55 protein-coding genes and 1 pseudogene (1 of these 56 only partly in view) are annotated in these 54669 nt (G+C 72.7%); 21 read left to right on the top strand and 35 right to left on the bottom strand.

Annotated features, from left to right (window positions below; all coding sequences use genetic code 11):
• On the bottom strand, positions 1-755 hold the 5' portion of the coding sequence (locus tag ABZ565_RS23675; RefSeq protein WP_361030235.1) for an ATP-grasp domain-containing protein. It extends 559 nt beyond the left edge of the window; the window shows 755 of its 1314 coding nt (coding positions 1-755); its start codon is at positions 753-755; the stop codon falls past the left edge of the window.
• Positions 756-819: 64 nt separating this feature from the next.
• Entirely contained in the window at positions 820-1239 is a 420-nt protein-coding gene (locus tag ABZ565_RS23670) for a hypothetical protein (RefSeq protein ID WP_361030407.1), read from the bottom strand.
• Between the two features lie 184 nt (positions 1240-1423).
• On the opposite strand from ABZ565_RS23670, the gene sigJ reads away from it, so the two are divergent.
• Positions 1424-2368 carry an RNA polymerase sigma factor SigJ gene (gene sigJ / locus ABZ565_RS23665; RefSeq protein ID WP_361030232.1) on the top strand — a complete coding sequence of 315 codons (945 nt, stop codon included), beginning with the start codon at positions 1424-1426 and terminating at the stop codon, positions 2366-2368.
• Here the strand turns inward: sigJ and ABZ565_RS23660 are convergent.
• Together ABZ565_RS23660 and ABZ565_RS23655 are read right to left on the bottom strand one after the other, a co-directional pair.
• On the bottom strand, positions 2350-2874 hold the full coding sequence (locus ABZ565_RS23660) for a DUF488 domain-containing protein (RefSeq protein ID WP_361030229.1): 525 nt from the start codon (positions 2872-2874) through the stop codon (positions 2350-2352). The genes sigJ and ABZ565_RS23660 overlap by 19 nt on opposite strands.
• 11 nt (positions 2875-2885) lie before the next feature.
• On the bottom strand, positions 2886-3092 hold the full coding sequence (locus tag ABZ565_RS23655; protein ID WP_143620328.1) for a DUF2945 domain-containing protein: 207 nt from the start codon (positions 3090-3092) through the stop codon (positions 2886-2888).
• Between the two features lie 131 nt (positions 3093-3223).
• On the opposite strand from ABZ565_RS23655, the gene ABZ565_RS23650 reads away from it, so the two are divergent.
• A complete protein-coding gene (locus ABZ565_RS23650; RefSeq protein WP_361030405.1) occupies positions 3224-3994 on the top strand; it encodes a uracil-DNA glycosylase in 771 nt (256 codons plus the stop codon).
• 185 nt (positions 3995-4179) lie between these two features.
• Positions 4180-4803, top strand: a complete 624-nt coding sequence (locus tag ABZ565_RS23645) for a DUF4232 domain-containing protein (RefSeq protein WP_361030226.1) — start codon at positions 4180-4182, stop codon at positions 4801-4803.
• A 25-nt stretch (positions 4804-4828) separates the two neighbouring features.
• On the opposite strand, the gene ABZ565_RS23640 is transcribed toward ABZ565_RS23645, so the two are convergent.
• Complete coding sequence (locus ABZ565_RS23640; RefSeq protein ID WP_361030223.1) at positions 4829-5452, bottom strand: cysteine hydrolase family protein; 624 nt, start codon at positions 5450-5452, stop codon at positions 4829-4831.
• 89 nt (positions 5453-5541) lie between these two features.
• A complete protein-coding gene (locus ABZ565_RS23635) occupies positions 5542-6534 on the bottom strand; it encodes a helix-turn-helix domain-containing protein (protein ID WP_361030220.1) in 993 nt (330 codons plus the stop codon).
• A gap of 152 nt (positions 6535-6686) precedes the next feature.
• On the opposite strand from ABZ565_RS23635, the gene ABZ565_RS23630 reads away from it, so the two are divergent.
• Entirely contained in the window at positions 6687-6875 is a 189-nt protein-coding gene (locus tag ABZ565_RS23630; RefSeq protein ID WP_361030217.1) for a DUF6381 family protein, read from the top strand.
• 27 nt (positions 6876-6902) lie between these two features.
• On the opposite strand, the gene ABZ565_RS23625 is transcribed toward ABZ565_RS23630, so the two are convergent.
• The 6 genes from ABZ565_RS23625 to ABZ565_RS23600 all read right to left on the bottom strand — a co-directional run bounded on the left by ABZ565_RS23625 (position 6903) and on the right by ABZ565_RS23600 (position 10910).
• Positions 6903-7310: a DUF6221 family protein gene (locus ABZ565_RS23625; protein ID WP_361030214.1), complete on the bottom strand. Its 408-nt coding sequence runs from the start codon at positions 7308-7310 to the stop codon at positions 6903-6905.
• 67 nt (positions 7311-7377) lie between these two features.
• A complete protein-coding gene (locus ABZ565_RS23620; protein WP_361030212.1) occupies positions 7378-7824 on the bottom strand; it encodes a nitroreductase family deazaflavin-dependent oxidoreductase in 447 nt (148 codons plus the stop codon).
• A gap of 116 nt (positions 7825-7940) precedes the next feature.
• A complete protein-coding gene (locus ABZ565_RS23615) occupies positions 7941-8663 on the bottom strand; it encodes a DUF4230 domain-containing protein (RefSeq protein ID WP_361030209.1) in 723 nt (240 codons plus the stop codon).
• A 79-nt stretch (positions 8664-8742) separates the two neighbouring features.
• Positions 8743-9258, bottom strand: a complete 516-nt coding sequence (locus ABZ565_RS23610) for a DinB family protein (RefSeq protein WP_361030206.1) — start codon at positions 9256-9258, stop codon at positions 8743-8745.
• Between the two features lie 42 nt (positions 9259-9300).
• Positions 9301-10086, bottom strand: a complete 786-nt coding sequence (locus ABZ565_RS23605; protein ID WP_361030203.1) for a DUF4389 domain-containing protein — start codon at positions 10084-10086, stop codon at positions 9301-9303.
• Between the two features lie 152 nt (positions 10087-10238).
• Entirely contained in the window at positions 10239-10910 is a 672-nt protein-coding gene (locus ABZ565_RS23600; RefSeq protein WP_361030200.1) for a VanZ family protein, read from the bottom strand.
• 132 nt (positions 10911-11042) lie between these two features.
• On the opposite strand from ABZ565_RS23600, the gene ABZ565_RS23595 reads away from it, so the two are divergent.
• The 3 genes from ABZ565_RS23595 (at position 11043) to ABZ565_RS23585 (ending at position 14695) form a co-directional block, all read left to right on the top strand.
• Positions 11043-12572, top strand: coding sequence for an SDR family oxidoreductase (locus ABZ565_RS23595; protein ID WP_361030197.1), 1530 nt, complete (start codon positions 11043-11045; stop codon positions 12570-12572).
• A 66-nt stretch (positions 12573-12638) separates the two neighbouring features.
• Positions 12639-14012, top strand: a complete 1374-nt coding sequence (locus ABZ565_RS23590; protein WP_361030194.1) for a deoxyribodipyrimidine photo-lyase — start codon at positions 12639-12641, stop codon at positions 14010-14012.
• 23 nt (positions 14013-14035) lie between these two features.
• Positions 14036-14695: a YoaK family protein gene (locus tag ABZ565_RS23585; RefSeq protein ID WP_361030402.1), complete on the top strand. Its 660-nt coding sequence runs from the start codon at positions 14036-14038 to the stop codon at positions 14693-14695.
• A gap of 125 nt (positions 14696-14820) precedes the next feature.
• Here the strand turns inward: ABZ565_RS23585 and ABZ565_RS23580 are convergent, their stop codons facing one another.
• Positions 14821-15081: a type B 50S ribosomal protein L31 gene (locus tag ABZ565_RS23580; protein WP_361030191.1), complete on the bottom strand. Its 261-nt coding sequence runs from the start codon at positions 15079-15081 to the stop codon at positions 14821-14823.
• Between the two features lie 49 nt (positions 15082-15130).
• Positions 15131-15295 (bottom strand): 50S ribosomal protein L33, encoded by a 165-nt coding sequence (rpmG, locus tag ABZ565_RS23575; RefSeq protein WP_018524492.1) that lies wholly within the window; start codon positions 15293-15295, stop codon positions 15131-15133.
• 310 nt (positions 15296-15605) lie between these two features.
• Here rpmG and ABZ565_RS23570 point away from each other — a divergent pair, with 310 nt between their 5' ends.
• Complete coding sequence (locus tag ABZ565_RS23570) at positions 15606-17024, top strand: SpoIIE family protein phosphatase (protein WP_361030187.1); 1419 nt, start codon at positions 15606-15608, stop codon at positions 17022-17024.
• A gap of 54 nt (positions 17025-17078) precedes the next feature.
• Here the strand turns inward: ABZ565_RS23570 and ABZ565_RS23565 are convergent, their stop codons facing one another.
• A complete protein-coding gene (locus ABZ565_RS23565) occupies positions 17079-18575 on the bottom strand; it encodes a hypothetical protein (RefSeq protein WP_361030184.1) in 1497 nt (498 codons plus the stop codon).
• Positions 18576-18806: 231 nt separating this feature from the next.
• Between ABZ565_RS23565 and ABZ565_RS23560 the strand changes: the two genes are divergently transcribed.
• Positions 18807-19943 (top strand): aminoglycoside phosphotransferase family protein, encoded by a 1137-nt coding sequence (locus ABZ565_RS23560; protein WP_361030181.1) that lies wholly within the window; start codon positions 18807-18809, stop codon positions 19941-19943.
• An 87-nt stretch (positions 19944-20030) separates the two neighbouring features.
• Here ABZ565_RS23560 and ABZ565_RS23555 read toward each other — a convergent pair whose 3' ends face one another.
• On the bottom strand, positions 20031-21362 hold the full coding sequence (locus ABZ565_RS23555; protein WP_361030178.1) for a peptidoglycan recognition family protein: 1332 nt from the start codon (positions 21360-21362) through the stop codon (positions 20031-20033).
• A 348-nt stretch (positions 21363-21710) separates the two neighbouring features.
• On the opposite strand from ABZ565_RS23555, the gene ABZ565_RS23550 reads away from it, so the two are divergent.
• A complete protein-coding gene (locus ABZ565_RS23550; protein WP_361030175.1) occupies positions 21711-23924 on the top strand; it encodes a germacradienol/geosmin synthase in 2214 nt (737 codons plus the stop codon).
• Here the strand turns inward: ABZ565_RS23550 and ABZ565_RS23545 are convergent.
• From ABZ565_RS23545 to ABZ565_RS23535, 3 genes are all read right to left on the bottom strand, one after another.
• Entirely contained in the window at positions 23900-24133 is a 234-nt protein-coding gene (locus ABZ565_RS23545) for a hypothetical protein (RefSeq protein WP_361030172.1), read from the bottom strand. The two genes, ABZ565_RS23550 and ABZ565_RS23545, sit on opposite strands and share 25 nt — an antisense overlap.
• 143 nt (positions 24134-24276) lie before the next feature.
• The gene (locus ABZ565_RS23540; protein ID WP_026171499.1) at positions 24277-24777 is read right to left on the bottom strand and encodes a hypothetical protein; all 501 of its coding nucleotides are present in this window, start codon (positions 24775-24777) and stop codon (positions 24277-24279) included.
• A 112-nt stretch (positions 24778-24889) separates the two neighbouring features.
• Entirely contained in the window at positions 24890-25297 is a 408-nt protein-coding gene (locus ABZ565_RS23535; RefSeq protein ID WP_361030168.1) for an ACT domain-containing protein, read from the bottom strand.
• 108 nt (positions 25298-25405) lie between these two features.
• Between ABZ565_RS23535 and ABZ565_RS23530 the strand changes: the two genes are divergently transcribed.
• Positions 25406-26479 carry a right-handed parallel beta-helix repeat-containing protein gene (locus ABZ565_RS23530; RefSeq protein ID WP_361030165.1) on the top strand — a complete coding sequence of 358 codons (1074 nt, stop codon included), beginning with the start codon at positions 25406-25408 and terminating at the stop codon, positions 26477-26479.
• Positions 26480-26514: 35 nt separating this feature from the next.
• Positions 26515-27576 carry a methyltransferase gene (locus ABZ565_RS23525; protein ID WP_361030163.1) on the top strand — a complete coding sequence of 354 codons (1062 nt, stop codon included), beginning with the start codon at positions 26515-26517 and terminating at the stop codon, positions 27574-27576.
• 66 nt (positions 27577-27642) lie between these two features.
• On the opposite strand, the gene ABZ565_RS23520 is transcribed toward ABZ565_RS23525, so the two are convergent.
• The 7 genes from ABZ565_RS23520 to ABZ565_RS23490 all read right to left on the bottom strand — a co-directional run bounded on the left by ABZ565_RS23520 (position 27643) and on the right by ABZ565_RS23490 (position 32942).
• Complete coding sequence (locus ABZ565_RS23520) at positions 27643-27975, bottom strand: TcmI family type II polyketide cyclase (protein WP_361030160.1); 333 nt, start codon at positions 27973-27975, stop codon at positions 27643-27645.
• A gap of 73 nt (positions 27976-28048) precedes the next feature.
• Entirely contained in the window at positions 28049-28528 is a 480-nt protein-coding gene (locus ABZ565_RS23515) for an SRPBCC family protein (protein ID WP_361030157.1), read from the bottom strand.
• 1 nt (position 28529) lies between these two features.
• The gene (locus ABZ565_RS23510) at positions 28530-28787 is read right to left on the bottom strand and encodes an acyl carrier protein (RefSeq protein WP_073969087.1); all 258 of its coding nucleotides are present in this window, start codon (positions 28785-28787) and stop codon (positions 28530-28532) included.
• Positions 28788-28821: 34 nt separating this feature from the next.
• Positions 28822-30060 carry a beta-ketoacyl synthase N-terminal-like domain-containing protein gene (locus ABZ565_RS23505; protein WP_361030399.1) on the bottom strand — a complete coding sequence of 413 codons (1239 nt, stop codon included), beginning with the start codon at positions 30058-30060 and terminating at the stop codon, positions 28822-28824.
• A complete protein-coding gene (locus ABZ565_RS23500; protein WP_361030154.1) occupies positions 30060-31319 on the bottom strand; it encodes a beta-ketoacyl-[acyl-carrier-protein] synthase family protein in 1260 nt (419 codons plus the stop codon). Before ABZ565_RS23500 ends, ABZ565_RS23505 begins: the two co-directional genes overlap by 1 nt.
• The gene (locus tag ABZ565_RS23495) at positions 31316-31750 is read right to left on the bottom strand and encodes a cupin domain-containing protein (protein WP_361030151.1); all 435 of its coding nucleotides are present in this window, start codon (positions 31748-31750) and stop codon (positions 31316-31318) included. Before ABZ565_RS23495 ends, ABZ565_RS23500 begins: the two co-directional genes overlap by 4 nt.
• 70 nt (positions 31751-31820) lie before the next feature.
• Entirely contained in the window at positions 31821-32942 is a 1122-nt protein-coding gene (locus tag ABZ565_RS23490) for a SchA/CurD-like domain-containing protein (protein ID WP_361030148.1), read from the bottom strand.
• Positions 32943-33213: 271 nt separating this feature from the next.
• On the opposite strand from ABZ565_RS23490, the gene ABZ565_RS23485 reads away from it, so the two are divergent.
• Positions 33214-34842 (top strand): FAD-dependent monooxygenase, encoded by a 1629-nt coding sequence (locus ABZ565_RS23485; RefSeq protein ID WP_361030145.1) that lies wholly within the window; start codon positions 33214-33216, stop codon positions 34840-34842.
• A gap of 19 nt (positions 34843-34861) precedes the next feature.
• Here ABZ565_RS23485 and ABZ565_RS23480 read toward each other — a convergent pair whose 3' ends face one another.
• Complete coding sequence (locus ABZ565_RS23480; protein ID WP_361030142.1) at positions 34862-36382, bottom strand: alpha/beta hydrolase; 1521 nt, start codon at positions 36380-36382, stop codon at positions 34862-34864.
• 182 nt (positions 36383-36564) lie between these two features.
• Between ABZ565_RS23480 and paaK the strand changes: the two genes are divergently transcribed.
• Entirely contained in the window at positions 36565-37848 is a 1284-nt protein-coding gene (paaK, locus tag ABZ565_RS23475; RefSeq protein WP_361030139.1) for a phenylacetate--CoA ligase PaaK, read from the top strand.
• A 110-nt stretch (positions 37849-37958) separates the two neighbouring features.
• The gene (locus ABZ565_RS23470; protein WP_361030136.1) at positions 37959-38735 is read left to right on the top strand and encodes an SAM-dependent methyltransferase; all 777 of its coding nucleotides are present in this window, start codon (positions 37959-37961) and stop codon (positions 38733-38735) included.
• Positions 38736-38757: 22 nt separating this feature from the next.
• On the opposite strand, the gene ABZ565_RS23465 is transcribed toward ABZ565_RS23470, so the two are convergent.
• On the bottom strand, positions 38758-40257 hold the full coding sequence (locus tag ABZ565_RS23465; protein WP_361030133.1) for an acyl-CoA synthetase: 1500 nt from the start codon (positions 40255-40257) through the stop codon (positions 38758-38760).
• A 176-nt stretch (positions 40258-40433) separates the two neighbouring features.
• Here ABZ565_RS23465 and ABZ565_RS23460 point away from each other — a divergent pair, with 176 nt between their 5' ends.
• On the top strand, positions 40434-42263 hold the full coding sequence (locus ABZ565_RS23460; RefSeq protein ID WP_361030130.1) for a serine hydrolase: 1830 nt from the start codon (positions 40434-40436) through the stop codon (positions 42261-42263).
• Positions 42264-42341: 78 nt separating this feature from the next.
• On the opposite strand, the gene ABZ565_RS23455 is transcribed toward ABZ565_RS23460, so the two are convergent.
• From ABZ565_RS23455 to ABZ565_RS23445, 3 genes are all read right to left on the bottom strand, one after another.
• Complete coding sequence (locus ABZ565_RS23455) at positions 42342-44402, bottom strand: serine/threonine-protein kinase (RefSeq protein ID WP_361030127.1); 2061 nt, start codon at positions 44400-44402, stop codon at positions 42342-42344.
• Between the two features lie 17 nt (positions 44403-44419).
• Positions 44420-45319, bottom strand: coding sequence for an oxygenase MpaB family protein (locus tag ABZ565_RS23450; RefSeq protein ID WP_361030124.1), 900 nt, complete (start codon positions 45317-45319; stop codon positions 44420-44422).
• A gap of 98 nt (positions 45320-45417) precedes the next feature.
• A complete protein-coding gene (locus ABZ565_RS23445; protein ID WP_361030121.1) occupies positions 45418-46482 on the bottom strand; it encodes an Lrp/AsnC family transcriptional regulator in 1065 nt (354 codons plus the stop codon).
• Positions 46483-46588: 106 nt separating this feature from the next.
• On the opposite strand from ABZ565_RS23445, the gene ABZ565_RS23440 reads away from it, so the two are divergent.
• The 3 genes from ABZ565_RS23440 to ABZ565_RS23430 are packed head-to-tail and all read left to right on the top strand — an operon-like array spanning position 46589 to position 50183.
• Positions 46589-47794 (top strand): M20 family metallopeptidase, encoded by a 1206-nt coding sequence (locus ABZ565_RS23440; protein ID WP_361030118.1) that lies wholly within the window; start codon positions 46589-46591, stop codon positions 47792-47794.
• Positions 47791-49227 (top strand): MFS transporter, encoded by a 1437-nt coding sequence (locus ABZ565_RS23435; RefSeq protein WP_361030115.1) that lies wholly within the window; start codon positions 47791-47793, stop codon positions 49225-49227. Before ABZ565_RS23440 ends, ABZ565_RS23435 begins: the two co-directional genes overlap by 4 nt.
• A 38-nt stretch (positions 49228-49265) precedes the next feature.
• The gene (locus ABZ565_RS23430; RefSeq protein ID WP_361030112.1) at positions 49266-50183 is read left to right on the top strand and encodes an ADP-ribosylglycohydrolase family protein; all 918 of its coding nucleotides are present in this window, start codon (positions 49266-49268) and stop codon (positions 50181-50183) included.
• On the opposite strand, the gene ABZ565_RS23425 is transcribed toward ABZ565_RS23430, so the two are convergent.
• Complete coding sequence (locus tag ABZ565_RS23425) at positions 50173-51312, bottom strand: methyltransferase (RefSeq protein WP_361030109.1); 1140 nt, start codon at positions 51310-51312, stop codon at positions 50173-50175. The genes ABZ565_RS23430 and ABZ565_RS23425 overlap by 11 nt on opposite strands.
• An 84-nt stretch (positions 51313-51396) precedes the next feature.
• On the bottom strand, positions 51397-51597 hold the full coding sequence (locus tag ABZ565_RS23420) for a hypothetical protein (RefSeq protein ID WP_361030106.1): 201 nt from the start codon (positions 51595-51597) through the stop codon (positions 51397-51399).
• Between the two features lie 249 nt (positions 51598-51846).
• Between ABZ565_RS23420 and ABZ565_RS23415 the strand changes: the two genes are divergently transcribed.
• Positions 51847-52665: an endonuclease gene (locus tag ABZ565_RS23415; protein WP_361030103.1), complete on the top strand. Its 819-nt coding sequence runs from the start codon at positions 51847-51849 to the stop codon at positions 52663-52665.
• Positions 52666-52701: 36 nt separating this feature from the next.
• On the opposite strand, the gene ABZ565_RS23410 is transcribed toward ABZ565_RS23415, so the two are convergent.
• On the bottom strand, positions 52702-53268 hold the full coding sequence (locus ABZ565_RS23410) for a hypothetical protein (protein WP_361030100.1): 567 nt from the start codon (positions 53266-53268) through the stop codon (positions 52702-52704).
• Between the two features lie 150 nt (positions 53269-53418).
• Between ABZ565_RS23410 and ABZ565_RS23405 the strand changes: the two genes are divergently transcribed.
• Positions 53419-54534 carry a chemotaxis protein gene (locus ABZ565_RS23405; protein WP_361030097.1) on the top strand — a complete coding sequence of 372 codons (1116 nt, stop codon included), beginning with the start codon at positions 53419-53421 and terminating at the stop codon, positions 54532-54534.
• Positions 54535-54573: 39 nt separating this feature from the next.
• On the opposite strand, the pseudogene ABZ565_RS23400 reads toward ABZ565_RS23405, so the two are convergent.
• Positions 54574-54669: pseudogene (locus ABZ565_RS23400) on the bottom strand (response regulator transcription factor); the annotation flags it as partial.

The raw sequence follows: 54669 nt of genomic DNA, 5'->3' as shown, positions 1-54669 counted from the left end.
GGGGGCAGGGTGCTCGGGTACTGGTGGCGCAGGAAGCACGGGGAGTCGGGGTAGTTGATCGAGTCGAGCACCCCGTAGACGGTGACCTCGCCGTCGTTCGCGTAACCCTCGACGGCGACCTGGATGCCGGTCATGGCTTCCTCGGCGAGGCAGACCTGTCCGCCGATCCCCTCCATCTCCGGCGGCAGGTCGAGGAGTGCCAGCACCTCGTCGAAGGGTTTGCCGACCCGGCCGATGCCCTTTCGTATGGTCTCCACGGCGGTCCGGAACTCCGCCATGTCCTTGACCCCGTAGGCGAGTTCGGAGGAGTAGGCGAGGGCGGGCTTGAGCCACATGGGGAAGCCGACTCCCTCGGGCGGCTGCGGGTCGTCGCTGTCGAGGTCGACCCGGCCGAAGCCGGGCAGGGCGTCGGTGGCCTTCTTCTGTTCCAGCCGGCTCCAGTACTTGTGCTCGCACTTGACCACGGATTCGAGGCTGGTGGTGCGGGTGCCGTACTCCCGGCCGAGCATCGGCACGAGCGTACTGACGGGGAAGTCCCAGTAGCCGACGATGGCGTCGATGGTGCCCTCGTGCGCGTCGAGCACCGCGCGGGCCCGGTCCATCAGTGCGGCGACCGACACCTCACCCCCCTGCAACTCCTCGATGGTCAGCAGGGGGCGGAACCGGTAGGTGCCGGCGTCGGGGACGGCGTTCAGGGCCGGCAGGTTCGCCTCGTCCAGACCGAGTACGAAGATGTTCTTGTGCTGCGGGGACACGCGTCGTCCTTTCGTGGGGTCCCCGGCGCGTACCCCCCATCGGCAGGATCAATGGCCGCCCCGGCTATCCCCTGGCCGCCCGGCGCAGCATCCGGGTGAACACCGCGTGGCCGAGTGAGACCGTGCTGAGGCCGAACATCAGAACGCCCAGCGGGACATGCCAGGCCGCCTCGTGGGCGATGCCCAGCACCACCTGCACCGAGGCGAGTACGAGGAAGCCGGTCGCGTACATGATGGGCCGGGGCGATCCGCCCCCCGGCCGCCACGCCAGGACCGCGGCCAGCACGTACAGCATCGTCGCGCCGTACATCACGCGGGCGCCGACGCCGTGCAGTGTCTCTCCGTGGGCGGTGGAGAGCAGCAGTCCCGCGGTGACGGCCTGGAAGAAGATGGCCAGGGTCTGCAGGGCGAGGGAGACCTCCACGAAGGTGGTCCGGCCCGGGCCCGCCGCCTGTGCGGGCGTGGTTCTGCTCGGTGCTGCCATCGTCGGTGCGGCCATGACGCGGTCCTCTCTTCTGCCTCGCGGCGGTGGATCGGTACTGTCTCAACGGTCCGACGACGTAGATCCACGAAATGTGAGGCCGCTGTCCACCTCACTTTTCTGCGCGCTGTCCCGTCGAACCGTCGGCAGCGGAAACGGACGACGACAACCAGGGACGGTCACGTACATGAACACACCTTCCGAACCGGATCTCAGCGCCGTCATCGGCGAGCGCCGCCAGCTGATGAACCTCGCCTACCGGATGCTCGGCTCGGTGGCCGAGGCGGAGGACGCCGTCCAGGAGACGTACGCCCGCTGGTACGCGATGTCGCCGGGGCAGCGGGACGCCATCGCGTCGCCCGGGGCGTGGCTGACGACGGTGGCCAGCCGGGTCTGCCTCGACGTGCTGGGCTCGGCGCGGGTCAGGCGGGAGCGTTACGTCGGCGAGTGGATACCGGAGCCGCTGCCGGACCGCTCCGAGTGGGTCGGCGGGCGCGCCGACGGCGGCCGCGACGAACCGGCGGACCCCGCGGACCGGGTCACCCTGGACGAGTCGGTGAACATGGCCTTCCTGGTGGTGCTGGAGTCCATGACCCCGGCCGAGCGGGTGACGTTCATCCTGCACGACGTGTTCCGGTACCCGTTCGCGGAGGTGGCGGACATCGTCGGCCGGAGCGCCCCGGCGTGCCGGCAGCTCGCCGCTTCGGCCCGCCGGCGCCTGCGGGACGCGCGCGCCGAGGCGGGCCCGGCGGCCGGTCAGGCGGTCCTGGTGCGGCAGTTCAAGGACGCGTGGGAGGCCAAGGACATCGGGGCGCTCATCGGTCTCCTCGACCCGGAGGCGGCGATGATCACCGACGGCGGCGGTCTGGCCGGTGCGGCCCTGCGCCCGGTCGAGGGCGCCGAGCGGGTCGCCCAGTACCTGGTCCACTTCGCGGACAAGGTGCCCGAGCTCCTGCTGCTGGAACGCACGGTGAACGGGCGGCCCGGCCTGGTCGCCCAGCACGCCGGGGTCACCGTGACCGTGGCCGCGTTCGGTCTCGCCGGGGACCGTGTGCACCGCATCTGGGCGGTGCGCAACCCGGAGAAGCTGCGGCCGTGGCCCGGGGCGGCGTCTCAGTCGTGGGGCGGATAGGTCAGGCGGCCGTCGCGTACCCGCGCGTCCTGGTTCAGGGCTGCGGGCCGCGTCGAGGTGGGTGACAGGATGTCCACGACCTCCGCGCCCGCGACGATCAGCGCGTCGGTGATCAGTCTGCGGTGGCAGCGCCAGGGCACGGCCTCACTGCACATGATCGCCGGCCGTGTGTCCTCGGCCAGTTCCAGCAGTTCGTCCAGCCCTTCCCGGAAGGCGTCCGTCGCCATGTAGTCGGCGTAGTCGCGGAACGCCTTGACCCGCCAGGCGCCGTTCTCGGTCGGGACGCCCTTCGGGGTGTGGCGGCGGCCGCCCAGCTTCGGGAGCCACCGGTATCCGATGCCGGGAGGCAGGGAGTCGACGATGTTCCGCTGGTTCCACTGCGGGAGTTTCCGGGACGACGGGTACGAGCGCACGTCGGCCAGCAGGGTGACGTCGTTCCGGCGCAGCAGCTCCACCAGTTCGCCGAACTCCCTGGTCGAGTGGCCGACCGTGCAGATCCTGTTCACCGTGCCGCCCGTCAGGTCTTCTTCAGCGCGCTGCCCTTGTGCATGGCGAGGTGGCCGGTCTTGTCGCTCTTGATCTCGTACTGCGGCTCGTCCTTGCTGCAGCGCCGGGTTCGGCCCTTGAATTCGACGTCACTGGTGTGCTTCCCGGTGATGACTCCTTCGACGTGGCCGGCTTCGGAGTTCCATCGCACATGGTCCCCGACGGCGAAATCCTTCATGGTCCGGCTTCCTTTCGTTCCTCGTCGCGGGCGGGGCCGTTTCGACGGCCATGGTCCCTCTCGCCCTGGGTACGCTCCGTTCGGTGAGCGCGCCACCGGGCGGGAATACCGAGCGTGGAAGCGGGTCGATCATGTGCACCGCCGAGGACTACCCCGTACGGGCCGCCGACCGCTCCCGTACGCTGGCCGAGCTCGACGCGCGACTGGTCACGTGCCGTGCCTGCCCCCGCCTCGTGGAGTGGCGGGAGGAGACCGCCCGGGTCAAGCGCCCCGCGTTCCGCGACTGGGAGTACTGGGCGCGTCCCGTACCCGGCTTCGGGCCCCCCGATGCCTCCCTGGCCGTCACGGGCCTGGCGCCCGCCGCACACGGCGGGAACCGGACCGGCAGGATGTTCACCGGCGACCGGGCCGGTGACCTGCTGTACGCCACGCTGTACGAGCTGGGGCTGGCCTCCCGGGCCACGGTGTCGGACCTGGATGACGGCCTGGAGCTGTACGGGGTCAGGGTGACGTCCCCCGTGCACTGCGCGCCGCCCGCCAACCGCCCCACACCGCGCGAGCGGGACACCTGCCGGCCGTGGCTGGCCCGGGAGCTCCAGTTGCTGCGGCCCACGGTGCGGTCGGTCGTCGTGCTCGGCGGCTTCGGCTGGCAGGCGACCCTGGCCGCTCTGGAACGGGCCGGACGACGGGTGCCCCGGCCCAGGCCCGTGTTCGGCCACGGCGCCCGGACGACGCTGGAACCGGCCGACGGGGCGGGCGACCCGCTGACGGTGTTCGGCTGCTACCACGTCAGCCAGCGCAACGTCTTCACCGGCCGGCTCACCCCGGCGATGCTCCGCGAGGTGCTGGCCGAGGCAGCGGAGACGGCGGGGCTGCCGGTCGTACGGCCGGCACCGGAGTGACCGGAGGACCAGCCCCCGGGATTTTTTGCCAGTTCATCAGGTTGGGAACACATAAATTCGAGCACGCGTCCGTTATGGGCTCACTTTCTCGCACCACCGCCTCCCCCGCACCGTTCGGACACGCGCCCCGTCCGCGAGGGCGCGAGTCGGCCGGGAGAGCGCGTACGCTCCGCCGACGCCTGCTCGTGCCCGTCGCGATGATGTCGTTCGCCCTCGTCGCGGCGGGCTGCAACGACGACGGCTCCGGATCGGACGGTGCGGCCTCGCCCGCGGCCCACGCCGGGACGACGGGCCCCGCCGAGACCTCGACCCAGCCGCCCGCCCCGGCCTCCTCGCCGCCCCCGACGGCCCCGTCCTCCCCAGCCGCGCCCAGCGATTCCGGCGCGTCGGCCGGGGCCGACGCCGCCGGTCCCGGCCGGTGCACGGCCGAGGGCCTGGGCATGAGCGTGAAACGCGGCGACGGGGGCGCCGGGCAGGTCTACTACGAGCTGACGTTCGTGAACAAGTCCGGGCACACCTGCGCCCTGAACGGCTTCCCCGGCGTGTCCCTGATCCAGCGTGACGGTGGCGTCATCGGCGCACCGGCCAAGCGTGACGGCGCCTCGCACGGGACAACGGTGCTGGCTCCCGGGAAGGCGGCCCACGTCGTGCTGCACACGCTGAACCAGGGCATCGCGGACGGCGGCTGCTGGAAGCGGGCCGACTATCTGCGGGTGTACCCGCCGGGCTCGAAGGAGGCGCTGACCCTCCGGGACCCGCAGATCCGCGTCTGCGGCGACCGCTTCACGACCACCTCGGTCGAGCGCTGACAGCGCCGTCCGAGGGCGCGCGCCGTCAGGCGGGGAGGTCGTCCACCGTGGGCGCCACGGGGGCGAAGAGGTCGGCCACGGCGGTGAGGGCGGCGGTCTTGAGGGCGGCGGCCGGGACGACCGTGCCGTCGGGCGCGGGCAGGCTGCGGGTGGCCGTGGCCTCGGCGACGACGGCCGGCCGGTAGCCGAGGTTGAACGCGCCCTGGGCGGTGTGGGTGACGCACATGTGGGCCATGAACCCGGCGAGCACCAGGTCCTTGCCGCTGCCGGGCTCCGCGCCGAGGGCGGTGAGGGTCTTCTCCAGCTCCGTGCGGTGGAAGGAGTTCGGGAACTGCTTGACGACCACAGCTTCCCCGTCCCGGGGTGCCACTTCGTCGCTGAGGGCGCCGATGTGCTCGCGGATGTCGTACGGGGAACCCTCGCCGCCGTCGTGGATGACGTGGATCACCGGGGTGCCGGCGGCCCTGGCCCGGTCCAGCAGCCTGGCGCAGGCCGCGACGGCCTCCTCGGCGCCCTCCAGGGCCATGACGCCGGTGCGGTAGGTGTTCTGGACATCGATGAGGATCAGGACGGACTCGCTCAGCCGGGGCAGCCGGGCGTCCAGTCCGGAGACCTCGCGAAGGGTGGCGGAGGGCTGGTTCGTGATCATGGTGGGTGCCTTTCTCGGGGTTGTGGGCAGGGCGGAGCCGTCCGCCGTGCCCGGTGCGGAAATTCGGGGTGCCGGAATGTCCGGAGCGGTCAGGCCGCGTGGGTGCGGAAGCGTCGGCGGTAGGCGGCCGGTGTGGTGGCGATCTGCCGCCGGAACACACGGTGCAGGGTCTCCGCCGACCCGAGCCCGGCGGCGGACGCCACCCGGTCGAGCGGATCGTCGGTCGTCTCCAGGAGCCGGCGTGCCGCCTCGACGCGGGCGGACTCCACATAGGCGGCCGGGGAGACTCCGGTCTCCTGTTTGAAGACCCGGGCGAAGTGGCGCTCGCTCAGGCACATCCGCGCCGCGAGCACCGGTGCGGACAGGTCCTGGTCGAGGTGGTCCGCGATCCACAGCCGCAGTACGTCGATCTCGCGCCGGGAGGCGACCGGTCTGCTCAGGGGCACGGAGAACTGGCTCTGGCCGCCCTGCCGCTTGAGGTACATCACCAGCTGGCGTGCCACGGCGAGCGCCGCGTCCTCGCCCAGGTCCTCGGCCACCAGGGCGAGCGCGAGGTCCAGGCAGGCGCTGATGCCGGCGCCGGTCCACACCCGGCCGCGGTCGGCGCGGACGAAGATCGGGTCCGCGTCCACCGTGACCTCCGGGTGCGCGGCGGCGAGCTGGGCGGCGGTCGACCAGTGGGTGGTCGCCTTCATGCCGTCCAGGAGCCCGGCGGCGGCGAGCAGATGCGCGCCGACGCACACGGACGCCACCCGGCGGGCGTGCGGGGCGGTCTCCCTCACCCAGGCCACGATGTCCGCGTCGATCCGGGCGACGGGCCCGTCGGCCGTGACGTCGACGGCACCGGGCACCAGCAGGGTGTCGACCTCCCGGCCCACCTCGCCGAAGGTGAGGTCGGTCAGCAGCCGCACCCCCGCCGAGGTGCGGACCTCGCCGGCCTCGGGCCCGGCGAGCCGGACCTCGTAGCGGGCGCGGCCCTCCGACACCCTGTTGGCCAGGGCGAAGACCTCGGCGGGGCCTGAGACGTCGAGGAGGTCGACGCCGGGGAAGACCGCGATGACGACGCGGTGTGCGGTGGACATGGGTCCATCGTCGTCAACCGCGCGGGTGGCCGCAATGACGGTTCCCTGTCACATTCGGACACCGGTGCGGCGACCCGGTGTCCGAGATGCGGACGCGCGGGCGCGCTGGTTCGCTGGAATGGACGGCTCTCCACCGAGAACCTGGAGTGATCATGAGCGTTGCGGACGAGACCGGCGGCCGGGCCGAGCGCATCCGGGCGAAGGCCGAGGAGATGCGGGAGACCGCCGAACGCACATCGGACCCCCAGGAGCGGCGGCGCCTCCAGGACAAGGCCCGCCGGCTCCAGGAGCGGAGCGACCAGGTGACCAGCAAGGGCGACCACGGGACGAACGCGCTCTGAACCGCCCGGAGCCGGCGGACCCGCGTGCTACTGGGCGAACCGGGGCAGCCACTTCACCAGGTAGTCGGGGTGGCCCGCGTTCTCGGCGGCCAGCTGCCGGACCACGAAGCCCAGGCCGAAGGCCCGGCCGGACGCGAAGTCGCGCTGCGGGCGGTCCACGTCGAGCGCGGCGACCTCGGCGTACTCGTCCAGCAGGACCCGGTTGGTCTCGATGCGCTGAAGCGTCCGGGCCGGGTCCTGGCGGACGATGTGCCGGTCGTACGTGTGGCCGTGCGTGCGCAGGGTGAAGGCGATCGCGCCGCCCCGGTCGTGGATCTCGCCGGGCGTCTCGGCCGGACACCGCCATCCCGCGCCGCCGGCCGCCCGCGCGAGGTCCTCTTCCTCGTCGAGTCGCGCCCTGACGAAGGCGACGAGGTCGGAGTTGTCTGTCGTCATCTCGTTTCGCATCCTTCCGCTCGGCCCCACCCCCTGGGGGCCGAGCTGGACACTATCCCGACGCGCCTCAGTGGCTCCCGTCCACCGGCTCCAGTACGAACACGGGGATCTGCCGGTCCGTCTTCTTCTGGTAGTCGGCGTAGTCGGGGAACGCCTCGACCGCGCGCTCCCACCACTGCTCCTTCTCCGCTCCGGTCACCTCACGTGCCGTCATGTCGCGGCGTTCGGGGCCGTCCTGGAGCTCGGCGCGCGGGTCGGCCTTGAGGTTGTGGTACCAGACGGGGTGGCTCGGCGCACCGCCCTGGGAGGCCACCACCGCGTACCGGCCGTCGTGCTCGACGCGCATGAGGGGCGTCTTGCGGATCTTCCCGGACCTGGCGCCCACGGTCGTCAGGACGATGACGGGCATGCCGCGCATCGTCGTCCCTTCCGTGCCGCCGGAGCTCTCGTACTGCTCGACCTGGTCGCGAACCCACTGGGAGGGACTCGGCTCGTACTCGCCCTGGAGAGGCATGCGTTCTTTCCCATCGTCGGTCTGTCCGGCCGTGGCGCCTCGTCGGCCACGGCATCTCATCATGGCTTCAACGACTTCTGACGCCGGGCTAATCCGCCCATGCCGTCGTGTCGCGGTCAGGAGCGGCCGGCGGCCTCGGTGCCGTAGCGGACCGTGACCTTCTCGAAGCCCAGGGACTCGAGAAGGCCCTTGAGCATCGCGGTGGTGTTCTTCTCGGCGCGTTGCGCCAGGCCGCTCTCCTCGGCCGCGTCACCGATGTGGCGTGCGGCCAGCTTGTTCACGGCCTGCTCGCTGCCGGGGTTGTCGGAGAAGAAGTCGCCGAGCCGGTCGAGGAGGCCGCGCTGCTTGGACACCGCGTAGGAGCGGTCGGGGTCGAGTGCCGGCTTGCCCAGGACCGCGTGCGGGAGCCGCAGTTCGGCGGTGGTGCGGTCCTCGTTCACGACGACTCCCCCGCTCGTCACCCGTCCGAGGTCGACGTACGCGGAGACGGTGCCGGCGCCGACGAACAGCGTGCGGCTGCCCCGGATCACGTCGGGGACGTACTTGGTGTCCTTCTCCAGGTCGACCACGACCTGGAAGTTGCCGGCCGCCGCCTCGTACCTGCTCATGTCCTGGATCGACTTGAGCACCGCGGGGCCCGAGCGGTCGTGCGTCTCCTCGCCGAAGATGTCGCCCAGGCCGGGCAGCAGGCTGAGCCGGGTGCCGAGGAACAGCAGGGCGAGCGCGGCGGCGCACAAGGCGGCCGCGCGCCCCCAGCGGCGGTTGCGACGGCGGCGCCGGCCGTCGTCGGCCGGGCCAGGTTTCGTGGACGTTTCTCTCGCCGGGTCGGTGGAGGTCATACGGTCCGTATGACCCGGCCCGCCGGGTTCACGCAGGGCGGACCGCACCCGGGCCTTCCCTGGCGCCCACGCGTCTCACTCAGTCCCCGGTGGCCCCGTCCAGCCGCTCTCGCACCAGGTCGGCATGGCCGATGTGGCGCGCGTACTCCCCGATCATGTGCACGTGGACGAGGCGCAGCGAGTACACCTCCCCGTTGTGGGTGAAGGTGTCGTCCAGCGAGGCGCCGGCGACGATCTCGTCGGCGAGCCGGCACTCCTCGACCAGCCGGGCGTAGTCCTCGGCGGCCGTGGCGGGGTCCAGGTCCTCGAAGTCCGCGTCCTTGCCCTTGGCCGGGTCGTACATGGGCTCCAGGTCCTGCCCGGCGAACCGCTGCCGGAACCAAGTGCGTTCGACCTTGGCCATGTGGCGTACGAGCCCCAGCAGGGAGAGGTTGGACGGCTCCACCGTGCGTTCGGCGAGCTGTTCACCGGTGAGTCCGGCGCACTTCTGGAGGAGGGTCGAACGGAACCAGCCGAGATAGCCGGTGAGCATCTCCCGTTCGGCGGCGACGAGCGAGCCGGGCGTACGGACAACTGCGGGTGCGGTCCAAGTCATCCGGCGATCATGCACGTTGAATGGCTGTCCGCACGAGTCGTTTTACGATCGCATGCTGTAGTAGTCGTCGCCGTCCGAGGCGGAACGGGTCACGGACGTCGTGGCACCGCCGATGAGCCCGAGGACGAGGAAGAGGACCAGCAGCGCCTTGCCCGCGGTGCCCATGACCAGCGGACGGGTGGCGGAACGCGGCTGCCCCTGCGGTACGGAGAGGGCGTCGTCGCCGAAGAGTCCCTTGGGGTAGGCCGGGCTGAGCAGGGAGAAGTAGGCGGAGACCCGCATCTCGTAGCGCAGGGTGGCCGCCGTGGCCTCGAACAGCGGGCGGGGCATGCGCCCCAGGACCAGGGTGATGAGCCACCACAGGACGGCCAGGACGGACCAGCCGGATGTGGCGAGGCCCTGCACGATCGCGGCGGGGATGACCAGGATCAGCCGGAAGAAGACGGCGAGCCGGTTCAGCCGTGTCGGGCGGACGTCGATGCGGACGGGGTGGTCGGGCGGCTGGGACAGGCTGAAGGGCGGGTAGCGGTCCACCAGGAGCATGGCGCTCGCGCCGACCCGTGTCCGGTAGGCCAGGACCTGGGCGAGGAAGCGGTAGACGGGCCCGGGCAGCCGGCCGAGCGCGAGGGCGGCGAACCAGCCGAACACGACGGTGAAGAAGGCCGCGATCTCCAGGAAGAACAGCACGACGAAGTGCGGGATCAGCAGGAGCAGCCGGAAGAGGACGGTGAGCCGCCGTTGACGGGCGGGTTCCACGACGTCCAGCACGGGCCGGAACTCGTCGGCGTCCCCGGCGCGCGGCCCCGGGCTCCACTGGGCGTCGGTCATGTCGCTCCTCCTCGGCGGTGACCGCGCGCCGGGCCCGCGATCCTGGCCACCGGGCGCCGCTGCGCGGCACTGCCGGTGGCCTTCCACCGTCGGCCGCCCCGACACGGTCCGCAATCGGCCACGGGCCGATCGGGTAGCGGTACCGCCGCAGGTCAGCGCTTGCGGGGCCGGCCGCGGGCGGCCCCGCGACGGACGCCGTGGCGCAGCCGCGACCAGGCCGAGGCGGGCCGCCCGGCGCGCCGGGGCGCGGCCTTCCGGCGCGGCTTCGGCTTCGGCTTCGTACGCGGCGCGGCCTCCGGGCGGTCCGCCGGCGCACCCTCCGGGTCTTCGGCGAGGACGTGGTAACGGTGGCTCAGACGCCGCCCCACCAGCAGGTAGGCCAGGAGGGCCCCTGCCGTGTTGAGGATGACGTCGTCCACGTCGAAGGCGCGGCCCCGTACGACCGCTCCCTGCACCAGTTCCACGAGGACGATGACCGCCACGGTCAGCAGGAACATGCGGAGCATCCGGAGCCGTCGCGGGATGAGGATGGGCAGCAGGATGCCGAAGGGCATGCCGAGCACCAGGTTGCCCCCGGCCTGCTTGCACGCCGCGAGGAACGTGTAGTCCTCGGCGTACTGCCGCAGCGAGCGGCCCGGGTGCAGGTTCGACTTCACGATGTCCTCGGAGGCGGGCGAGGGGGTGAGCGTCACCTTCGCCAGCACCACCGAGAATCCGACCATGGCCACGAAGGCCAGTACGAGGATGGAGACGCGCAGCAGGAGCCGCCCCCATCCCTTCCGCCGGGCCGTGCCGCCCTCGGGTCCTGCCGCCGCTGCGTCCATGGGCCACGGATGCCCCGCGAGCGCCGGACCACACCCCCCGCGCCGTGCGGGGCGGGCGCCCCGGGGTCAGACTGGTCGCGACGGGCCGGGGTCGCGCGGGGCCCGGCGCATCCGGACCGATGCGGAGGTCTCATGACGGGCGACCACGCCAACGCACCCCTGAACTGTCTGGTCACCGGCGCCAGCGGCTACATCGGCGGCCGTCTGGTCCCGGAGTTGCTGGCGGCCGGGCACCGGGTGAGGTGCCTGGCCCGCACCCCGGAGAAACTGCGCGACCACCCATGGGCCGGCGAGGTGGAGACCGTACGGGGCGACGTCACGGACGCCTCCTCGCTCGCCCCGGCGATGGACGGCATCGACGTGGCGTACTACCTGGTGCACGCGCTGACGACCGGGGCCGGTTTCGAGGAGACCGACCGCCGGGCCGCCACGGCCTTCGCCGAGCAGGCGCGGGCCGCCGGGGTCGGCCGCATCGTTTATCTGGGCGGCCTCACCCCCGAAGGCGTACCCGAGCGGGAGCTGTCACCGCATCTGCGCTCCCGGGCCGAGGTCGGGCGCATCCTGCTGGACTCCGGCGTGCCGACGACCGCGCTGCGCGCCGCCGTCATCATCGGCTCGGGTTCCGCGTCCTTCGAGATGCTGCGCTACCTCACGGAGCGGCTGCCGGTGATGGTGACGCCGAGCTGGGTGTCGACCCGCATCCAGCCGATCGCCGTGCGCGATGTGCTGCGCTATCTGGTGGGCAGCGCCCGCATGCCCCGGAACGTGAACCGCGCCTTCGACATCGGCGGACCCGACGTCCTCACGTACCGGGACATGATGCAGCGTTACGCGGAGGTGGCGGAGCTGCCGCACCGGCTGATCCTGCCCGTGCCGATGCTGTCACCCGGTCTCTCCAGCCACTGGGTCGGGCTCATCACGCCCGTGCCCGCGTCGATCGCCCGGCCGCTCGCCGAGTCCCTGCGGTACGAGGTGGTGTGCCGGGAGCACGACATCGCGGGCTACGTCCCCGACGGCGCCGGGCAGCCGTTCGGCTTCGACACGGCGCTGCGCCTGGCGCTGCAACGGGTCCGGGAGGCCCGGGTCACCACCCGGTGGTCCTCCGCCTCGGTGCCGGGCGTGCCCAGCGACCCGCTGCCCACGGACCCGGACTGGGCGGGCGGCAGCCTTTACACGGATGAGCGGGAGCGCGAGGTGAACGCCTCGCCGGAGGCCCTGTGGCGGGTGGTGGAGGGCATCGGCGGGGAACACGGCTGGTATTCCTTCCCGCTGGCCTGGGCGGTGCGCGGCTGGCTCGACCGGCTGGTGGGCGGGGTCGGCCTGCGGCGCGGGCGGCGCGACACCGACCGGCTGCGGGTGGGCGACTCGCTGGACTTCTGGCGGGTCGAGGAGATCGAGCCGGGGCGTCTGCTGCGGCTGCGCGCGGAGATGCGGCTGCCGGGCCCGGCCTGGCTGGAGATGTACGTCGAGCGGGCCGGCGAGGGCCGTTCCCGCTACCGGCAGCGGGCCCTGTTCCATCCGCGCGGGCTGCTCGGGCACGCGTACTGGTGGAGCGTCTCGCCGTTCCACGCCGTGGTGTTCGGCGGGATGGCGCGCAATATCGCGCGGGCGGCGGAGACCCGGACGTCACCCGGACGGGCGGTACCGGCGGTGTCGCCCTGAGCGGTGCGTCCCGGGGCGGCGGGATGACGGCAGCATGGCTGTCCCCGCCCCTTCAGGAGTTGCGCCATGACCGTTGCGGTCGTCCTGTTCACCGCCGACCTCCGGCTGCACGACCATCCGCCGCTGTGCGCGGCGCTCGCCTCGGCCGACGAGGTCGTGCCCCTGTTCGTCCGGGACAGCGCCATCGGGGCGGCCGGTTTCGACGCCCCGAACCGGCGCGCGTTCCTCGCGGACTGTCTGCGCGACCTGGACGCCGGGCTGCGTGACCGGGGCGGGCGGCTGATTCTCCGGTCCGGGGACGTGGCCGGCGAGGTGCGCGGGATCGCCTCGGAGACCGGTGCCGACGAGGTGCACATGGCGGCGGGCGTCAGCGCGTACGCCCACCGCCGCGAGGAGCGGCTGCGCGAGGCGCTGGCGGCGGACGGGCGCCGGCTGCGCGTCCACGACGGGGTGGTCACGGCGGTGGCGCCCGGCGCGGTGACACCGGCCTCCTCGGACCATTTCGCCGTGTTCACGCCGTACTTCGGGCGCTGGTCGCAGGAGGGGCTGCGCGAGGTGTTCGGCGCGCCGCACACGGTCCGGGTGCCGAACGGGCCGCGCTCCGAGCAGGTGCCTTCCCGTGGCGATGTCAACGGTGTGTCGGAGGGGCTCGCGGACGGCGGCGAGCAGGCGGGGCGCAAGGCGTTCACGGCCTGGCGGCGGCGCGGGCTCGCGGCGTACGAGGACCGGCACGACGACCTGGCGGCCGACGGCACCTCGCGCCTCTCGCCGCATCTGCACTTCGGCACCCTGTCCCCCGTCGAGCTGGTGCACCGGTGCCGGGAGGCGGGCGGCGCGGGGGCCGAGGCGTTCGTACGGCAGTTGTGCTGGCGGGAGTTCCACTACCAGGTCCTCGCCGCCCGGCCCGCCTCCTCGCACGAGAACTACCGCGACAAGCACGACCGGTGGCGGTCCGAGGCGGACGCGGCCGACGAGGTCGAGGCATGGCGGCAGGGGCGCACCGGCTACCCGATGGTCGACGCCGCGATGCGCCAGCTGCGCCACGAGGGCTGGATGCACAACCGGGGCCGGCTGCTCACCGCCTCCTTCCTGGCCAAGACGCTGTACGTGGACTGGCGGGTCGGGGCACGCCACTTCCTGGATCTCCTGGTGGACGGCGACATCCCCAACAACCAGATGAACTGGCAGTGGATGGCCGGCACCGGCACCGACAGCCGCCCCAACCGGGTGCTCAACCCCGTCGTGCAGGGCAAGCGGCTCGACCCGGACGGGGAGTACGTCCGGCGCTGGGTGCCGGAGCTGTCGGCGGTGCCCGGGTCCGCCGTGCACGAGCCGTGGAAGCTGCCGGACGGTGACCGGGAGCGCCTGGACTACCCAGAGCCCGTGGTGGAGCTGGCGGAGGGCCTGGCCCGGTTCCGGCGGGCGCGTGGGCTGGAGTGAGGGCGCGGGAGCGCGTCGCGCTGCTGCTGCTGTCGGCGGCGTCCGGGGCGGCGGACGCCTTCGTCTTCCTCTGTGTCGGCCAGGTCTTCGCCGGGGTGATGACCGGGAACCTGGTGCTCCTGGGCGCCTCGGCCGCCGGGGCGCGCGAGGAGGGCGTCGCGCTGCGGGTGGTCACCGCGCTGGTCTCGTACGGCTGCGGGGTGGCCGGTGCCGCGCTGGTGGGTGAGCGGATGTGGCGGCGGGTCCCGCTGATGCTGCTGGCCGAGGTGGTGCTGCTCGCGGTGGGGGCGGGGCTGTGGGCGGCCCGGGCGGCGGCGTCGGACGCGGACCGTCTGGGGCTGCTGGTGCTGATGGGGCTCGCGATGGGCGTCCAGGGCCGGGTGCGGGCGACGCCCACGAACTACTTCACCGGGACGTTGACGTCGCTCGTCGGCCGCCTGGCGGCAGGGGCCCGGCGGGACGACGACGGCTGGGCCGCCGGGCGGCTGGCCGCCGTGGTGGCGGGGGCCGCGCTCGCGGCGCTGACCTTGCGGTGGTGGCCGGCGGGCGGTGCGATGGTGGCCGCGGCGTCGGCGGTGGCCGCGCTGCTGGTGGAGGCATCGGCCGGGCCGGGGCGCGCGGCGGCGGGTCCGGGAAAGGGGAAGCCCCGGCCGGATCGGGGGAATCCAGCCGGGGCGGCTTGAATGTGGGCGCTCAGGGCGTCATCCACATATAGGTGAACGATAAACCACTGCGTCCTGTTCCCGGCACTCCCCGCCCCGGACTGTGTCCCAGGGCACGGATTCGGGCGGCACAGAGGGCGCTTCGCTCACCGGGCGACGGGCGCCTCGGTGCCGTAACGGCGGCGGAACCGCTCGATCCGGCCGGCCGTGTCCAGCACCTGCCGGGCGCCCGTGTAGAAGGGGTGGCTCGCCGACGAGGTCTCCACGTCGATGACCGGGTAACTGCGGCCGTCCTCCCACGTCACGCGCCGGTCGGAGTCGGCGGTGGAACGGGTGAGGAAGGCGGTCCCGGCGGCGCGGTCGCGGAAGACCACCGGACGGGAGACGGGGTGAATACGGGGCTTCATGGACATTCCTCCCTTGATGCGGGCGGTGCGTGCGGGGCGGGCCGTACGGTCAGCGCTCCTCGCGGAACAGCACGTGCCGGCCGGCCGCGGGGTCGTACTTGCGCAGAACCAGGCGGTCGGGGTTGTTGCGACGGCTCTTGCGTGTGACATAGCTCTGTCCCGTCCCCGCGGTCGAGCGGAGCGTGACTACGGGACGGATCTCACTGCGGGCCATGGGCACCTCCGGGATCGTCGGCCACGAGCCCCGCACCCTTATGGGAACGGGATTCGTTTTCGTTCTGCTCGTACAACACGGCACCCCCCTGCCCCATTCCCGTACGGGACAACCCGCCGCGACTTGCGTCAACCACCGTGAACAGCAAGGCTGTTCGAAAAGCATGGGCTACAGTCAGCCGCTGGCATATGCCGGATGCAAGAACGCATCGAGTGTTGCCAAACCACTTACGGGCCTCTTCCGGCTGTGCGAAAGTCGTATGCGGTCCACCCTTCGTCACTGGTTGTGCCGCCCTGTATCGGAGTACGACATGCCGTCCCCCCTCTCCGCGGACCGCTCCGCCCCGCAGCCGCCCGAGCGCGATGCCGTCGACGCGTTGATCCACCGCACGCGCCGGTTGCGCGGCGACGTGGACGCGGTGCGGCGCGACGCCGTGCGCGTGGACGAGGACGACCCGCGGACGCGCTGGCAGCGGGCGCTGTGCGAGCTGGCGGTGCACCACCTGGACGACCTGGGCGCGCAGCTGGGACAGCTCCGGGACGGCCTGCCGGCGGAGCCCTCCGAACAGCCCGCCGACGAGCCCGCCGGCTCCCTGATCGGCCGGGTCGGCAGCGCCGAGTGGAATCTGCTCACCGACGAGGTCAGCTGGTCCGACGAGCTGTTCCGGATCTTCGGCCGGGACCCGGAGGCGGGCGGGCTCTCGCTCGACGCCCTGCCCTCCCGGCTGCTGGCCGAGGACCAGCCGTTACTCACCGCGCTCGTCACGGACTGCCTGGTGGACGGCAAGCCGATAGACGGCGAGTTCCGCATCCGGCACACCGACGGGCGCGTCCGGACCCTGCACATGATGGGCGAGCCCGTCCTCGACACGGACGGCTGCACCGCATCCATGTGGGCCGTCCTGCGCGACGTCAGCGCGCTGCGGCGCAGCCAGCGGGTGGTGCGCCGCACCCACGAGACCCTGCGCCGTGAACAGCCCGACGCCGAGACCGGACACCGGGCCGCGGCGGAGCCGGCGCAAGCCGTCCTGCCGCCGTGGCAGACCTCCCTCCGGCTCCCCGACCACGGTCCCGGCACCCTGGACATCGCCGCGCACTACCTGCCGTCCGAGACGAGCGCCCTGGTCGGCGGCGGCTGGTACGACGCCATGGAGCTGCCTGACGGCAGGACGATGCTCACCGTCGGCGATCTCACCGGCCACGGCGTCCAGGCCACCTCCGCCATGGCGGTGGTGATGGGCGCGGTGCGCGGCATGGCGATGGCCGGCATCGAACCCGGCGCCCTCCTCGGGCACCTCAACCAGTTGCTGGAGACTTCCATTCAGCCGGCCCTGGGCAGCGCCGTGTGCGGCAGGTTCGACCCGGCCACGCGCACCCTGGACTGGGCGCAGGCCGGACACCCCGCACCCCTGCTCTTCCGCGACGGCACCGGACGCCCGCTGCCCCTGCCGGACGGCGTGCTGCTCGGAGCGGCCTCCGGAGTCGCCTACGAGCAGGACGAGGCGCACCTGCTGCCCGGCGACGTGCTGGTGCTGCACACCGACGGACTGGCCCGCGACGACGCCGGGCACGGTGGTGCGCGCCCGGGCACGGAGGCGCTGCTGGGGCTGGCCCCGCGCTTCGCCGAGGCCGGCTCGGCGCAGGAGTGCGTACGGATCGTCGTCGAGGCGTTCGGCGGGACCGAGCGGCTGGACGACGCGTGCGTGCTGATCGCCCGCGTCGGGGCGTAGGGAAGCGGCAGCCGCCCTCGGCGGAGCCCGCTGCTCATCGCGTCCCGGGACGCCTCAGATCTCGGCGCTCCTCGGCTTCTTGCCGCCCCGGCTGGGCGGCATGGAGAGCTGGATCTCCTCGCGCAGGTCCTCGATCTTCGCGTAGCCCGAGAACTGCCCGGTCAGCCGGTACATCTCGCGCAGCCGGTCCCAGGTCCGGTGGGAGGAGGTCTCCCCCATCGTGACCAGGGCGAGCCGGGCGTAGCGGTCGGCCTGTTCCGGGTCGTCGGCGATGAAGCACGCCGAGGCGAGTGAGATGTAGTCGAAGATCTTGGACCGCTGGCGCCCGTTGACCCGCAGCTCCAGGGCCTGCTTCGCGTGCCGCTGGGCGATGACCGCCGCCGAGGGCTCGTGTTCCGCGAGCGTACGGAAGGCCAGGGCCTGCATGCCGTGCATGTCGGCCTCGTCGAACATCTGCATCCAGCTGGGCGGGGGCACGTCGGTCTTGTCCGAGACGAAGAGCTCCTCGGCCCGGCCGAGCGTGCGCCGCATGGCCTGGCCCCGGCCCATGGACGCCTGCGCCCACGCCTCGATGGTGCAGAGCATCGCCTGGGTGCGCGGCAGGACGCTGTCGCCGGAGCCCGACTTGGCGAGCTTCATCAGGTCCAGCGCGTCGTCGGGACGGCCCAGGTGGACCATCTGGCGGGCCGCCCGGGACAGTGCCTCGCCCGCGCGCGGACGGTCGCCGCCCTCGCGGGCCGCGTGCGCGGCGATGACGAAGTACTTCTGCGCGGTGGGTTCGAGGCCCACATCGTGCGACATCCACCCCGCCAGGACGGCGAGGTTGGCGGCGACGCCCCACAACCGCTTCTGGAGGTGGGCGGGGTGGTGGTACGAGAGCATGCCGCCCACTTCGTTGAGCTGGCCCACCACGGCCTTGCGCTGGAGTCCGCCGCCCCGGGACGCGTCCCAGGCGCGGAAGACCTCGACGGACCGCTCCAGCGCCTCGATCTCCTCGGAGCCGACGGGGGCGGCCTCGTACAGGTCGAAGCCCGCGGGGTCCGCGTGTACCGGGTCGCCGGCGCGCGGGGCGTCGGCCGCCAGTACGGGGTCGGTGTGCAGCCAGTCGTGCATGGGGCCGGCGATGGCGGAGCCGGCGGTGAGCACGGCGCCCGCGCTCATCAAGCCGCGTCGGTTGAGCATGAGGTCCATTCCCGTGAATTCGGTGAGGACCGCTGCCGTCCGTTCGGGCGCCCACGGGAGTTGCTCGGGATTGTCCTGCGTCCCGGCCTCTCGCCGCTTCCCCACACGCCCGCGCCGGCCGAACCCGAGGTCCTCGATGGTCACGACACGGCCGAGCCGCTCGGTGAACAGAGCCGCCAGCACCTTCGGCACGGGATCACGGGGGGACTCCCCCATGTCGATCCAGCGCCTCACGCGCGAGGTGTCGGTGGCCAGTTGGGGGTGGCCCATGGCCGCCGCCTTCCGGTTCACCATTCTCGCGAGTTCGCCCTTGGACCAGCCGGCAAGGCCGAACAGGTCCGACAGGCGGGTGTTGGGTTCTCCGGTCACGTCAAGCCCCCAGGTTCTCGGCTGTGTTGACAGTAACCCCGTGTCAGATGCCTTTCGACTATTCGCCAGGGTTCGCCAGGGTGCGCTATGTCGAGAGACACCCGCGCGCCGGTGTCAGGTAGGAAAGCGCAACCCCGCCCGGCAGCCCTAGGTACTCCCCAGGGTGCCGAACGGCCGCCGGCCGGGGTGGCGCACGCAACTTGTCGGCGCACGAAGGGATCTGTATCGCCCATGTACACAGCATCGTCCTCCGTGTCCGCCCCGCCCCGGCCGCTGCGTCCCCTCCAGGCGGGCGGCGGACCGTATCTCGACCCTCGCGCCACCGTCCCGGCCCCCGGCATCGGGCGGCCCAGGCGGCCGGGAGGGCCCGGCGTCCCCTCGCTCGGCGGCCGGCTGGACCTGTCGGGTCCCCAGGGCGCCCAGCTGAGGATGGTGATCGCGTCCGTGCACCGGATCTGCCCGGAGTTCAATCCGGTGCAGGTGCTGCGGCGCAGCGGACGTTCGGTGCTGCTGGTCGGCTCCACGGGGCGCGCGACGGCCGTGGCGAAGTGTTTACTGGACCACTCCCCCGCGTGGTCGGAGCGGTTCCGGCACGAAATAGCGGCATACCGGGCGTTCGTCCGGCACCGCCCGCCGGTCCGGGTGCCCCGGCTCATCGCCGCCGACCCGGAGAACTGCACGCTGGTCATCGAGCGGATGCCGGGCCGGGTGGCAGCCCTGACGCGCCACCCTGCCGAGGCGCCGCCGCGCGCGGACCTGCGGGCCGTGCTCGGGGCGGTGGCCCGGGTGAACGCCTGGCGTCCGCCCGCCGGCCTGTTCGAGGCGCCGCTCGACTACGCGGCGCGGATCGCCCGCTACCACGAGCTGGGGCTCTTCACCGACCGGGACCTGGGCGACCTGCAGAAGCTGCTGCACGGGATCGCCCACTCCGGTGGGCGCCAGGGGATGGGGCAGTTCTGCCACGGGGACGCACTGCTCTCCAACATCCTGCTGTCGCCCACGGGGCCGGTGCTGGTGGACTGGGAGCACGCGGGCTGGTATCTGCCGGGGTACGACCTGGCGACGCTCTGGACGGTGCTGGGTGACGCGCCGGTGGCCCGGCGCGAGATCAGCAAGCTGGCGCAGGTCGCCGGTCCGGCGGCGCGCGACGCGTTCCTGGTCAACCTGATGCTCGTGCTCACGCGGGAGATCCGCCGGTACGAGACGGCCGTGCAGCGGGCCATGCGGGAGGCCGGGCCCGCCCGGGCCGTGCCGGAGCGGCCGGGCGCGCTCGCCCCGGGCGAGGAGCAGCGGCTGCTGCTGCGCCGGCTGCACGACGACTGCGCGATGGCCCGGAACGCCGTGCGGGCGGCGGTCGGCACGCGCTGACCGGCCGGCCCCACGGGGCGCGCCGCGGGTCCGGTGCCGACACACCGGGCCCGCGGCGCGCTGTTGTGTACGTGCCGGCTCCTGGCCTCAGCGGGCGCGGACGATGTCCACGTCGGACGCCTTGACGAAGGCGACGCGGTGGCCGATCTGGACCGTCACGTACTTCTCCTTGCCCTTGAAGTACGCGTGGTCCAGCGGGTAGGAGGCGTCGATCGTCGGTGCGTAGAAGAAGCCGGTGGGCGCCTCGCCGCCGCCGGGGTAGGACTGGCCGGCCTTGATCGTGTACTGGAGGGGCGTGCCGACCCGCTGGTCCGCGAAGTCCGCCGGGTACTCCGACTTCTCCGGGTACGCCACCCCGTACACCGGGACCTCCGTCCTGCCGGCCTTCGGGCGGACGACGTAGCCGGAGGTGGGGACGGTGGTGCGGGTGTGGGCAGGGGTGCGGAACCACGCCTTCTCGCCGTACCACCAGATGGCCGTCCAGCCGGGGGCGTGGCCGGCGACGACGGCCTGCTGGGTGGCACTGATCTTGCTGCCCCAGTCGGCGGCGCAGTTGGTGCCGGGCGAGCCGTCCGGGTGGATGCCGGGGTCGGAGAAGAGGGGCGAATCGTCCGAGGGCGCGGTGTGCAGCGGGACGGCGCTGGAGCCCTGGACCGGCAGGTCCACCTTCTTCTCGCAGTCGCGGAACGCCTGCTTGTTGTCCTTGAACCTGGGACTGACGGTGACCAGTTGGCTGCCGGGACGGGCGGTGGGCACGGTGGGCTTGCCGAGCAGCGCCATGAAGTGGTTCCAGTCCCAGTAGGTGCCCGGGTCCCAGTGCATGTTCTTGGTGCCGGCGGCGCTGGTGGGCGGGACGCCGTCGTGGCCGATGATGTGCTGGCGGTCGAGGGGGATGTCGTACTCGGCGGCGAGGTAGCGCACGAGGGCGGCGGTCGAGCGGTACATCTCGGGGGTGTACCACTGGGCGCCGTCGACGGCGACGCCTTCCTGCTCGATGCCGATGGAGTGGCTGTTGACGTACCAGTTGCCGGCCTGCCAGGCGACGTCCTTGTTCTTGACCATCTGGGTGACGTGGCCGTCGGCGGAGCGTACGACGTAGTGGGCCGAGGTCTGCTTCAGCGGGTTCTGGAAGATCTTCAGGGTGGTGTCGAAGTCCTCCTCCGTGTCGTGCAGCACGATGAACCTGATCTTGTTGGTGTGCGGCCGGTCGGCGGTGTCGTAGTTGCCGTACGTCTCCTTGTCGGCCGGGTCGCCGGTCTGCTGGTAGGCGGCCGGGACCCAGTCGCAGGCGAGACCGCGCGGGCACTCGGGCCGGACCCCGTCGGCGCCGGCCTGGGCGGCCGGGCTGAGCAGCGCGAGGCTCAGTGCCCCGGCGGTGGTGAAGGCGAGTGCGAGCCTGGTCCTCTGCTTGGACGTCATGACAACCCTTCGTAGAGCCGGGTGGAGCCGTTGCGGGCGTGCGCGCACACTCTGTGACCTGACGTGAAGGAGCGTCAAGAGTCCGGGGGGAGCCGCGCGTTGAGCCACTGGACCAGACCACTGACAGGGCCTGTGACCTGCGAAGGGCAGGAAGCGGCGGGGGCGTGACGATCGCGCGTTACCAGGGTTTTACGAGCCCGGACCGGCACGGGTGTCCCTCGAACGGGCGCTCTGCGGTGTGACTATTCGCGGCCGTGCGTGCCCCGAACGGACCAAGGGTAGTGCTGGCGCCGACAGGACCGATGCGCGTGGTACCCACGCTATGGCTCTCGGAAAGGCCGGACGCACATGGCTCAGCCGTTCACCCTGCCGGACTTCTATGTTCCGTATCCGGCGCGTCTCAACCCCCATGTGGAGGCGGCCCGGCAGCACACCAAGACGTGGGCGCGGGCCATGGGGATGCTGGAGGGGTCCGGCATCTGGGAGGAGAAGGACCTCGACGCGCACGACTACGCGCTGCTGTGCGCGTACACCCATCCCGACTGCCCGGCGGAGGCGCTGTCGCTCGTCACCGACTGGTACGTGTGGGTCTTCTTCTTCGACGACCACTTCCTGGAGCTGTTCAAACGGACCCCGGACCGCGAGGGCGGCAAACGGTATCTGGACCGGCTGCCCGCGTTCATGCCGATGGAGCGCGGCGCGCCGGTGCCCGAGCCGGAGAACCCGGTGGAAGCGGGGCTCGCGGATCTGTGGGCGCGTACGGTGCCCGCGATGTCCGACGCGTGGCGGGTCCGGTTCGCGGAGTCGACGCGGAACCTGCTCAACGAGTCGCTGTGGGAACTCGCCAACATCAACGAGGGCCGCATCGCGAACCCCGTCGAGTACATCGAGATGCGCCGCAAGGTGGGCGGGGCCCCGTGGTCGGCCGGTCTCGTGGAGTACGCGGCCGGCGCCGAGGTGCCGGAGGCGGTGGCCGGTGAGCGGGCGCTGCGGGTGCTGCGCGACGCGTTCTCGGACGGAGTCCATCTGCGCAACGACCTCTTCTCGTACCAGCGCGAGGTGGAGGACGAGGGCGAGAACAGCAACGGGGTGCTGGTGCTCGAACGCTTCCTCGACTGCTCGACGCAGGAGGCGGCCGAGGCGGTGAACGACCTGCTGACCTCCAGGCTCCAGCAGTTCGAGAACACCGCGCTGACCGAGGTGGCCCCGCTCTGCGCGGCCAAGGGCCTGGACGCGGCGCAGACGGCCGCGGTCGGGGCGTACGTGAAGGGGCTGCAGGACTGGCAGTCCGGCGGCCATGAGTGGCACATGCGCTCCAGCCGCTACATGAACGACGGCGGCGCCGGCGAGGCCGAACCGGGCTTCGGGATGTCCGCCGCGTCGATCCGCTTCACCCGGCGGTCCGAGTCGGCCCGGCTGCGCAGCCACAGCCATGCGCTCTTCCAGCACGTGGGCCCGTCCGTGCTGCCCGACTTCGACCTGCCGTTCGACACGACGCTGAGCCCGCATCTGGAGGGCGCGCGGAAGCGGCTGGTGGTCTGGGCCGACCGGATGGGCATCCTGGGTCCGCAGCCCGGGGTGCCGGGTTCGCACATCTGGGACGAGGAGCGGCTGCGGGCGATCGACCTGCCGCTGTGCGCGGCCGGTATCCACCCGGACGCGACGCCGGACGGGCTCGACCTGTCCTCGGGGTGGCTGGCGTGGGGGACGTACGGCGACGACTGGTTCCCGGTGGTGCACGGCCGGTCGCGCGATCTGGCGGGGGCCCGGCTGGCCAACGAGCGCCTGTCGCTGTTCATGCCGCTGGACGGGAGCCCCGCGCCGGAGCCGGTCAACGCGCTGGAACGGGGGCTCGGCGACCTCTGGGAGCGTACGGCGGGGCCGATGGACGACGCCGGGCGGCGCGCGTTCCGCAAGTCCGTCGAGGACATGACGGAGAGCTGGCTGTGGGAGCTGGCGAACCAGGCGCAGCACCGGATCCCCGACCCGGTGGACTACGTCGAGATGCGGCGTATGACGTTCGGCTCGGACCTGACGATGAGCCTGTGCCGGATCGGGCACGGCCGCAAGGTGCCGCGGGAGATCTACGAGAGCGGGCCGCTGCGCTCCCTGGAGAACGCGGCCGCCGACTACGCGGCGCTGCTCAACGACCTGTTCTCCTACCAGAAGGAGATCGAGTACGAGGGCGAGGTGCACAACGGCGTCCTGGTCGTGCAGAACTTCTTCGGGGTGGACTACTCGACGGGGGTGGCGATCCTCTACGACCTGATGAAGTCGCGGCTGCGGCAGTTCCTCCATGTCGCCGAGCACGAACTGCCCGTGCTGTACGACGACTTCGGTCTGGACGCGGAGGCCAGGGAGACGCTGGCGGGCTATGTGCAGGAGCTGAAGCACTGGATCGCGGGGATCCTGATCTGGCACCGGGGCTGCCGGCGCTACCGCGAGGAGGATCTGCGGCGGGGCACCGGCGCCCCGTGGCACCTCAACGGTCCCACGGGGCTGGGCACTTCGGCGGCGATGGTGGCGACGCTGTTCGGTCAGCTGTCGGGGGTGAACGTGTAGCGCCCGCCGGCGCGGGCCCGGAAGGTCTTCGTACCGCCGGTGAAGAGCGTGGCGCGTACCGTCGCCGTACGGGTGCGGCCGGCCGTGAGTACCACACGGCGGGCCGCGCCCCCGGCCCACTGGGGGTCGGCCGGGTCGTCCCGGTCGGCCTTCCACTCCTGGAGCTGCCCGCAGGAGCCGGTGCGCAGACCGGGGTCGAGGCGGTCCACAGCGTCATCTCGTTGAAGGTGATGCGCTCGGATGCGAGGGGCCCCCAGATGCTCGCGCCGAGGGCGCCGCCCCCGATGGGCAGGGTCTCGCGCCATACCGGAAGATGCCAGAAGTCCGGTGCGGCCCGGTGACCGTGGTGTGCTCAGCCCTGCTGGAAGAGCTCGGCGGGCAGCGGCTTGAGGAGGGCGTACAGGTCGTCGGTGATGGGCCGGTCCCAGCTGGCGATGGTGACGAGCACACCGTCGCTGCGGTCGAACTGCACGCAGGAGATGCGGCTCTCGGAGAGCTTCACCCGGCGCACGATCATGAGGTTGTCGCCCTGCATGACGGGCATGTCCTCGGTGCCGGTGACCTCGACCGGCTCGTCGTTCTCCAGCGCCAGCAGAAGCTGGGCCACCTCGAAGGGGACCTGCCCCTCCTCGGTCTCGCGCGCGGGTGAGCCCTCCGGCAGGTTGCCGATGATCATCGCCGGGCCGCGCCCGCCGAACAGGTCGTACCGGAGGAACACACCCTGGCAGCTGCCGTCGGGTGCGGGGAGCAGACCGGCGCCGAGGTTGCCGGGCCAGTCACCGGGGTCCATGGCCAGGACGTCGAAGTCGGGGCCCGCGGGTGTGGCGGCGCTGCGGCGGCGGAGGAAGGACATGCACATATGTTACGTGTCCTGGCTCACCTCGCCGAGCCGGGCCCGAACCGGCATATGCACAGGCCCGAGGCACACCTCCGCGCACCGCGCGCTCCCCTCGTGTGCACACCTCTCACCCGGTACGCGACTCCGTGGCCAGCCGTTCCAGCACGGCGACGGCCTCGTCCACCCGCTCGTACGGCACGAAGAGGTGGTCGTGGTGAAACCCCGCCACCACGTTGCAGCTGATCCCGGCGTCGGTCAGGGCGAGCGAGACGGCGGCGGTCAGCCCCACCGCTTCCAGCGCCGAGTGCACCCGCAGGGTGATCCAGCCGGCGACATAGGTGTACGTCAGACCGGCCGCCGCGGCCTCGGCCTCGGGGAGTACCAGGGTGAGCCCTTCGCTCTCGCGGACCGTGACGACGGGTGCGACACCGTGGGGCAGGATGCCGTCGGCCACGGTGGCGTAGACGTACCGGCCGGGGTGCCGCTCGGGCCTCAGGTCGCTCAGCAGGACACGGAGATCGCTTTCGGCTGTCACGGCCACCACGCTACCGAGGGGGCGCCGGCGTGAGCCATTCGGGCACGTCCCGCGTCCAACCGGTCACCGTGCGTGGCACCGGGGCGGGATCGCCCATAGCTTCGGCTCATGAGGAAACGACACATCACACGCCTCGTGAGCATCGCAGCCGCATCGGCCGCCGGACTGGCCGCGGCGGTGCCGTCGGTGCCGGCCATCGCGGCCGGCGCGCGCGTCGTGGCACCGGGGCAGTCCATCCAGGCGGCGGTGGACGCCGCACGGCCCGGGGACACCATCGTCGTCCGGCCCGGGACCTACCGTGAGAGCGTCCGGATCAGCACGCCGGGCCTGACCCTGCGCGGCTCCGGGGACGACACGGTCATCATGCCCGCGGCCGGCCGGGCCGCCTCCGGCGACGACTGCGCGGGTGCGGGCAACGGGATCTGCGTCCTGGGGACGGCGGACGACACCGTGGACGGGGTGACCGTCAGGTCCCTTCGCGTCACCGGATTCGCGCGCAGCGGCCTGTGGGCGTCCTGGACCGACCGGCTCTCCGTCCGCGCGGTGACCGCCGACGCCAACGGTGTCTGGGGCATCGCGCAGCAGCGGTCCACCCGCTCCGACATCCGGGACAGCACCGCCCGCTCCAACGGGGACGCGGGCGTCTTCGTCGCCAACAGCGTCGACGAGGAGGGCGGCGCCACCGACACCGGCGGCACCCGGGTCCGGGGCAACACGCTGACCGACAACCGGATCGGGTTCACCGCGCGGCGGGTGCGCAACCTGTCGGTGCGCGACAACACCTTCACCGCCAACTGCAGCGGGGTGTTCGTCGTGGGCGACGAGGGCACTCCGCAGGCCGGTGCCATGTCGGTCCGCTCCAACCGGATCACCGGCAACAACAAGTTCTGCGCCTCCACCGACCGGCTGCCCGCGATCCAGGGTTCCGGGATCGTGCTGACCGGCACCGCGTCCACCGAGGTGCGGAACAACGTGATCCGCGACAACGTGGGCGCGACCCCGCTGTCGGGCGGCGTCGTGCTGTTCAAGAGCTTCGTGGGCGCGAAGAACACCGACAACACCGTCAGCGGCAACGTCGTCCTCGGCAACCGGCCCGCGGACCTGGCGAACCGGGACACCGGTACGGGCAACCGGTTCACCGGCAATGTCTGCACGACCTCCGCACCGGCCGGGATGTGCTGACCGGTGACCCCCCGCACGAGGAGAAGCGAGACGGCATGACCACCATGAGCACCACCCCCGGCACCACTCCCGTCCAGCCCCTTCCCACCCCCCAGCCGGCGATGCGGCTGCGCGAGCTCGTGTTCGGCGCGGCCCGCTCCGCCGCCGTGCGCGCCGCCGCCCGGCTGGGTGTCGCCGACGCGCTCGGCGACACCCCGGAGACCCCGGAGCGGCTCGCGGCGGCGGTGGGGACCGAGCCCGGGCCGCTACGGCGGCTGCTGCGGGCACTGGCCTGCTACGGCGTCTTCACGGAGAACGCCGACGGCACCTTCGCGCACACCGACATGTCCCGGCTGCTGCGGGAGGACGCCCCGGACAGCCTGCGGGCGATCTCGCTGTGGTGCACCGAACCCTGGACCTGGGAGGTGTGGCCCCGCCTCGAAGACGCGGTGCGTTCCGGCGGCAACGTCTTCGAGGACGTGTTCGGCAAGGAGTTCTTCGACTACCTCCACCAGGACGCCCACGAGTCGGCGCAGGTGTTCAACGCGGCCATGACCACCTCCAGCGTGCAGTCGGCGCTGGACGTCGCCGCCCTGCTCGACCTCACCGGTGTCTCGTCGGTGGCCGACATCGGCGGCGGCCAGGGGCATGTGCTGGCGAGCCTGCTGGAGAAGCACCCGTCGGTGAGCGGCACCCTGATGGACCTGCCGGGGGTCGTCGCCCGGGCCGACGAGCGGCTGCGGGACGGCGGCGCGCTGGCCGGGCGGGCGTCCATCGTGGCCGGGGACTGCCGGGAGGGCATCCCGGTCGCCGCCGACCTCTACATCATCAAGAACATCCTGGAGTGGGACGACGGGAGCACCCGCCGGACGCTCGCCGCCGTCGTCCGGGCGGCCCGGCCCGGCGCCCGGGTCGTCGTCATCGAGAACCTGGTGGACGACACCCCGTCGATGCGGTTCACGACCGCCATGGACCTGCTGCTGCTCCTGAACGTGGGGGGCGCCAAGCACACCCGGCAGAGCCTGGTGGACCGGCTCTCCGAGGCGGGGCTGCGGATCGACGGCGTGCGGCCGGTCAACCCGTATCTGCACGCCTTCGAGTGCGTGGTGCCGGACTGACCTCCGGGCGTACGCGAAACCGCCCCGGTCCCCGCCGAAGAGCAGGGACCGGGGCGGTTTCGCGTGTCACGCGGTGGCGTCGCGCTCCCAGCGGTAGAACTCCTGGGCCATCGCGTCCTTGGGCCCACGCCAGGTCTCGGGGTCGTAGGGGCTGACGAAGGCGGTGAGCCGTTCGCTGATGGCCCGGAACTCCGGGTGCTCGGTCACCTTGGCGATCTCCGGGCCGGGCGGGCGCTCGGACTCGATCATGTGCAGGTAGACGTCGCCGAACTGGAAGAGCTTGCGGCGGGTGACGCCGACCAGGTGCGGCAGTTCGCTGTTGTCGGACGCGGCGAACAGTTCCGCGATGTCCGGGGCGGATCCCGGCGCCATCCGGGCGACGATCAGGGCGTGGTGCATGGGTGGTGCCTTTCTGCCGCCCCGGACCGGGTCCCGGCCGGGCGGCCGGGAGGGGCCGGTCTGCGACGGCGGGTCAGTTGGCCGGGACGGCTGCGGAGCGGCCCTCGCGGTCGCGCTGCTCGATCTTGTCCCGGATCAGCGCCATCTGGACCTTGGAGTTCCGGTTGATGTTGTCGGTCATCCAGGCGTCGTCCACCGGCGCGTCGGGGCGCATCGCGAAGTCCTGCTGCCAGTGCATGCGGGTGCCGCCGGGGACCTCGGCGTACTCCCACCGGATGTCCATGTGCTGGAACGGTCCGGGCTCGACGCGGCGGGCCCGCACGGTACGGCCCGGCCGGTCGGTGGTGCGCTCGGAGACCCAGCTCCACACCTTGCCGTTCTCGTCGGGGTGCATGGTCAGGCGGAAGGTGGTGCGCTCGCCGTCCCGTTCCAGGACGTCGACGGCCGCGTACTCGCTGAAGAGCTGCGGCCAGTTCTCCAGGTCGTTCGTCATGTCCCAGACGAGGTCCAGGGGGGCGGCGATGACGATCTCGTTCTCGGTGTGTCCGGACACGTCAGGCTCCTGTCATGAGGCTGTTGTTGACGAGGTCGAGGAACTCGCGGGGCGTCTTGCACCGGTCCGCGTCGGCCGGCAGCGGCTGCCCGTGCCGGTTCTCGAGTACGCCGACGATGCCGAGCAGCCCGAGGGAGTCCAGGCCGTACTCGTCGAAGGCGGCGTCGGAGCGGTTCTCCATCTCCTTGGGGTCGACGGAGAGGCCGGCGCCCTTCTTCATGAGGGCGGCGAGTTCTTCGTACGTCAGTCGTTCGGTCATGAGGGACTTCTCCTTCGCACGGGGGTGGGCGGGCTCACGCGGGGCGCCGGAGCACCAGGGCCGCGTTCGAGCCCATGAGGCCGCGGCTGAGCACGAGCGCGGTCCGCAGTTCGGCGGGGCGGGCCCGCTCGGTGACGACATCGAGGTCGTGGCAGACCTCGAAGACGTTGGGCGTGGGCGGGACGAGGCCGTCCTCCATGGCCAGGACGGCCGCCGCCGCGTCCAGGACCGGGCCTCCGCAGTAGGCCCGGCCGATGCCGGTCTTGGGGGCGGTCACCGGGACGCGCCGGCTGTGCGGACCGAGCGCGTCGGCCAGCGCCAGCGCCTCGGCCCGGTCGGCGGCCGGGGAGCCGAGCGCGTCCGCGAAGACGACGTCGACCTCGTCGGGGGCGCAGCCGGCTTCCCGCAGCGCGCCCTCGATGGCGTGGGCGAGGCCCTCCCGGGACTCCTCCCAGTGGGCGGCCGTGGTGAAGGTGGCGGCGTGGCCCGCGATCTCCGCCCGGACCCGGGCTCCGCGCTCGCGGGCCGACTCCTCCTCCTCGACCACGAACATCGCGCCGCCCTCGGCGGGCACGAAGCCGCAGGCGTCCGAGGTGAAGGGGCGGTAGGCGCGCGTCGGGTCCTCGCAGGCGCTGAGGTCGCGGTAGCCGAGCTGGCAGACCACGGAGTACGGCGCGAGCGGGGCCTCCGCGGCGCCGACCACGACGGCGTCGGTGCCGCGCCGCACGGAGCGGTCGGCGTGCGCGAGCGCGTCGAGGCCGCCCGCCTCGTCGCTGGCCACCACCGCGCACGGGCCCTTGAAGCCGCCGCGGATGGAGATCTGGCCCGTGCTCGCCGCGTAGAACCAGGCGATCGACTGGTAGGGGCCGACATACGTGGAGCCCTGGCCCCACAGCCGCTGGAGTTCGCGCTGGCCGAACTCGCCGCCGCCGGAGCCGGCCGCGGTGACCACGCCGACGCCGAACGGCCGGTCCTCGTAGTCGGCGCGGCCTAGCCGGGCGTCGTCCAGCGCCATGTCGGCGGCGGCCATCGCGAAGTGCGTGAACCGGTCGGTCTGGACGAGGTAGCGCTCCTCGATGAGCGCGACCGGGTCGAAGCCGCGGACCTCGCCGGCGATGTGCAGCGGGAGGTCCTCGCATCCTTCGCGGGTGACCCGGTCCAGGACGCTCATGCCCTCCTGGGTGCGCTTCCAGAAGGCTTCGGTGCTGGTGCCGTTGGGGGCGACGACGCCGATGCCGGTGACAACGGTGCGCCGGGCCTTTCGGGTGCTCATCATGTCCTCCCTCGGGTCAGGGCCACCGCGGACTGGAAGCCGCCGAAGCCGCTGCCCACCGAGAGGACGCTGCGCAGCTTCAGGGGGCGGGCGGTGCGCGGCACGTAGTCGAGGTCGCACTCCGGGTCCGGGGACTCGTAGTTCGCCGTCGGGGGCACCGTCTGGTTGACCAGGGCCAGGACGCAGGCGGCGATCTCGATCGCGCCGATCGCACCGAGCGAGTGGCCCACCATCGACTTGATGGAGCTCATCGGCACCTTGTGGGCGTGCGCGCCGAGGGCCCTTTTGACGGCGGCGGTCTCGTGCCGGTCGTTCTGCTTGGTGCCCGAGCCGTGCGCGTTGACGTAGTCGATGTCCTGCGGGGAGATCCGGGCGTGGCCGAGTGCGTGGTTGATGGCCTCGGCCATCTCCAGACCCTCGGGGGTGAGCCCGGTCATGTGGTACGCGTTGCCGAAGGTGGCGTAGCCGGCGATCTCGCAGTACACCGTCGCCCCGCGGGCCCGGGCGTGTTCCAGTTCCTCCAGGACGAGTACGGCTCCGCCCTCGCCCATGACGAAGCCGTCGCGGCGTGCGTCGAAGGGGCGGGAGGCGTGTTCCGGGTCGTCGTTGTTGGGGGAGGTCGCTTTGATCGCGTCGAAGCAGGCCACGGTGATCGGGGTGATCGGGGAGTCCGACGCACCGGCTATGCAGACGTCGACCCGGCCCTCCTCGATGGAGTGGAAGGCGTAGCCGATGGCGTCCAGACCCGAGGTGCAGCCGGTGGAGACGGTCTGCACGGGGCCGTGGGCGCCGACCTGCTCGGCGACGGCGGAGGCCAGCGAGCTGGGTGAGAAGGCGCGTTCCAGGTGGGGGCCGACCCGGCGGTGGTCGACGTCCCAGCGCGCTCCCTTCTCGCTGACGGCGACGTAGTCGTGCTCCAGCCGGGTGGTTCCGCCGACCGCGGTGCCGAGGGAGACCCCCATCCGCCAGGGATCGGTGTGCTCCGGGTCCAGACCGGCGTCGGCCAGTGCCTCGCGGGCGGCGACCATCGCGAACTGCACATAGCGGTCCGCGCGGGCAGTGTCCTCGTCGTCCAGTCCGTGCGCGGCCGGGTCGAAGTCGCACTCGGCGGCGATCCGGGAGCGGAAGCCCGCCGGGTCGAAGAGGGTGATGCCCCGGGTCGCGGTGCGGCCGTTGGAGAGCAGGTCCCAGAAGGCCGGGGTCCCGATGCCGCCCGGGGCGACGACGCCGACTCCGGTGACCGCCACGCGCCGGGTCATGAGGCGGCCTCGGTTCGTTCTGGCGGGGCGCCCCGCTCGGCGGTCTCGGTCACCTCGGTGTCGACGTGGCCGAGTTCGGGGCGGGGGGCGAGCGGGCCGAGGTGGAAGACCATGCGGGCCTCGGTGTCCCCGACGTTGCGGAAGCGGTGACGCACGTGCGGGGGGATCAGCAGGCCCTGGTCGGGGCGCATGGTGTGCGTCTCCCCGTCCAGGTCGACCTCCAGGTGCCCCTGCACGACGTACACGAACTCCTCGGAGTACGGGTGGTAGTGCTCGCCGATGCGGTCGCCGGGGTCGACGAGGGCGAGGCCCATGAAACCGCTGGTGGCGCCCACCGCGGTGGGGGTGAGCATGGCGCGCAGGTCGCCTCCGCGCCTGGTGTTGGGCTGGGTCTCACTGAGGTCCACGATGCGTGGCCGGTGGGTGGTCATGTCTGTTTCTCCTCCTGGGCGCGGGGCGCACGGTGGGGTCGGGCGAGGGCCCGGGGTGCCGGAGCGCGGTTCAGGAATCGGCGGCGCGCCGGTCGGTGATCAGCCGCATCTCGGACCGGGCGAGGAAGCGCGCGGCGTCCTGGTCGGTGGCCGGGACGGTGTTCGCCTCGCCGGCGAGGAGGCGGGCCAGGCGGGCCGCCTTGCCGGGGCCGTGGATGCCGAGGGCCTGGGCGGGTTGCGCGTCGAGCGGACCGCTCGCCTCCAGGAGGCGTACGACGACGTCGTCGCGCTGGAAGATGGTGCTGCTGTCGATGGGGCTGCCGGTGTCGTCGGCGGCCTCCTCGTCGTGCCCGGCCAGGAGGCGGGCCAGGGCCATGCCGCAGCCCTCCTTGGCCTGGTAGAACACGGCGTGCCGGTGCAGGCTCCCGGGGGTGTGGCGGCCGGCCGAGACGTGGTGCACGGTGGGCAGGGCCGCGCGGGTGAAGAACATCCGGGCGGAGTCGGGGTCGGCGAGGTCCCGGTCCTGTTCGAGGTAGGGGTTGATGGCCTCCTCGACGGCGCGGATCTCGGGCTGGCGGGAGACGTGGCGCAGCGCGGCCATCAGGTCGCCCTCGACCTCGACGGCGCGCACCACGCGGTTGCCGTGCATGAACAGCGAGGTGCGGCGCAGCCGGGTGTGGTCGTCCACGCGGGAGCGGGGCGACTCGTAGTCGGCGAGGAGCTTCGCGACGATGTCCTCGGTGCCGGGTTTCACGGTGAAGGTGAGCGCGTGGCGCACGACGCCGTCGCCGAGGCGCGGAGAGGTCTGGAGGCTGCCCCTGACCGGGTCGGGGACGGCCTCGAAGCCCTTGCCGGTCTCGCGCAGCACGCTGAACCGCAGCGACCTGGTGTCGCGTACGCAGCTGTGCAGGGGCTGCACGGTGGCGACGTGCTCCTCGCTGTTCACCCAGGCGAGGAAGGGCGGGGCGCTCTCCCACTCGCTGGTGATCAGCCACTGCGAGGGGTTCTCGATGGACTGGCACAGCTGGTCGCTGATGTGGCCGGGGATGGACGCGACCTGGTTGCGCATGTGCTCGTACGCCTCCAGGAACTGCTTCTGGGCGCCGTCGTGCAGGTCCAGCAGCAGCACGACGCGCAGCCGGGATCCGTCGAAGGCGGACTGTGAGATCCGTTCCGAGAGGGTGGTGGTCATCTGGCGAACTCCTTCGACGGTGGGGAGCAGGAACGCTGGGAGAGCGGCCGGAGCCGCCGGCCGCCGACTTGGGCCGGGACGGGGGCTCCCGGCGGTCGCGCACGGCCCGCCCCGGACCGAGGGCGTCGTCTCCGTGACCGATCGTGAAACGCTGGTCCGCCCGACGCGAGATTTATGAACCGTTCAGGTGAGCAGGCGTCCGAAGGGCTCTGTCCCGGCTCCGCCCGGGCATGGACAGAGCATCTGTACGGCGTCGGAGCTGGAGCAACTGATGAACGAGAACGTCGACCTCCACGTACCGGTCCTCATCGTGGGCGGCTCGCTGGTGGGTCTGTCCGCGTCCCTTTTCCTCGGCCGGCTCGGCGTCGAGCACCTGCTGGTCGAGAAGCACTCCGCCACCTCGACCCATCCGCGTGGCCGCGGCAACAACGTCCGCACGATGGAGGTGTTCCGCCGTGCGGGTGTCGAGCAGGACATCCGGGCGGCCGCTTCGGTGCTGGCGGACAACCACGGCATCCTCCAGGCCGGCTCGCTGACCGGCGAGGACCAGGAGTGGCTGTTCAAGGAGATCGACCCGGGCGGGGCGCTCGCCCGGTTCAGCCCGACGGGCTGGTGCCTGTGCAGCCAGAACGACCTGGAGCCGGTCCTGCTGGAGCGGGCCCGGGCGCAGGGCGGCGATCTGCGCTTCGCCACGGAGATGATGACGTTCGACCCGGATGCCTCGGGGGTCACGGCGACCTTGAAGAACCGGGAGACCGGTGAGCACACGACGGTGCGGGCGGACTACCTGATCGCCGCGGACGGGCCGCGCAGCCCGGTCCGTGAGCAGCTGGGCATCGGCCGTTCGGGGGCCGGTGACCTGTTCCACAACGTGAGCGTCACCTTCCGGTCGCGCGGGCTGGCGGAGGTGCTGGGCGACCGGCGCTTCATCGTGTGCTACCTGACGAACCCCGAGGCGGAGGGCGCTCTGCTGCCGGTGGACAACGAGCGGGAGTGGGTGTTCCACGCCCCGTGGCAGCCGGAGCGGGGCGAGACGCTGGAGGACTTCACGGACGAGCGGTGCGCCCGCCACATCCGTACCGCCGTCGGCGCGCCGGACATCGACGTGGAGATCACCGGCAAGGCGCCGTGGCACGCGGCGGAGCGGGTGGCCGAGCGGTACGCGCGAGGGCGGGTGTTCCTGGCCGGTGACTCGGCGCACGAGATGTCGCCGACCGGGGCGTTCGGCTCGAACACCGGCATCCAGGACGCGCACAACCTGGCGTGGAAGCTGGCGGCGGTGCTGCGGGGCGAGGCGGGCCGGGGGCTGCTGGAGACGTACGGGCAGGAGCGGCTGCCGGTGGCCCGGGCGACCAGTGAGCGCGCGTCGGCCCGGTCCGACGAGCACAGCCACCCCGGCTACGCTCCCCCGCCTTCGGTCGGCGGGGGCAAGCGGGGCGGGATGCTGAACGTGGCGCTGGGCTACCGCTACACGGCGGGCGCCGTGCTGGGCGTGGCGCCGGACGCACCGGTGGTCCCGGAGGGGATGCGGCTGACGGGCGAGCCGGGCAGCCGGGCGCCCCACCTCTGGGTGCGCCGGGCCGGGGAGCGGATCTCGACCCTGGATCTGTACGAGCGCTCGTTCGTGCTGCTGGCGGACGGTGCGGACTCGGTGTGGCGGCGGGCCGCGGCCCGGGTGGCGGACCGGCTGGGGGTGCGGCTGGACGCGTTCGGCATCGGTGCGGGTGCCGACCTGGAACCGGAGGACGGGGCGGACTGGGCCGAGGCGCACGGGACGGGCCGGGACGGCGCTGTCCTGGTGCGCCCCGACGGCTTCGTCGCCTGGCGTACGCAGTCGGGCTCCGAGGACGCCGAGGCCACGCTGCACGACGTCCTGGTCACACTCCTGCACCGGGACTGACGCGACGTCAGTCCACTGATCAGACCCCGAACGACCGGAGCGCGGCGAGGAATTCCTCCGGTCGTTCGGTGTGTACGAGATGGCCCGCGTCGATGGTGACGAGCTCCGCGCCGGGGATGGCGCGGGCCATTGCGGCCAGGTCCTCCTGGGCGATCTGGCTCCTCGGACCGCCGCTGATGACGAGGGTGGGGGCGGTGATCTCGCCGAGGAGTTCACGGCCGGCCGGGTCCGGGTCGTTGAGCTGGGCGTCGATGGCGGGCACGACAGGCCAGTCGAAGTCCAGCTCCTCGTCGGGCCGTTGCGGCACGGGGCGGGGCGGGTCGAGCGGAATGAGCGGCGGCGCCTCCTCGATGACCAGGCGGCCGATCAGCCCGGGGTGCCGCTCGGCGAGCAGATAGGCGGCGGCCCCGCCCATGGAGTGCCCGACGACGGTGGCACCGGCGAGGTTGCGGGCCTCCAGGAAGCCGTGCAAGTCGTCACGGAACAGTTCGAAGCTGTAGCGGCCGGGCCAGTCGCTGAGCCCGTGGCCCCGGAAGTCGAAGGCGTACACCCGGTGTGTGGCGGCCAGCCGGGCGGCCACATGGGCCCAGTCGGCGCTGCTGCCGCACCGGCCGTGGGCCAGGACGACCGGCGGCGCGGCCGGGTCGCCCCACACCCGGTACGCGAGCCGTGTCCCGCCGGCCCGGACGCTGTGCACCTCCGGGTCGAGGAACGCCTCGACGCCACGGGCGAACGCCCCCGCGTCGTCGATCCACGGGAAGTGCGCGGCGCCGCGCTGCACGGCGAACTCCGCGTGCGGGAAGAGCGCGGCGAGTCCGGCGGCCGCGTCGGGCGTGCTGACGGTGTCGTACTCCCCGGCCAGCACGAGGACCGGTGCCGCCAGCGTGCGCAGGGCGGGGACCGTCGCGGCCGGGTCGAAGGCGCCCTCCCCGGCGTACCGCGCGGCGGCCTCGGCGTTGATCTGCGCGGGCGAGGCAGCGCCGTGCTCCTGGGCGGCGGCGTCCCAGCGGCCGTACATGAACGGCCGTGTCCTGGCGCGCAGTCCGTCGTCCATCCGGCCCGCCCAGACCTCTTCCAGGGCGGCGAGCGCGTCCTCGTACCACGGTTCCGAGGCGCGCAGGGCGGCCGTCTCGCGGGATTCGCGCACCGAGCCGGGAAGGCCGGCGGCCCGGGTGGTGGGGGTGACGAGGACCAGGTTGCGCAGCCGGTGCGGATACCGGGCGGCATAGAGCGCCGCGAGGTCGCCGGCCGCGGAGTGGGCGAGGAGGTCGACGCGTTCGAGGCCGAGGTGGGCGCGCAGGGCCTCGACGTCCTCGGTCTGCCGGTCGCAGCGGTAGGTGGCGGGATCTTCGGGGGCTGCGGAGTCGCCCGTGCCCCGGAGATCGAGGAGGACCAGCTGCCGGCGGTCCGCGAGCCCACCGAGGGTGCCGAGGTAGGCGCTCGCCCGCATGGCACCGCCGGGCAGGCAGATCAGCGGTGCCCCCTCCCCCACGAGGTGATAGGCGAGCTCGGTTCCGTCGTACGTGTGGAAGGTCGGCATGCCTCCATCCAAACAGGGCCGTCCGGGTGACGCAGCCGTGTTCGGTACGGGCGTATTCGCGCTCCGGCCCGGATGCGTCACCCCTCTTGCCAGGCGGTGCAAGATCCTGAATTACTGCTCCCGGAGGAGGCGACCGAATGATCGGTCGCCCGCGCGGCGCGCACGGACGAGGGAGGCCCGACATGTCGGCTCTGCTGGACACGGCGGAACGGATGAGCCGCACCGAGTTGGAGGCGCTTCAGCTCGAACGGCTGCGGGCCACCCTGCGCCACGCCTACGAGAACGTGGCGCACTACCGGGCCGCGTTCGACCGGGCGGGCCTGAGGCCGGAGGACTGCCGCTCGCTCGCCGACCTGGCCCGCTTCCCGTTCACCACCAAGGCGGATCTGCGGGACAACTACCCGTTCGGGATGTTCGCGGTCCCCGAGGACCAAGTGCGCCGGGTCCACGCCTCCAGCGGGACGACGGGCCGCCCGACCGTCGTCGGCTACACCGGGAAGGACCTGGAGACATGGGCCGACGTGGTCGCCCGCTCCATCAGGGCGGCGGGCGGCCGGCCGGGGCAGAAGATCCATGTGGCGTACGGGTACGGGCTGTTCACCGGTGGCCTCGGGGCGCATTACGGGGCGGAGCGGCTGGGCTGCACGGTGATTCCCGCGTCCGGCGGCATGACGGCCCGCCAGGTGCAGCTGATCCAGGACTTCCGGCCCGACATCATCATGGTGACGCCCTCGTACATGCTCACCATTCTCGACGAGTTCGAACGGCAGGGCGTCGATCCGCGTACGACCTCGCTGAAGGCGGGGATCTTCGGGGCGGAGCCGTGGACGGAGGAGATGCGGCGGGAGATCGAGGAGCGGTTCGCGATCGACGCGGTCGACATCTACGGCCTGTCCGAGGTGATGGGCCCCGGCGTGGCCCAGGAGTGCGTGGAGACGAAGGACGGGCTGCACATCTGGGAGGACCACTTCTATCCGGAGGTGGTCGACCCGTTCACCGGCGAGGTGCTGCCCGACGGGGAGCGCGGCGAGCTGGTGTTCACCTCGCTGACGAAGGAGGCCATGCCGGTGATCCGGTACCGGACCCGGGACCTGACCCGGCTGCTGCCCGGCACGGCCAGGGTGTTCCGGCGGATGGAGAAGGTCACCGGGCGCAGCGACGACCTGGTGATCCTTCGCGGGGTGAACCTCTTCCCGACGCAGATCGAGGAGATCGTGCTCCGCACCCCGGGGGTGTCGCCGCACTTCCAGCTGCGGCTGACCCGGGAGGGCCGGCTCGATGTGCTGACGGTGCGGGCCGAAGCCAGGCCCGGCGCGACACCGGAGCAGCGGTCGGCGGCCGCCGCGTCGGTCGCGGCGGCGGTCAAGGACGGGATCGGGGTGTCGGTGGGCGTCGAGATCGTGGATCCGGAGACGCTGGAGCGATCCGTCGGCAAGTTCCGGCGGATCGTGGACGAGCGCGGGTGACCGGCCAACTCCCCCGCTGACCGGCGGGGTTGCTGTGGCAGGATGAGCCCGCGTGAGCCATTGTCCGTCGGAGGAATCGTTTTCTCCGGCCGAGGGTTGGGGAGCACATCATGACGGCAGGCCCGGTCGACACGAGCAGGCCGCATCCGGCCCGTGTCTACGACTACCTCCTGGGCGGCAAGGACCACTACCCCGTCGACCAGGAACTCGGCGAGCAGATGCCGGAGCCGGCGAAGGTGGGGGTCGCGCAGAACCGGGCCTTCATGCACCGGGCGGCCGGCTGGGCGGCGCGGGAGGGCATTGACCAGTTCCTCGACATCGGGACCGGCATCCCGACCCGGCCGAATCTCCATCAGATCGTCCAGGAGATCAACCCGGCGGCCCGGATCGTCTACACGGACAACGATCCGATCGTCCTGCGGCACGCGGAGGCGCTGCTCGTCAGCGCGCCGGAGGGCGTCACCGATTACCTGGAGGCCGATGTGCGGTCGCCGGAGAAGATCCTCGACCACGCCCGTACGGTGCTGGACTTCGAGCGGCCCGTGGCGCTCTCGATGATCGCCCTGATGCACTTCCTGTCCGACGAGGACGATCCGTACGGCATCACCCGCACGCTCGTCGACGCGCTGCCCGCCGGAAGCTGCCTGGTGCTCTCCCACTTCACGGTGGACTTCCTCGCCGCGCACCAGGAGGCCCTGACCCGCTACCGGTCGAGCGGCATCACGCTGCAGCCGCGCAGCGGTGCGGAGGTGGCCCGCTTCTTCGACGGGCTCGACCTGGTCGCACCCGGCCTGGTGGCCGCCCCGCACTGGCACGGCGTGCCCGCACCGGAGCACGGGCAGATCCCCGACACCATCTACGCGGGGGCCGGCCGCGTCCGCGGATAGGTGTGTGCCCCTCTGAGTGCCGTCAGGCCAGGCGGTCGCGCAGTTCCCGCTTGAGGATCTTGCCGCTGGCGTTGCGCGGGAGGGCGTCCACGAACACGACCCGCTTCGGTGCCTTGAAGTGGGCGAGCCGTTCGCGGGCGTGCGCGATCAGCTCGTCCTCGGTCGTCTCGCCCTTCAGGACGACGACGGCGGTGACGGCCTCGATCCAGCGCTCGTCGGGCAGCCCGACGACGGCGGTCTCGGCGACGGCGGGGTGGGTGTAGAGGGCGTCCTCGACCTGCCGGGAGGCGACGAGGACGCCGCCGGAGTTGATGACGTCCTTCACCCGGTCGACCACCGTGAAGTAGCCGTCGGCGTCCCGGACGGCGAGGTCGCCGGAGTGGAACCAGCCGTCGCGGAACGCCTCCGCGCTCTCCTGCGGCTTGTCCCAGTAGCCGGTGCACAGCTGGGGCGAGCGGTAGACCACCTCGCCCGCGGTGCCGTCGGGGACCTCCTTGCCGTTCTCGTCGACCACCTTCGCCTCGACGAAGAGGACGGGCCGGCCGCACGAGTCCATCCGGCCCTCGTGCTCGTCCGGTCCGAGCACGGTGGCGAGCGGGCCGATCTCGCTCTGCCCGAAGCAGTTGTAGAAGGCCAGTCCGGGCAGCCGGTCGCGGAGGCGTTCCAGCACGGGGACGGGCATGATCGACGCCCCGTAGTACGCCTTGCGCAGGCCGCCGAGGTCGCGGGCGGCGAAGTCGGGGTGGTTGGCGAGGCCGATCCAGACGGTGGGCGGGGCGAAGAGGCTGTCGGCCCGCCCCGACTCGACCAGTTCGAAGATCCGGGCCGCGTCCGGCGCGTCCAGGACCGTGTTCTCGGCGCCCACCGCGAGGTAGGGCAGCAGGAACACATGCATCTGCGCCGAGTGGTAGAGCGGCAGCGCGTGGACGGGGCGGTCCCCGGCGCGCAGGTCGAGCGCGGTGATCGCGCTGACGTACTCGTGGACGAGGGCCCCGTGCGTCATCATCGCACCCTTGGGCAGCGCGGTCGTCCCGGAGGTGTACAGCAGCTGGACCAGGTCGTCGGCGGCCGGTTCGCGCGCGGGGGTGAACGGGCGCGGGGTGCCCAGCTCTGCCAGCAGCGACGCGTCGTCGTCGCGCAGCACCCGCACGGCGAAGCCCTCCGGGACGCGGTCCGCGAGCCCCGGGTCGGTGAGGACCAGGGAGCTGGTGGACTGGCGCAGGATGTACGCCAGGTCCTCGCCGGTGAGGTTCTGGTTGACGGGCACATGGACGAGCCCGGCCCGGGCGCAGGCGAGGAAGGCGATCAGATACACGTCCGAGTTGTGGGCGTAGGCGGCGACCCGGTCCCCCGGGCGCAGCCCGTGGTCCTCGGTGAGGGCGGCGGCCGCGGTGCCGACGGCCGCGTCCAGCTCGCGGTAGGTCCAGGCCCGGTCGGCGTACCGCAGGGCGGTCCGTTCGGGGGCGCGCCGTGCGCTGCGGGTCAGGACGCCGTCGACTGTGCTGCTGCGTACACCGGTCATGGCGTGATCCTGTGCGGCGGGGACGCCGCGGTCAAGGGCCTGACGCGACATCAGATTCTTTCCGGTTCCCACCCCTACGGCGCGGCGGAACCTGACAGTACTCTCTGCTCGGCAGGAAGTTTCACGCTCGGAAGAGATTGCGAAAGTTACTTTCAGGCAGCGGGAAGGGGTTGTGCATGACGGAGGACACGGCGGCCGGGGGCATCAGCCGGCGGAGGCTCGGTGGTGGGATGCTGGCCCTGGGCGGGGCACTCGCCCTGGCGCCGATCCCGTTCGCGGGCACGGCGTCTGCCACGGAGTCTGGGGTGGGGTCGTCGGAGATGCACGCGGGCAGGGGCGCGAAGCCGACGCTGCGGCGCGGATCGGCCGCCCGCGCCGGGCTGTTGCGGGAACCGCTCGACCAGCTGGTCACCGAGGCGGAGCGCTACCTGGCCGCCTCGCCGAAGCACCCGTGGTACGCGGGCGCGGTGCTGCTCGCGGGCCGGGGCGGGACGGTGGCACTGCACCACCCGATCGGCAAGGCGGTGCGCTACTCGGCGTACGACGAGACGACCGACACCGGGGTGGAGTTCCCCGAGGACCAGCAGATCGCGATGGCCGAGGACACGGTCTTCGACCTGGCGTCGGTCTCGAAGCTGTTCACCTCGATCCTGGCGGTGCAGCAGATCGAGCGCGGCACGCTGGAGCTGGAGGCGACGGTCGCGTCCTATCTGCCGGAGTTCGCCGGCGGCGGCAAGCAGGACATCACGATCCGTCAGCTGCTCACCCACACCTCGGGGTTCCGCGCCTGGATCCCGCTCTACAGCGCGCCGACCCGGGAAGGGAAGCTGGAGCTGCTGTGGAAGGAGGTACCGGCCAACCCGCCGGGCACGGTCTACCTCTACTCCGACCTCAACCTGATCTCGCTCCAGCTGGTCCTGGAGAAGCTGACCGGGCGGACCCTGGACGTACTGCTGCGCGAGCGGATCACCGGTCCGCTCGGGATGCGGCGCACCCGTTACAACCCGCCCGCCTCCTGGAAGCCGAAGATCGCCGCGACCGAGGACGCCCGGCTCCCCTGGTCCGGGCTCGACCGCGGTCTGGTCTGGGGCGAGGTGCACGACGAGAACGCCTTCAGCCTGGACGGGGTCGCCGGTCACGCCGGGGTGTTCTCCTGCGCCTGGGACCTCGCGGTGCTGGCGCGCACCCTGCTCAACGGCGGGGTCTACGGGCGGGCCCGCATCCTCTCCGCGGACTCCGTCGACCTGCTGTTCACCGACTTCAACACGGCGTTCCCCGGTGACGAGCACGGCCTCGGCTTCGAGCTCTACCAGCACTGGTACATGGGCGCCATGGCGACTCCCCGGACGGCCGGTCACACGGGCTTCACCGGGACCAGTCTGGTCCTGGACCCGACCACGGACTCGTTCCTGATCGTGCTGGGCAACTCGGTGCACCCGGTGCGCAACTGGCGGTCCGGCAGCGCACCGCGTGTGGCCACCGCCAACCAGATGGCACGGGCCGTCGCGGTCCACCCGGCCCGGGGCCGTACCGCCTGGTTCTCCGGGATGGCGAGCGCCTCCACGGCCACCCTGGCGCTTCCCCCCCTGCCGCTCGCCTCCTCGCGGGCCAAGCTGAGCTGCGCGCTGTGGTGGGACACCGAACCGGCGTCGGATTTCCTGTACCTGGAGGCTTCGACGGACGCCGGCACCACCTGGCAGCCGGTCCCGTTCACCACCACCCCGACGGGCCAGGGCGGGCGCCCTCGCCCCGAGGCGCACCCCGACGGCTCGCTCTCCGGCTGGTCGGGCCGGGTCTGGCACCGCCTCGACGCGGGCCTCGCCGGCGTGCGCGGCGCCGAGGTCCTGCTCCGGTGGCGCTACACCACGGACCAGCTGTACGTGGGCCGGGGCGTGTATGTGGACGCCATCAAGGTCGAGGACGGCGGCCGTACGGTCTTCGACGAGGGCCGGCCGTCGGACGCCCGGCGGATCGAGCCGAGGGGCTGGGCCGCATCGGCCGACTGACCGGCCCCTGGGCCGTGTCCTGGGACGCGGGGCGGGCGGGCCCGGCCGCCCGCCCCGCCGCGGTGCGTGTGGCCCGTGTCAGGGCGGCGCGTGGCCGCGCTGCCGGAGCGCCGCCACCTCGCGGTAGAGGTCGTCGGCCTGGCGGGCGCGGCCCAGCTGTTCGAGGCAGTGCGCCTCGTCGTCGCGGCCGGCGAGCGTGTCGGGGTGGGCGGGGCCCAGCAGCCGCGTCCGGACGTCGGCGACCTGCCGGTACAGGGCGAGCGCTTCGGTCCAGCGCCCCAGCCAGCCGAGGGCGACGGCGACCTCGCGGCGGCTGACAAGGGTGTCGGGGTGATCGGGGCCCAGGACGTGCTCCCGGGCGCCGCACACCGCCTGTGCCTCGGCCAGTGCCTCGTCCCAGCGGGCCAGCCGGCCGAGGTTGACGCCCAGTCCGTGGCGGGCCCGCAGGGTCTCCGGGTCGGTGGGGCCGTTGACCCGGGTGCGGTCGGCGACGAGCGCGCGGTACAGCTCCAGGGCGTCGGCGCTGCGGCCGAGACGGCCCAGGCTGATGCCCACCTCGTAGCGGGTGGCGAGGGTGTCCGGGTGTTCGGCGCCGAGCAGCCGGGTCCGTGCCTCGGCGACCTGGCGGTACGTGTGCAGGGCTTCCGTCCACCGGCCGAGCCTGCCGAGCGTGTAGCCGACCTCGTAGAGCGTGACCAGGGTGTCGGGGTGGTCGGCCCCCAGCACCCGGGCGCGGGCCGCGGCCACGTCGCGGGCCGTGCGGTGGGCCTCCTCCAGATGCCCCAGCCGGCTGAGGCTGAAGGCCAGGTTGTGGCGGCAGCGCAGGGTGTCGGGGTGGTCGGGGCCCATCGCGCGCTCCCGTGACGCGAGCACGGCGGCGTGCAGTTCGTGGGCCTCGGTGTGCCGGCCGAGGCGGCCCAGCGCGTACGCCATCTGCTGCCGGGCGGCGAGTGTTTCGCCGTGCTCGGCGCCGAGGGCGCGGGCGCGGTCCTCGGCGATGCGGCCGAACTCGCGCAGCGCGTTCTCGGCCCGGTCCTTGCGGGTGGGTCGGGGGACCGGGATATGGGGGTCGGCGCGGGTGCCCGGCCCGGCGGTTCCGTTGGTCCAGGTGAGTGTGAGGCCCGCCGAGTGGTCGGGCGGCGCCACGGGGTTCGCGGTGGCCGTCGCCTTGTGGCCGCCGGTCATCGTGTGCGCCCAGGCGGGCAGCGGCGCGGCGGCGGGCAGCCGGCCGGAGAGGGTGCCCCGGGCGGGCGGCACCTCGCCGGCCGGGCCCAGGAAGGGCTGATCGCCGGTGCGGCCTACGGCGATGCGGCGGCGCAGGTCGTGGGCGTCGGCCGGGCGCTCCTCGGGGGTCTTGGCGAGCAGGTCGAGGACGACCCGGTCGAAGAAGCCGGGCAGTTCGGCGCGGTGGGAGCGCAGCGGTTCGGGAGGGGTGTCGCGGTGGCCGACGAGGATGCCCCAGGAGTCCTCCAGGTCGAAGGGCGGGGCGCCGGTGGCGATCTCGTACAGCACGCAGCCCAGCGAGTAGAGGTCGCTGCGGTGGTCGACCTGGCCGCCGCTGATCTGCTCCGGCGACATGTAGTGCGGGGTGCCCATGGCGATGCCGACGCCGGTGAGCCGGGAGGTGACCGGGATGCCGTGGCCCGGCCGGGCGATGCCGAAGTCGCAGATCTTCACCGTCCCGTCGGACAGCCGCATGATGTTGGCGGGCTTGAGGTCGCGGTGGACGATGCCCTGCTGGTGGGTGTAGCCGAGCGCGTCGGCGACCTGCTCGGCGATGTCCACGATGTCGTCCACGGGCAGCGGGTGCTGCGCGTTGTCCTCCAGGAGCTGGCTGAGGTTGCGGCCGTCCAGCAACTCCATCACGAGGTAGAGCACGCCCTCGTACTCGCCGAAGTCGTGGACGACGGTGACACCCCGGTGCTGGAGGGCGGCGGCGACCCGGGCCTCGCGGCGGAAGCGTTCGCGGACGATGCGGATGTGGTCCTCGTCGTGCCGGCCGCTCATGGGCTTGAGGCATTTTACGGCGACCTGGCGGCCCAGCGCTTCGTCGCGGGCGCGCCACACCTCGCCCATGCCGCCGCGACCGATCAGGTCCAGCAGCCGGTACCGGCTCTGGATCAGCCTGGTTTCCGCCATCCCTGTTGCCGCCCCCGTCATTCAGCCCGCTGTCGCCGCACCCTCCCCGGTCCGTCCAGTATGGCTGCCTGCCTCTTCAGTGTGTACGGGGTGGGGCGGCTGCCGGGTCCGAGTCGTGCCATGGCGTTCTTGATGTGACCGGGCGGCAGCTGCCACCGCAGCCGTGCGGGGACGGTCCGCAGAAGCGCCCCGGTGGCGCGCAGCCGGCGGTCCACGGCAGCGGCCGGCGGCGCCGTCCTCCCGTACAGCTCATGGGCGAACGGCGGCAGCGACTGGTACGCGAGGGCGGCCACGCGCCGCCACAGCAGGGCGCGTACGGGGACGAGAAGCGGGGGCACGGGCGGGCGGCGCAGGAAGCCGTCGACGTCCAGCGCCTCCGGGGTCCGGGCGAGCCGGGGCCGCACGCTGGCGAAGTAGCCGGCCATCTCGGCGGTGGTCGCGGGTACGTCGTCGGGGTCGAGGCCGACGAGCCGGGCGCCGTGCCGGTGCTCGGCGATGTACTGGTCGGCCTGGCGTGCGGTGAGCGGGTAGCCGGAGCGGCGCAGGACCTGGAGATAGGAGTCGGCTTCGGCGCAGTGCACCCACAGCAGCAGCTCGGGCTCGTCCACGCCGTGGGTGCGGCCGGTCGCCGGGTCGGTGACCTTCAGGCGGGCGTGGATCTTCCGGACCCGGGCGCCCGCCTTCTCGGCGGCCTCGGTGGTGCCGTACGTGATGGTGCCGACGAACCCCGCCGTGCGCATGAGCCGGCCCCAGGCGTCCTCGCGGAAGTCCGAGTTCTGCATCACGCCGCGCACCGCGAGGGGGTGGAGTGCCTGGAGGTAGAGGGCCCGCACCCCGGCGATCCACATCATCGGGTCGCCGTGCAGCTGCCAGGTGACCGATGCGGGTCCGAAGAGCCCGGGGTCGGCTTCCCTCATGTGCGTGTCCTCCCGCTCGGGGGTGGTACGGCGCCGCGTCGCCGCACCACTCCAGTGTGGCCGGGGACGCGCTCGGTGGGCACCCCGCGGCGGGGTCGTCAGGCCGGCGGTGTCCGGAGGCGGTCCAGGAGGGCCGCCTCCGCGGTGTCGGAGTGGGTGCCCTCCCAGCTGGCCAGGGGAACGGCCCGCAGATGGCGGCCCTGGGGGTCGAGGAGGTGGCCGGCGAGCTTCATCGGCCAGAGGGTGACCGCCCGGTCGGCCACGGTCAGCTCCGGGTGGCGGGCGGTGAGCCGGGATTCGAAGGCGCCGATGTCGTCCACCGAGCGCAGCCAGGCGGCCAGGAGCAGGTTGTGCGGGCCGGTCAGCGAGGCGCAGAGCCGGATCTCGCGGATCTGGCTGATGCTCTTCGCGAGCTGGGGCGCCCGGCTCTGCGGCACCGCCGCCCAGTACGAGACCGAGACCGGCCAGCCTGAGAGCGACCGCGCCACCTCGCACCGGTAGGCGAGCGCCCGGTCGGCGTCGAGCCGGTCGAGGCGGCGGCGGACGGTCGTGGGGCTGAGCCCGGTGCGTTCGGCGATGTGGGCGACGGGCCGGCGCGGGTCCTCGCCGAGGACGCGGACCAGTTCGAGGTCGCGCCGGGGGACGGTGCGGGTGGGCTGCCGGTTCGAGGCCGGCGGGGCCAGCTTGCGGCGCTGCTGCTCGGTGAGGCGGTCGAGCCGCCAGCGGCTGCCCTCGGTGTGCAGGGTGGTGGCGACCTGGGTGCGGGAGGCCGCGACACCGTCGAGGGCGCCGAGGCGGAAGCCGACGTACCGGGCCAGCTGCGCGTGGTCCGTGAAGACCGCGGTGACCACGAGGTCCCGGCTGCCGCTGACGTACTCCAGGTTGAACACGTGCGGGTCCTCGGCGATATGGCCGGCCACCTCGTGCAGCCGCCCGGGGACGCAGTCGACCTCGATGAACGCGACGAGGGTCCAGGTGTCCGGGCCGCTCGCCGCGACCGAGGGGTGCACGCCGATCCAGGCGTGCCCGGCCTCGGTCAGCCGGGCCCAGCGCCGGGCGACCGTCGAGGCGTCGATGTCGAGCACGCCCCCGATGGTCCGCCAGTCCGCGCGCGGGGCGATCTGGAGCGCGGTGACGAGGAGCAGATCGACTTCGTCCAGCACGGGGCCACCCTTCGGGTGATGGTGGTTGTCGGCAAACGATCTGCCTGTTTCGGAGGATACGTGCACGTCGGCCGGTCCGTTCGGCCGAATCGGCACCATACCTGGCATGTTCGCACGCACTGACGCCCTCGCCCTCGGCGACTCCCTGGTCCACCTGCGCCACGCCCTGCACCGGCAGCCCGAGCTCGGCCTGGACCTCCCCCGCACCCAACGGGCCGTCCTGGACGCCCTGTCCGGACTCCCCCTGGAGATCACGACCGGCCGGCAGCTCACCTCGGTGACCGCCGTCCTGCGCGGTGGCCGGCCCGGCCCCGCCGTCCTGCTGCGCGGAGACATGGACGCGCTGCCCGTACAGGAGGACAGCGGTGTGCCGTACGCCTCCGAGGTGCCCGGGCGGATGCACGCCTGCGGACACGACGTGCACACCGCGGGGCTGGTCGGGGCGGTCCGGCTGCTGGCCGCGCGGCGCGAGGAGCTGGCGGGCGACGTGGTGTTCATGTTCCAGCCGGGCGAGGAGGGCATGGGCGGCGCCCGCCTGATGATCGAGGAGGGCGTGCTCGACGCGGCCGGGACCCGGGTCGTCGCCGCGTACGCACTCCACGTCATCTCCGCGGTGCTGCCCGTCGGCACCGCCGCCGTACGGCCCGGCCCGATGCTCGCCGCCTTCGACGAGGTCACCGTGCGGGTCTTGGGCGCCGGGGGCCACGGTTCCTCGCCGCACCTGGCGAAGGACCCGGTCCCGGCCGTCTGCGAGATGGTCACCGCGCTCCAGACGATGGTCACGCGCAGCGTCGACATCTTCGACCCGGCCGTGATCACCGTGGGCTCGCTGCACGCGGGTTCGGCCGGGAACGTCATCCCAGGGACCGCCGAGTTCACCGCCACCATCAGGACGTTCTCGGAGGAGACCCGGGCCCGGATCCGGGCGGCCCTGGAACGGACCGTGCGGGGGATCGCCGCCGCGCACGGCCTGACCGCCGTAAGCGACTACCGCGAGGGCTACCCGGTCACCGTCAACGACGCCGCCGAGGCCGCGTTCGCGCTGCGCACCGCGCGCGACGTGCTCGGCGCCGCGCAGGTCTTCGAGGCGCCGCGCCCGATGGCCGGCTCCGAGGACTTCTCGTACGTGCTGCACGAGGTCCCGGGCGCGTACGTGGGCCTCGGCGCGTGCCCGCCCGGTCAGGACCCGTCGGCCGCCCCCATGAACCACTCCGCCCAGGCGGTCTACGACGACCGGGCGGTGGCGGACGCCGCGGCCCTGCTGGCCGGGCTCGCGGCGCGGCGCCTCCAGGACGCCGAGCAGCCGTCATGAGCACGACCGAGTCCACCGGGCCCGCGCGCGCGGAGACCACGTCCGTCGCCGCGGTCGTGGGTCTCCTCGTCCTCTTCGAGCTGACGAGCGGGTTCCTTCAGGGCGGGATCGCCCCGCTGCTGCCGGACATCGGCACGGAGCTGGGCATCGCGGACGCCGACCTCAACTGGGTGGTGGCCGCCCAGCTGCTCGCCGCCGCGGTGTCCGTTCCCGCGTTCGGCCGGCTCGGCGACGTGTACGGGCACCGCCGCATGCTGCGGGTCTCGCTGGTGTGCGTGGCCGTCGGCTCGCTGCTCGCGGCCCTCGCCCCCTCGCTGCCCGTACTGCTGGCCGGCCGGGTGCTGCTGGGCCCGCTCGCGGCCCTGCTGCCGCTGGAGATCGCCCTCGTACGCGACCGGCTCTCCGTCGAACGCGCCCGCGCCGCCATCGCGCGCCTGGTCGGCGCGCTCACCCTGGGCACACTGCTCGGCGGGGTGGTCATGGGCCTGGCGCACAAGGCGACCGGCGATGTCCGGCTCACGCTGCTCCTCCCGGCCGTGCCGGCCCTGCTCTGCGTCCCGGTCTCGTTCCTCGCGATCCCGGAGTCCGCCCGGACGCCGGGCGCCCGGCTCGACTGGCCGGGCGTGGGTCTGCTGAGCCTGGCCGTGCTCCTGCTGCTCGCGGGGATCTCGGCGGCGAAGACCGGCCCCCTGCTCTCCGGCGCGGTGCTGGTCCCGGTGCCGCTCGCCCTGGTGGCGGGCGCGGTGTGGGCGGTGCGCGAGCTGCGGGTGCCCGATCCGCTGGTGGACCTGCGGGCGCTGGCCGACCGCAGTGTCGCCCCGTACTTCCTGTGCGCGGCGGCGTTCGGCGTCGTCTACTTCGGCAGCCTGGCCCCCGACTCCACGTTCCTGGCGGCGGACCCGGAACGCACCGGTTACGGCTTCGGGCTCTCCGCCCTCGCCATCTCACTGATCGCCCTGCCCGCCGGGGTCGCGGCGGTCGTCGGCTCCTCGCTGACCGCCCGCGTCGCGGGGCGCGTCGGCTACCGTCCCGCGCTGATCGCCTCGTTCGCCCTGACCGGCGTGAGCTTCCTGTCCACCGCCGCCTTCCACACGGCGATCTGGCAGCTGGTGGCGGCCAAGGTGTTCGCCGGTGCCGGGATCGGCGTGGCGCTCGGCGCGCTGCCCACGGTGATAGCGGAGGCCGGCGCCCCCTCCCGGACGGGGATCACCACGGCCCTGTACAACAACGTCAAGACCCTGGGCGGCGCGGTCGCCGGGGCGGTCGTCGCCGTCGTCCTGGCCACGCCGGCGTCCGAGACCGGAGGCGCCGTCTCCGACACCCGGGACGCGGCGAGCGAGTCCGGGTACGTCGCGGTCTGGCTGCTGTGCGCCCTGCTCTCCGCCGGCGCGGCCGTGGCGGCCGCCGCCGCGCGGCGCGGGACGGCGGATTGACCGGGGCGGACGGAGCACCCGGTTGTCATACTGCTCCGATGACCGCCATCCCCTCCCCCGCACTCGACTCGCTGTCCGGCCTCGCCTTCGGTGACGCCTTCGGCGACCGCTGGTTCGGCATCCTGCGCCGCGAGGGCCCCGAGCCCCTGGAGGCCCGGACGCTGCCCCCGGAGCCCGTGTGGCGCTGGAGCGACGACACCGCGCAGGCGCTGGTCCTCGTCCGCGAACTCGCCGAGGGCGACGGTGCCGTGGACCAGGACCGGTTCGCCCGGCGCCTGGCCGAGGAGTACGCCGCCGACACGCACCGCGGCTACGGGGCATCGATGCACGACGTCCTGCGCCGGATCGGCGCGGGCGAGCCGTGGCGGGAGGTGGTGACCGCGCAGTTCGAGGGCATGGGCTCCTGGGGCAACGGGGCGGCGATGCGCGTCGCCCCGCTCGGTGCCTGGCACGCCGCCGGCCTGGACACCGCGGTCGAGCAGGCCGCCCGCCAGAGCGCGGTCTCGCACCACCACCCGGAGGCGGCCGCCGGGGCGGTGGCGGTCGCCGTCGCCGCGGCGCTGGCCGCGCGCGGCCGGGGAGGTCCGGCGCCCGGGCGTGCCAACTTCCTCCAGGAGGTCGCCGGGCACCTGCCCGACAGCGATGTGCGCTCGGGCCTCCGGATCGCGGCCCGGATGCCCGCCCGCACCTCGGTCCGCCACGCCGCGGAGGTCCTGGGCTCCGGCTACCGGATGTCCGGGCCGGACACCGTCCCCTTCGCGCTGTGGTGTGCGGCGGGCCACCTGGACGATCTGGCGGAGGGCCTGTGGTGCACGGTGGCGGGACGCGGTGACATCGACACCACGTCCGCCATCGCGGGAGGCGTGATCGCCGCCCGTACCGGTGTCGCCGCCCTTCCCCCGTCGTGGCACACGGCCCGCGAACCGCTGCCGGGGTGGGCGGGGCTCAGCGCCTGACCGCGCGCAGCACCACGAACTTCGGGTCGCCGGCCACCGTCTCGCAGGTGCCGAAGACGCGGCGCAGGGTGGCGTGGTGGCCGAGGTGGCGGTTGGCGACCACCCAGAGTTCGCCGCCGGGGCGCAGGGCGCGCCGGGCTCCGTGGAACATGTTCCGGGCGGTCGCGTCGGTGGTGGCCTGGTGGGAGTGGAACGGCGGGTTGTTGAGGACCAGGTCCGCGCTGCCGGGTTCGGCGCCGGCCAGGGCGTCCCCGACGACGAAGCGCGCCCGGGCGTCCGGGCCGGTGTTGTCGCGGAAGGTCGCCTCGGCCGACGCCACGGCCTGGTGGGACTCGTCGATGAAGGTGAGGGTGGCCTCGGGGTTGGCGAGGGCGGCCGCGAGGCCGAGGACGCCGTTGCCGCAGCCGAGGTCCACGACGCGGTCGGGGCCGCTGCGGTCGGGCAGGTGCTTGAGGAAGAAGCGGGTGCCGATGTCGAGCCGGTCGGCGCAGAAGATCCCGGCGTGGTTGGTGACGGTGTGCCCGGCGGCCGCCCCGGCGTCCGGGGGAAGCTCGTAGCGCAGCGGCCAGGGGCTGGGGGTGCGGGGCAGAGCGGGGTCCGGGGTGCAGTGGATGAGCCGGGCCTTGCGGACCGCGAGGGAGGTGCGGGTGGGGCCGATGATCCGCTCGAAGAGGTCGAGCGTGGAGGTGTGGATCTCCTTGACCATGCCGGTGCCGACGACGACCGTGCCGGCGTGCAGGGCGGGCGCGATGCGGTGGAGCTGGTCCTCCAGGAACGCCAGGCTCTTCGGGACGCGTACGAGGAGCACGTCCACGCGGTCCGGCGGGGTGTCGCGCGGGGAGAGCAGGCGCACCGCGTCGGCGGGCAGCCCGTTCCGTTCCAGGTTCGCGGCGGTCGCCCGCTGCCCGAGGTAGGAGTCGCTGATCTGTACGGGGTGGTGCGCGGCCAGGACCGTACTCAGGGCGCCCCAGCGGTCCCCCACCACGACGACGTTCCCCGCGACGTCGACCGCCTCCAGGTGCTGGAGGAGGTAGGCGTCGGCCGCGTCCCAGGCACGGAACGGGTCGCGGGGGTCCTCGGGGAAGCGGGCGAGGTCGTAACCCGCCTCTGACGTCGTCAAACGGTTCATTGTGGGTTCAGGCTAACCGAGCGGCGCCAGGCGCCCGTACCCGCCGCGGGCGCGACGGCCGTGGCCGCCGCGCCGCACCGCTGCCTACGGCAGTCGCTTGTCGATGGCCGCCCGGCCCTCCCTGGCCAGGGTGCGCTCCGCCCATTCGAGGTTTTCCGGGGTCAGGTCGCGCCCGGACGCGAGCACCAGGTCCTCGGCGGACGGGTTGTCGCCGGCACCGGTGTGCAAGAGGTCGTCCGGAGTCACACCCCGGGTGCTGGATACGGAATCGGACTCGTCGCTCATGCCGCCTCCTTGTCCTTCCCGTCATTCTCGCCCGCCGCCGGTGCTCCCGCATCCGAGACCGCGGCGGGGTCCTGGAACGGGCCCCAGGCCCTCACTTGACCTGCACATGATAGATACGCGGGGTTCACACATCGTGACGGTCCGCATGGAAGGCTCCCGCGTACCCATAGCGGACAACGACCACCGCGGAGCCGCCCCCCACCCCGTGACGGCGCCGCGGTGCGCGTATTCCCGGAGAGGACACCCCACATGTCCCGTCGTCACCTTCCCGCGCGCCGCGCACTGCCTGCCGCGCTCGCCGCCCTCGCGGTGCTCACCGGCACGGCCGCCGCCGCACCCGCCCCGACACCACCGTCCACCGCCGCCTCCCCGCTCAGCGCGCTGGACGACACGTACTACGAGGACGCGACCGGCAAGACCGGCGCCGCGCTCAAGAGCGCCCTGCACACGATCATCAGCGACCAGAGCAAGCTCACCTACAGCCAGGTCTGGGACGCCCTGAAGGACACCGACGAGGATCCCGCCGACTCGTCCGACGTCATCGAGCTGTACACCGGGCGCTCCGTACCGAAGAGCGACAACGGCGGCAGCACCGGCCAGTGGAACCGCGAGCACGTCTGGGCCAAGTCCCACGGCGACTTCGGCACGGCCACCGGCCCCGGCACCGACATCCACCATCTGCGCCCGTCCGACGTCCAGGTCAACTCCACGCGAGGCAACAAGGACTTCGACAACGGCGGTACGGAGCTGAGCGACGCCCCGGGCAATTACACCGACGCCGACTCCTTCGAACCGCGCGACGCCGTCAAGGGTGACGTGGCCCGGATGATCCTCTACATGGCCGTGCGCTACGAAGGCGACGACGCGTTCCCCGATCTGGAACCGAACGACAGCGTGTCCAACGGCTCCTCACCGCACATCGGCCGGCTCTCCGTACTGAAGGCATGGAGCGAGCAGGACCCGCCGGACTCCTTCGAGAAGCGGCGCAATGACGTCATATACGAGGACTACCAGCACAACCGGAACCCGTTCGTGGACCACCCCGAGTGGGTGGAGGCCATCTGGTGACGCACCCGCGCCGCATCGCCGCGAGTCCGCCGGCCGTCAGCTCCGCTCCGCCTGGGCGATCCGGGGGAACGACTTGACGCCGGCGGCCTTGCGGCTGTTGGCGTGCTGACTGACGGTCCTGTCCGTCGGCGCGCCGGGGAAGCCGAGCACCACGGAGTCCAGCACCTTGCCCGACGCGTCGACGAACTCCACGCGCACGGCGAAGAACGCCGGCTTGTCGCCCCCGTTGGTCACCCGCACGAGGGCGCTGCGGAACTGCTCCCCGGGCTCGACCGCGATGCCGTTGACGGCGACGTCGTCCATCGCGTTGCCCTTGCCGTCGACGCCCTTGAGGGTCGCCACGGCCTTCTGCCGGTTGCGCTCGACGTCGGCGGACACGGAGGCGGCGAACTCGTCCTGGGTGCGCCCGCTACGGGTCGGGCTCGGACTCGCCGTGGGTTCGGCGGAGATCGTCCGGGTGCTTCTGGCCGTCCCCGCCGACGAGGTGTCGGAGTCGCCGCAGGCGGCCGCTCCGGCGACGAGTACCGCAAGGAGTGCGGCAGGGGTCAGGCCGCGGATGACGCGACCTCGGAAGGGGCGCCGCGCGGGGCCGGTCCGGTTCACAAACGCTCCGTCCACTGAGCGGGCACGGGGAAGCAGCTCTTCCCGCACCCGGGATGACCAACTCGCTCATATTAGGATCAAAAGGTATGAATTGACTCGTTGATTCACCCGCTCCGCACGCAGTGCGCGCAATTCCCCGGGAGGGAACTGATGGACACGGACGCCCTGACCGCCGGCCTGCTGCAGGAGCTGCGCCGGACCAGGCCCTACCCGGCCCTGTCCCTGACCATGCCGACCCACCGGCGCGCCCCGGACAACGCCCAGGACGCCGTACGGCTGCGCAACCTGCTGTCCGAGGCCCACAACCGGCTGGAGGCCGATCCGGAGGTGGGCCGCGAGGCGTGCGCCGCGATCAAGCAGCAGCTCGAACGTGCCGTCGGCGAACTCGACCAGCGCCGGGCCCTGGACGCGCTCGTGCTCCTCGCCACGCCCGACGAGTACCAGATCTGGCGGCTGCCGCGTACCGCACCCGAACGGGTGGTGCTGAGCGACAGCTATCTCACCCGCAACCTGGTCGCCGCGAAGGCGCAGGCCCGCCCCTTCTGGGCGCTCACCGTGGCCGCCGACCACGCCGCCCTCTTCAGCGGCACCACCGAGTCGGCCCAGGAGGCCCACGCCGGCGGCTTCCCGCTGACCGCCCCGCGCGAGGAGTTCAACCCGCAGCGCATGGAGCGGACCGGCGACACGCCGTCCAACTTCGCCAGCGAGGACACCCGCAACTTCCTCCGCACGGTGGACGAGAAGCTGCGTGCGGTCCTGGCCACCGACCCCCGACCGCTGTACCTGGTCGGCATCGCGCCGGCGCTCGCCCTGTTCGACGAGGTCGGCGAGAGCGCGAAGGACGCGGTCGGCCGGGTCACCAAGGGCGCGCCGGCCGACAACGCGCCCCGCGACCTGCTGACCGAGCTGCGCCCGGCCCTGGACGCCCGGCGCGAGCACTTCGCGAAGGAGATCGACGGACGGCTGGACGCGGCGCGCGGCCGCAAGGCGTTCGCCGGCGGTCTCGACGAGGTGTGGGCCGCGGTGCGCGAGGGCCGCGCCGGTCTGGTGGCCGTGGAGGAGCACTACCAGCAGACGGTACGGGTCGACCAGGAGCACCTGAAGCCGGTGACCGACGACGTGGTGGACCCGTCCGACGCGAGTGTCCGCGAGGACATCGTGGACGAGCTGGTGGAAGCGGCGCTGGACAGCGGCGCGGAGGTGTTCTTCGTCGCGGACGACTCGCTCAAGGGGCACGGCCGGATCGCGGCCGAACTGCGCTTCTGAGCCCGCACGGCATACGGCGTGGGCCCGGACGGGAATCTCCGTCCCGCCGTCGGCCTCCAGGAGCAGCTGGAGCACGGTGAACTCCTTCGGTGACAGATCCAGGTCCCGCCCGTCCCGGGTCGCCGACCGCCGTAC

The organism is Streptomyces sp. NPDC016469, assembly GCF_040632905.1.
Classification (GTDB): Bacteria; Actinomycetota; Actinomycetes; order Streptomycetales; family Streptomycetaceae; genus Streptomyces.
The sequence above is the reverse complement of the archived record's forward strand: the minus strand, read 5'-3'. Positions and strand labels throughout refer to the sequence as shown.

Coding starts and splice junctions, on each gene's coding strand:
- ABZ565_RS23500 (WP_361030154.1), bottom strand. CDS start 31,319: ATGACCCGGCGCGTGGCGGTCACCGGAGTCGGCGTCGTCGCCCCGGGC.
- ABZ565_RS23425 (WP_361030109.1), bottom strand. CDS start 51,312: ATGAACCGTTTGACGACGTCAGAGGCGGGTTACGACCTCGCCCGCTTC.
- ABZ565_RS23415 (WP_361030103.1), top strand. CDS start 51,847: ATGTCCCGTCGTCACCTTCCCGCGCGCCGCGCACTGCCTGCCGCGCTC.
- ABZ565_RS23640 (WP_361030223.1), bottom strand. CDS start 5,452: ATGATCACGAACCAGCCCTCCGCCACCCTTCGCGAGGTCTCCGGACTG.
- ABZ565_RS23555 (WP_361030178.1), bottom strand. CDS start 21,362: ATGACGTCCAAGCAGAGGACCAGGCTCGCACTCGCCTTCACCACCGCC.
- ABZ565_RS23405 (WP_361030097.1), top strand. CDS start 53,419: ATGGACACGGACGCCCTGACCGCCGGCCTGCTGCAGGAGCTGCGCCGG.
- ABZ565_RS23505 (WP_361030399.1), bottom strand. CDS start 30,060: ATGAGCACCCGAAAGGCCCGGCGCACCGTTGTCACCGGCATCGGCGTC.
- ABZ565_RS23595 (WP_361030197.1), top strand. CDS start 11,043: ATGACGGGCGACCACGCCAACGCACCCCTGAACTGTCTGGTCACCGGC.
- ABZ565_RS23430 (WP_361030112.1), top strand. CDS start 49,266: ATGACCGCCATCCCCTCCCCCGCACTCGACTCGCTGTCCGGCCTCGCC.
- ABZ565_RS23580 (WP_361030191.1), bottom strand. CDS start 15,081: ATGAAGCCCCGTATTCACCCCGTCTCCCGTCCGGTGGTCTTCCGCGAC.
- ABZ565_RS23610 (WP_361030206.1), bottom strand. CDS start 9,258: ATGACTTGGACCGCACCCGCAGTTGTCCGTACGCCCGGCTCGCTCGTC.
- ABZ565_RS23670 (WP_361030407.1), bottom strand. CDS start 1,239: ATGGCAGCACCGAGCAGAACCACGCCCGCACAGGCGGCGGGCCCGGGC.
- ABZ565_RS23590 (WP_361030194.1), top strand. CDS start 12,639: ATGACCGTTGCGGTCGTCCTGTTCACCGCCGACCTCCGGCTGCACGAC.
- ABZ565_RS23440 (WP_361030118.1), top strand. CDS start 46,589: ATGTTCGCACGCACTGACGCCCTCGCCCTCGGCGACTCCCTGGTCCAC.
- ABZ565_RS23520 (WP_361030160.1), bottom strand. CDS start 27,975: ATGCACCACGCCCTGATCGTCGCCCGGATGGCGCCGGGATCCGCCCCG.
- ABZ565_RS23470 (WP_361030136.1), top strand. CDS start 37,959: ATGACGGCAGGCCCGGTCGACACGAGCAGGCCGCATCCGGCCCGTGTC.
- ABZ565_RS23480 (WP_361030142.1), bottom strand. CDS start 36,382: ATGCCGACCTTCCACACGTACGACGGAACCGAGCTCGCCTATCACCTC.
- ABZ565_RS23420 (WP_361030106.1), bottom strand. CDS start 51,597: ATGAGCGACGAGTCCGATTCCGTATCCAGCACCCGGGGTGTGACTCCG.
- ABZ565_RS23540 (WP_026171499.1), bottom strand. CDS start 24,777: ATGTCCTTCCTCCGCCGCCGCAGCGCCGCCACACCCGCGGGCCCCGAC.
- ABZ565_RS23600 (WP_361030200.1), bottom strand. CDS start 10,910: ATGGACGCAGCGGCGGCAGGACCCGAGGGCGGCACGGCCCGGCGGAAG.
- ABZ565_RS23450 (WP_361030124.1), bottom strand. CDS start 45,319: ATGAGGGAAGCCGACCCCGGGCTCTTCGGACCCGCATCGGTCACCTGG.
- sigJ (WP_361030232.1), top strand. CDS start 1,424: ATGAACACACCTTCCGAACCGGATCTCAGCGCCGTCATCGGCGAGCGC.
- ABZ565_RS23625 (WP_361030214.1), bottom strand. CDS start 7,310: ATGACGACAGACAACTCCGACCTCGTCGCCTTCGTCAGGGCGCGACTC.
- ABZ565_RS23570 (WP_361030187.1), top strand. CDS start 15,606: ATGCCGTCCCCCCTCTCCGCGGACCGCTCCGCCCCGCAGCCGCCCGAG.
- ABZ565_RS23485 (WP_361030145.1), top strand. CDS start 33,214: ATGAACGAGAACGTCGACCTCCACGTACCGGTCCTCATCGTGGGCGGC.
- ABZ565_RS23550 (WP_361030175.1), top strand. CDS start 21,711: ATGGCTCAGCCGTTCACCCTGCCGGACTTCTATGTTCCGTATCCGGCG.
- ABZ565_RS23650 (WP_361030405.1), top strand. CDS start 3,224: ATGTGCACCGCCGAGGACTACCCCGTACGGGCCGCCGACCGCTCCCGT.
- ABZ565_RS23530 (WP_361030165.1), top strand. CDS start 25,406: ATGAGGAAACGACACATCACACGCCTCGTGAGCATCGCAGCCGCATCG.
- paaK (WP_361030139.1), top strand. CDS start 36,565: ATGTCGGCTCTGCTGGACACGGCGGAACGGATGAGCCGCACCGAGTTG.
- ABZ565_RS23460 (WP_361030130.1), top strand. CDS start 40,434: ATGACGGAGGACACGGCGGCCGGGGGCATCAGCCGGCGGAGGCTCGGT.
- ABZ565_RS23655 (WP_143620328.1), bottom strand. CDS start 3,092: ATGAAGGATTTCGCCGTCGGGGACCATGTGCGATGGAACTCCGAAGCC.
- ABZ565_RS23435 (WP_361030115.1), top strand. CDS start 47,791: ATGAGCACGACCGAGTCCACCGGGCCCGCGCGCGCGGAGACCACGTCC.
- ABZ565_RS23495 (WP_361030151.1), bottom strand. CDS start 31,750: ATGACCACCCACCGGCCACGCATCGTGGACCTCAGTGAGACCCAGCCC.
- ABZ565_RS23455 (WP_361030127.1), bottom strand. CDS start 44,402: ATGGCGGAAACCAGGCTGATCCAGAGCCGGTACCGGCTGCTGGACCTG.
- rpmG (WP_018524492.1), bottom strand. CDS start 15,295: ATGGCCCGCAGTGAGATCCGTCCCGTAGTCACGCTCCGCTCGACCGCG.
- ABZ565_RS23525 (WP_361030163.1), top strand. CDS start 26,515: ATGACCACCATGAGCACCACCCCCGGCACCACTCCCGTCCAGCCCCTT.
- ABZ565_RS23630 (WP_361030217.1), top strand. CDS start 6,687: ATGAGCGTTGCGGACGAGACCGGCGGCCGGGCCGAGCGCATCCGGGCG.
- ABZ565_RS23510 (WP_073969087.1), bottom strand. CDS start 28,787: ATGACCGAACGACTGACGTACGAAGAACTCGCCGCCCTCATGAAGAAG.
- ABZ565_RS23615 (WP_361030209.1), bottom strand. CDS start 8,663: ATGACCTCCACCGACCCGGCGAGAGAAACGTCCACGAAACCTGGCCCG.
- ABZ565_RS23490 (WP_361030148.1), bottom strand. CDS start 32,942: ATGACCACCACCCTCTCGGAACGGATCTCACAGTCCGCCTTCGACGGA.
- ABZ565_RS23465 (WP_361030133.1), bottom strand. CDS start 40,257: ATGACCGGTGTACGCAGCAGCACAGTCGACGGCGTCCTGACCCGCAGC.
- ABZ565_RS23605 (WP_361030203.1), bottom strand. CDS start 10,086: ATGACCGACGCCCAGTGGAGCCCGGGGCCGCGCGCCGGGGACGCCGAC.
- ABZ565_RS23635 (WP_361030220.1), bottom strand. CDS start 6,534: ATGTCCACCGCACACCGCGTCGTCATCGCGGTCTTCCCCGGCGTCGAC.
- ABZ565_RS23620 (WP_361030212.1), bottom strand. CDS start 7,824: ATGCCTCTCCAGGGCGAGTACGAGCCGAGTCCCTCCCAGTGGGTTCGC.
- ABZ565_RS23560 (WP_361030181.1), top strand. CDS start 18,807: ATGTACACAGCATCGTCCTCCGTGTCCGCCCCGCCCCGGCCGCTGCGT.